At 57.9% G+C, this 56,958-nt stretch carries 51 protein-coding genes (1 of these 51 running past the window's edge); 23 read left to right on the forward strand and 28 right to left on the reverse strand.

Going from position 1 to position 56,958, the window contains the following annotated elements; translation table 11 throughout:
- Positions 1-746 carry the 3' portion of a LysR family transcriptional regulator gene (locus ABIE13_RS15600; RefSeq protein WP_354445034.1) on the forward strand. Its footprint begins 163 nt before the window's first position, so the window shows 746 of its 909 coding nt (coding positions 164-909); its start codon lies off the left edge, out of view; its stop codon occupies positions 744-746.
- A gap of 196 nt (positions 747-942) precedes the next feature.
- On the opposite strand, the gene ABIE13_RS15605 is transcribed toward ABIE13_RS15600, so the two are convergent.
- The 3 genes from ABIE13_RS15605 to ABIE13_RS15615 form a co-directional block, all read right to left on the reverse strand.
- Positions 943-2,292: an LssY C-terminal domain-containing protein gene (locus tag ABIE13_RS15605; RefSeq protein WP_354445036.1), complete on the reverse strand. Its 1,350-nt coding sequence runs from the start codon at positions 2,290-2,292 to the stop codon at positions 943-945.
- Positions 2,265-2,696, reverse strand: coding sequence for a lysozyme inhibitor LprI family protein (locus ABIE13_RS15610; RefSeq protein ID WP_354445038.1), 432 nt, complete (start codon positions 2,694-2,696; stop codon positions 2,265-2,267). Before ABIE13_RS15610 ends, ABIE13_RS15605 begins: the two co-directional genes overlap by 28 nt.
- Positions 2,697-2,962: 266 nt before the next feature.
- Positions 2,963-3,475: a DUF3011 domain-containing protein gene (locus tag ABIE13_RS15615; RefSeq protein WP_354445040.1), complete on the reverse strand. Its 513-nt coding sequence runs from the start codon at positions 3,473-3,475 to the stop codon at positions 2,963-2,965.
- A 352-nt stretch (positions 3,476-3,827) separates the two neighbouring features.
- On the opposite strand from ABIE13_RS15615, the gene ABIE13_RS15620 reads away from it, so the two are divergent.
- The 8 genes from ABIE13_RS15620 to ABIE13_RS15655 all read left to right on the forward strand — a co-directional run bounded on the left by ABIE13_RS15620 (position 3,828) and on the right by ABIE13_RS15655 (position 12,835).
- Positions 3,828-5,036: an ABC transporter substrate-binding protein gene (locus ABIE13_RS15620; protein WP_354445042.1), complete on the forward strand. Its 1,209-nt coding sequence runs from the start codon at positions 3,828-3,830 to the stop codon at positions 5,034-5,036.
- A gap of 533 nt (positions 5,037-5,569) precedes the next feature.
- Positions 5,570-6,748, forward strand: coding sequence for an ABC transporter substrate-binding protein (locus ABIE13_RS15625; protein ID WP_354445044.1), 1,179 nt, complete (start codon positions 5,570-5,572; stop codon positions 6,746-6,748).
- 73 nt (positions 6,749-6,821) lie between these two features.
- Positions 6,822-7,664 carry an ABC transporter ATP-binding protein gene (locus tag ABIE13_RS15630; protein WP_354445046.1) on the forward strand — a complete coding sequence of 281 codons (843 nt, stop codon included), beginning with the start codon at positions 6,822-6,824 and terminating at the stop codon, positions 7,662-7,664.
- The gene (locus tag ABIE13_RS15635; RefSeq protein WP_354445048.1) at positions 7,665-8,396 is read left to right on the forward strand and encodes an ABC transporter ATP-binding protein; all 732 of its coding nucleotides are present in this window, start codon (positions 7,665-7,667) and stop codon (positions 8,394-8,396) included. It abuts the gene before it with no gap.
- Between the two features lie 15 nt (positions 8,397-8,411).
- Complete coding sequence (locus tag ABIE13_RS15640; protein ID WP_354445050.1) at positions 8,412-9,305, forward strand: branched-chain amino acid ABC transporter permease; 894 nt, start codon at positions 8,412-8,414, stop codon at positions 9,303-9,305.
- The gene (locus ABIE13_RS15645; RefSeq protein ID WP_354445052.1) at positions 9,302-10,288 is read left to right on the forward strand and encodes a branched-chain amino acid ABC transporter permease; all 987 of its coding nucleotides are present in this window, start codon (positions 9,302-9,304) and stop codon (positions 10,286-10,288) included. The genes ABIE13_RS15640 and ABIE13_RS15645 overlap by 4 nt, the downstream gene beginning before the upstream one ends.
- Before the next feature lie 43 nt (positions 10,289-10,331).
- Positions 10,332-11,249 (forward strand): 3-hydroxyisobutyrate dehydrogenase, encoded by a 918-nt coding sequence (mmsB, locus tag ABIE13_RS15650; RefSeq protein ID WP_354445054.1) that lies wholly within the window; start codon positions 10,332-10,334, stop codon positions 11,247-11,249.
- Positions 11,250-11,323: 74 nt separating this feature from the next.
- Complete coding sequence (locus ABIE13_RS15655; RefSeq protein WP_354445056.1) at positions 11,324-12,835, forward strand: aldehyde dehydrogenase family protein; 1,512 nt, start codon at positions 11,324-11,326, stop codon at positions 12,833-12,835.
- Positions 12,836-12,903: 68 nt separating this feature from the next.
- On the opposite strand, the gene ABIE13_RS15660 is transcribed toward ABIE13_RS15655, so the two are convergent.
- Positions 12,904-13,740 (reverse strand): helix-turn-helix domain-containing protein, encoded by an 837-nt coding sequence (locus ABIE13_RS15660; protein WP_354445058.1) that lies wholly within the window; start codon positions 13,738-13,740, stop codon positions 12,904-12,906.
- A 181-nt stretch (positions 13,741-13,921) separates the two neighbouring features.
- Between ABIE13_RS15660 and ABIE13_RS15665 the strand changes: the two genes are divergently transcribed.
- From ABIE13_RS15665 to ABIE13_RS15680, 4 genes are all read left to right on the forward strand, one after another.
- Positions 13,922-14,677, forward strand: a complete 756-nt coding sequence (locus ABIE13_RS15665; protein ID WP_354445060.1) for a hypothetical protein — start codon at positions 13,922-13,924, stop codon at positions 14,675-14,677.
- Positions 14,674-15,135: a (2Fe-2S)-binding protein gene (locus tag ABIE13_RS15670; protein WP_354445062.1), complete on the forward strand. Its 462-nt coding sequence runs from the start codon at positions 14,674-14,676 to the stop codon at positions 15,133-15,135. Before ABIE13_RS15665 ends, ABIE13_RS15670 begins: the two co-directional genes overlap by 4 nt.
- A gap of 13 nt (positions 15,136-15,148) precedes the next feature.
- On the forward strand, positions 15,149-17,335 hold the full coding sequence (locus ABIE13_RS15675) for a xanthine dehydrogenase family protein molybdopterin-binding subunit (RefSeq protein WP_354445064.1): 2,187 nt from the start codon (positions 15,149-15,151) through the stop codon (positions 17,333-17,335).
- Positions 17,336-17,639: 304 nt separating this feature from the next.
- Positions 17,640-19,439 carry a monovalent cation:proton antiporter-2 (CPA2) family protein gene (locus ABIE13_RS15680; protein WP_354445066.1) on the forward strand — a complete coding sequence of 600 codons (1,800 nt, stop codon included), beginning with the start codon at positions 17,640-17,642 and terminating at the stop codon, positions 19,437-19,439.
- A 115-nt stretch (positions 19,440-19,554) separates the two neighbouring features.
- Here the strand turns inward: ABIE13_RS15680 and ABIE13_RS15685 are convergent, their stop codons facing one another.
- The 13 genes from ABIE13_RS15685 to ABIE13_RS15745 form a co-directional block, all read right to left on the reverse strand.
- Entirely contained in the window at positions 19,555-20,259 is a 705-nt protein-coding gene (locus ABIE13_RS15685) for a TetR/AcrR family transcriptional regulator (protein ID WP_354445068.1), read from the reverse strand.
- Between the two features lie 10 nt (positions 20,260-20,269).
- Positions 20,270-21,046 (reverse strand): SDR family oxidoreductase, encoded by a 777-nt coding sequence (locus tag ABIE13_RS15690; RefSeq protein ID WP_354445070.1) that lies wholly within the window; start codon positions 21,044-21,046, stop codon positions 20,270-20,272.
- Positions 21,037-22,287, reverse strand: coding sequence for a thiolase family protein (locus tag ABIE13_RS15695; protein ID WP_354445072.1), 1,251 nt, complete (start codon positions 22,285-22,287; stop codon positions 21,037-21,039). The genes ABIE13_RS15690 and ABIE13_RS15695 overlap by 10 nt, the downstream gene beginning before the upstream one ends.
- A 15-nt stretch (positions 22,288-22,302) precedes the next feature.
- Positions 22,303-23,079: an enoyl-CoA hydratase/isomerase family protein gene (locus tag ABIE13_RS15700; RefSeq protein WP_354445074.1), complete on the reverse strand. Its 777-nt coding sequence runs from the start codon at positions 23,077-23,079 to the stop codon at positions 22,303-22,305.
- Positions 23,080-23,086: 7 nt separating this feature from the next.
- On the reverse strand, positions 23,087-24,289 hold the full coding sequence (locus ABIE13_RS15705; RefSeq protein ID WP_354445076.1) for an ABC transporter substrate-binding protein: 1,203 nt from the start codon (positions 24,287-24,289) through the stop codon (positions 23,087-23,089).
- A gap of 26 nt (positions 24,290-24,315) precedes the next feature.
- Positions 24,316-25,356, reverse strand: a complete 1,041-nt coding sequence (locus ABIE13_RS15710; protein WP_354445078.1) for a branched-chain amino acid ABC transporter permease — start codon at positions 25,354-25,356, stop codon at positions 24,316-24,318.
- Positions 25,356-26,228 carry a branched-chain amino acid ABC transporter permease gene (locus ABIE13_RS15715; RefSeq protein ID WP_354445080.1) on the reverse strand — a complete coding sequence of 291 codons (873 nt, stop codon included), beginning with the start codon at positions 26,226-26,228 and terminating at the stop codon, positions 25,356-25,358. The genes ABIE13_RS15710 and ABIE13_RS15715 overlap by 1 nt, the downstream gene beginning before the upstream one ends.
- Positions 26,228-28,033, reverse strand: a complete 1,806-nt coding sequence (locus ABIE13_RS15720; protein WP_354445082.1) for an AMP-dependent synthetase/ligase — start codon at positions 28,031-28,033, stop codon at positions 26,228-26,230. Before ABIE13_RS15720 ends, ABIE13_RS15715 begins: the two co-directional genes overlap by 1 nt.
- Before the next feature lie 92 nt (positions 28,034-28,125).
- Positions 28,126-28,899, reverse strand: coding sequence for an ABC transporter ATP-binding protein (locus tag ABIE13_RS15725; protein ID WP_354445084.1), 774 nt, complete (start codon positions 28,897-28,899; stop codon positions 28,126-28,128).
- On the reverse strand, positions 28,896-29,687 hold the full coding sequence (locus ABIE13_RS15730) for an ABC transporter ATP-binding protein (RefSeq protein ID WP_354445086.1): 792 nt from the start codon (positions 29,685-29,687) through the stop codon (positions 28,896-28,898). Before ABIE13_RS15730 ends, ABIE13_RS15725 begins: the two co-directional genes overlap by 4 nt.
- 524 nt (positions 29,688-30,211) lie before the next feature.
- On the reverse strand, positions 30,212-31,096 hold the full coding sequence (locus ABIE13_RS15735) for a ZIP family metal transporter (RefSeq protein ID WP_436278434.1): 885 nt from the start codon (positions 31,094-31,096) through the stop codon (positions 30,212-30,214).
- Positions 31,097-31,149: 53 nt separating this feature from the next.
- The gene (locus ABIE13_RS15740) at positions 31,150-31,788 is read right to left on the reverse strand and encodes a superoxide dismutase (protein WP_354445090.1); all 639 of its coding nucleotides are present in this window, start codon (positions 31,786-31,788) and stop codon (positions 31,150-31,152) included.
- A gap of 35 nt (positions 31,789-31,823) precedes the next feature.
- Positions 31,824-32,363, reverse strand: coding sequence for a DUF2325 domain-containing protein (locus tag ABIE13_RS15745; RefSeq protein ID WP_354445602.1), 540 nt, complete (start codon positions 32,361-32,363; stop codon positions 31,824-31,826).
- A gap of 342 nt (positions 32,364-32,705) precedes the next feature.
- On the opposite strand from ABIE13_RS15745, the gene ABIE13_RS15750 reads away from it, so the two are divergent.
- The 3 genes from ABIE13_RS15750 to ABIE13_RS15760 all read left to right on the forward strand — a co-directional run bounded on the left by ABIE13_RS15750 (position 32,706) and on the right by ABIE13_RS15760 (position 36,398).
- Positions 32,706-33,089, forward strand: coding sequence for a universal stress protein (locus ABIE13_RS15750; RefSeq protein ID WP_354445092.1), 384 nt, complete (start codon positions 32,706-32,708; stop codon positions 33,087-33,089).
- A 79-nt stretch (positions 33,090-33,168) separates the two neighbouring features.
- On the forward strand, positions 33,169-33,993 hold the full coding sequence (locus ABIE13_RS15755) for a M48 family metallopeptidase (RefSeq protein WP_354445094.1): 825 nt from the start codon (positions 33,169-33,171) through the stop codon (positions 33,991-33,993).
- Positions 33,994-34,538: 545 nt separating this feature from the next.
- Positions 34,539-36,398 (forward strand): heavy metal translocating P-type ATPase, encoded by a 1,860-nt coding sequence (locus ABIE13_RS15760; protein WP_436278435.1) that lies wholly within the window; start codon positions 34,539-34,541, stop codon positions 36,396-36,398.
- Positions 36,399-36,443: 45 nt separating this feature from the next.
- On the opposite strand, the gene ABIE13_RS15765 is transcribed toward ABIE13_RS15760, so the two are convergent.
- Complete coding sequence (locus ABIE13_RS15765) at positions 36,444-37,454, reverse strand: LysR family transcriptional regulator (RefSeq protein WP_354445098.1); 1,011 nt, start codon at positions 37,452-37,454, stop codon at positions 36,444-36,446.
- Positions 37,455-37,522: 68 nt separating this feature from the next.
- Here ABIE13_RS15765 and ABIE13_RS15770 point away from each other — a divergent pair, with 68 nt between their 5' ends.
- Together ABIE13_RS15770 and ABIE13_RS15775 are read left to right on the forward strand one after the other, a co-directional pair.
- Positions 37,523-38,512, forward strand: coding sequence for a Bug family tripartite tricarboxylate transporter substrate binding protein (locus ABIE13_RS15770; RefSeq protein ID WP_354445100.1), 990 nt, complete (start codon positions 37,523-37,525; stop codon positions 38,510-38,512).
- Between the two features lie 11 nt (positions 38,513-38,523).
- Complete coding sequence (locus ABIE13_RS15775; RefSeq protein WP_354445102.1) at positions 38,524-39,408, forward strand: MBL fold metallo-hydrolase; 885 nt, start codon at positions 38,524-38,526, stop codon at positions 39,406-39,408.
- 76 nt (positions 39,409-39,484) lie between these two features.
- On the opposite strand, the gene ABIE13_RS15780 is transcribed toward ABIE13_RS15775, so the two are convergent.
- From ABIE13_RS15780 to ABIE13_RS15790, 3 genes are read right to left on the reverse strand one after another with little or no spacing between them, the layout of a single operon-like run.
- The gene (locus ABIE13_RS15780) at positions 39,485-40,363 is read right to left on the reverse strand and encodes a VOC family protein (RefSeq protein WP_354445104.1); all 879 of its coding nucleotides are present in this window, start codon (positions 40,361-40,363) and stop codon (positions 39,485-39,487) included.
- A gap of 38 nt (positions 40,364-40,401) precedes the next feature.
- On the reverse strand, positions 40,402-41,370 hold the full coding sequence (locus ABIE13_RS15785) for a Bug family tripartite tricarboxylate transporter substrate binding protein (protein WP_354445106.1): 969 nt from the start codon (positions 41,368-41,370) through the stop codon (positions 40,402-40,404).
- A 33-nt stretch (positions 41,371-41,403) separates the two neighbouring features.
- Positions 41,404-42,804 carry a carboxylesterase family protein gene (locus ABIE13_RS15790; protein WP_354445108.1) on the reverse strand — a complete coding sequence of 467 codons (1,401 nt, stop codon included), beginning with the start codon at positions 42,802-42,804 and terminating at the stop codon, positions 41,404-41,406.
- Between the two features lie 83 nt (positions 42,805-42,887).
- Between ABIE13_RS15790 and ABIE13_RS15795 the strand changes: the two genes are divergently transcribed.
- A complete protein-coding gene (locus tag ABIE13_RS15795) occupies positions 42,888-43,850 on the forward strand; it encodes a LysR family transcriptional regulator (protein ID WP_354445110.1) in 963 nt (320 codons plus the stop codon).
- A 26-nt stretch (positions 43,851-43,876) separates the two neighbouring features.
- On the opposite strand, the gene ABIE13_RS15800 is transcribed toward ABIE13_RS15795, so the two are convergent.
- Positions 43,877-44,566 carry a TetR/AcrR family transcriptional regulator gene (locus ABIE13_RS15800; protein ID WP_354445112.1) on the reverse strand — a complete coding sequence of 230 codons (690 nt, stop codon included), beginning with the start codon at positions 44,564-44,566 and terminating at the stop codon, positions 43,877-43,879.
- A gap of 81 nt (positions 44,567-44,647) precedes the next feature.
- Between ABIE13_RS15800 and ABIE13_RS15805 the strand changes: the two genes are divergently transcribed.
- On the forward strand, positions 44,648-46,267 hold the full coding sequence (locus tag ABIE13_RS15805; protein WP_354445114.1) for a 4-hydroxyphenylacetate 3-hydroxylase family protein: 1,620 nt from the start codon (positions 44,648-44,650) through the stop codon (positions 46,265-46,267).
- Between the two features lie 54 nt (positions 46,268-46,321).
- On the opposite strand, the gene ABIE13_RS15810 is transcribed toward ABIE13_RS15805, so the two are convergent.
- The 3 genes from ABIE13_RS15810 to ABIE13_RS15820 form a co-directional block, all read right to left on the reverse strand.
- A complete protein-coding gene (locus ABIE13_RS15810; RefSeq protein ID WP_354445116.1) occupies positions 46,322-47,536 on the reverse strand; it encodes a CaiB/BaiF CoA transferase family protein in 1,215 nt (404 codons plus the stop codon).
- 12 nt (positions 47,537-47,548) lie between these two features.
- Positions 47,549-48,544 (reverse strand): tripartite tricarboxylate transporter substrate binding protein, encoded by a 996-nt coding sequence (locus tag ABIE13_RS15815; protein WP_354445118.1) that lies wholly within the window; start codon positions 48,542-48,544, stop codon positions 47,549-47,551.
- A 98-nt stretch (positions 48,545-48,642) separates the two neighbouring features.
- Positions 48,643-49,509 (reverse strand): HpcH/HpaI aldolase/citrate lyase family protein, encoded by an 867-nt coding sequence (locus tag ABIE13_RS15820; RefSeq protein ID WP_354445120.1) that lies wholly within the window; start codon positions 49,507-49,509, stop codon positions 48,643-48,645.
- 75 nt (positions 49,510-49,584) lie between these two features.
- Here ABIE13_RS15820 and ABIE13_RS15825 point away from each other — a divergent pair, with 75 nt between their 5' ends.
- On the forward strand, positions 49,585-50,484 hold the full coding sequence (locus tag ABIE13_RS15825; protein WP_354445122.1) for a LysR family transcriptional regulator: 900 nt from the start codon (positions 49,585-49,587) through the stop codon (positions 50,482-50,484).
- Between the two features lie 238 nt (positions 50,485-50,722).
- On the opposite strand, the gene ABIE13_RS15830 is transcribed toward ABIE13_RS15825, so the two are convergent.
- On the reverse strand, positions 50,723-52,045 hold the full coding sequence (locus tag ABIE13_RS15830; protein ID WP_354445124.1) for a DUF11 domain-containing protein: 1,323 nt from the start codon (positions 52,043-52,045) through the stop codon (positions 50,723-50,725).
- Between the two features lie 296 nt (positions 52,046-52,341).
- Between ABIE13_RS15830 and ABIE13_RS15835 the strand changes: the two genes are divergently transcribed.
- A complete protein-coding gene (locus tag ABIE13_RS15835; RefSeq protein WP_354445126.1) occupies positions 52,342-53,259 on the forward strand; it encodes a LysR family transcriptional regulator in 918 nt (305 codons plus the stop codon).
- Between the two features lie 10 nt (positions 53,260-53,269).
- Here the strand turns inward: ABIE13_RS15835 and ABIE13_RS15840 are convergent, their stop codons facing one another.
- Together ABIE13_RS15840 and ABIE13_RS15845 are read right to left on the reverse strand one after the other, a co-directional pair.
- On the reverse strand, positions 53,270-54,241 hold the full coding sequence (locus ABIE13_RS15840; protein WP_354445128.1) for a Bug family tripartite tricarboxylate transporter substrate binding protein: 972 nt from the start codon (positions 54,239-54,241) through the stop codon (positions 53,270-53,272).
- Entirely contained in the window at positions 54,220-55,428 is a 1,209-nt protein-coding gene (locus ABIE13_RS15845) for a 4-oxalomesaconate tautomerase (RefSeq protein WP_354445130.1), read from the reverse strand. Before ABIE13_RS15845 ends, ABIE13_RS15840 begins: the two co-directional genes overlap by 22 nt.
- A gap of 107 nt (positions 55,429-55,535) precedes the next feature.
- Between ABIE13_RS15845 and ABIE13_RS15850 the strand changes: the two genes are divergently transcribed.
- Positions 55,536-56,894, forward strand: coding sequence for an amidase (locus ABIE13_RS15850; protein ID WP_354445132.1), 1,359 nt, complete (start codon positions 55,536-55,538; stop codon positions 56,892-56,894).
- Positions 56,895-56,958 lie beyond the last annotated feature (64 nt).

A 56,958-nucleotide genomic window follows, 5' to 3' on the forward strand; every position in this document is an offset into this window, starting at 1 on the left:
GGATGGTTCGGCCAACCGTCGTTGGTGAAGCCTTCTTCTCAAGCCTTGGACGTTCGCTGAGCAACTTGGATGCTCTGGTCAAAGAGGTTGGGATGATTGCCCAATCGCGGCGCGGCCAAGTGGCGATTAGCAGTATTGCATCGGTGGCGGGAAGGCTGATGCCCAACGTGCTGATGGAGTGCGAAAACCAGTTCCCAGAGGTCGAACTCACGTTGAGAGACGATGTGGCGTCCAGGGTCATCGAAGTGGTGCGCTATGGGGAGGTGGATTTTGGCATCGTCGCAAAAGTGGAGGGAGCGCTGCCCGAGGATTTGATCTTTGAAAAGATCGTCGAAGAACCGTTCTATCTGGTTTGCGTCAAGAATCACCGGCTGGCACGCAAACGGACCGTGATGTGGTCGGAACTCGACAGTGAGAGCTATGTTTCATTCACTACCGCTAGTGGGGCGAACGCTGTTGCTGACCAGCAAGTGCTTCTAAGCGGCGTCAAATTCTCACGAGTTTTCTCCGCATCGCAGTTGTCAACCGTGCACGCGATGCTGGAAGCCCCCCTCGGCATTGGCATTCTTCCGCGCCTTGGGTTACCTACCGAACAGCATCCCAGTTTGACATACCGGCCCTTGGTCCGTCCTGTACTGAATCGCACCTTAGGAGTCGTGCGGAGAAAAGACCGTTCGTATTCGCCCGCTGCGGCTACGGTCAAGGACATCTTGATGTCGGTTGCTGGGGTCAAAGTACGCAAATAGAAGGACGGACTCTCCAGCCAGTGCTGGTGAGTCTTGCGTCTGCATGCACCCCGAAGAACCCCGGCGAAACAGTCTCCCGGCGCAGCGGAGTTCTCCTCGTGCAACTTACCTGGTCCTCCAGGCCAGGCGCAAGCCGTGGGACATATTCTTTCGATTGAACATCCCGTTGAGCACGGCAAGCTTTTCACGCCTCATGTCATGGGCGCCATTGAAAAAACTCAGCATCCTGCATGGCACGAGGACTCTGAGAAACGAAAAGCACCAGCCTCTGGCCGTCGGTAAAATAGGGGTCTTCCGCCAGGTTGGTGCGGGGTCGATCCTGGCTCGCAGAGCCTACGCCCGGCACGTAGCCCCATCGCATGACATTGCTGGTCATCAGCATGTCTTGCAACAAATAATCTCGCGACTCATCCACATCAGGATCGATCACATGGGTTGTCAGCGTAGGCGAGTGGGTGGTGAGTTTCACTCCAATATCCCGACTGATCTGGCCCATCCATACCGGTGTGTTGTTCACCTGAATCGGCGTCAACCAGAGTCGCAAGTGATTGCGTTGTGAAATGCTGGAACGTGCGCGCTGCATGGCGAAATCTTGCGGACGACCTTCAAAATGCAGCGCGCTGACTGGCGAGTTGCGGTAACTGCTGCCGAAGATAAACGCACCCACCATGCGGCTGACGCTTGATGCGTTGATGGTTTCGGTGAAGTCCCAACCGGCACGTACAAGGGCAACCAGCACATCATGCTCGGAGCCCACCATGACCAGGTTAAGCGGATCGCCTTGCGCATTGCCTTCCAGATTGGTTGTACAACACGGTAACTTTTGCAGCTCAGTTCCGAGCGAGTTCAGTCCAATCTGCACATGGCGCTCGGGCGGAAAGAGCCGATCAGATTGAAGTGTCTGATAGTCAAACTTGCCGCTGGGTTGTTCCCGCGCGAAATCAAATCGGAGCACATGCCCAGCCCCCAGAAGTTCGACGTTGATGAGTTTGATGCCCCGCGTGAGGTTGGTGTAGACGAAGCCACTCACGGTTTCTTTGGGTGCCACGTGAACTTTGATCTGGCGCTCAACCAGCTTGCGCTCAATCTGATCAGCGGAACCCGAAGAACGAAACAGGTGCGCCGTTTCACGGGCTGAATAGAAATCGCGGTCCATGAACACCGGCATGAACCAGTACGGGCGATCACTGCGGTTCTCGATTCGAACCCAGACCGGCTGAACTCCGCGCTCGGCCATGGCGAGACCGAAGCTGCCGGCGCTTTCCTCATCGCGCAGGGCCGCAACGCTCACGGTCACGTGCTCGCGAGTGGTGGACTGGCGGCTTGCTCGCTCCATGAAACTGGCCTCAGCTTGCTGCTGGCTCATGGGAGCCACATCGCTTGTGACACGATCCCCTACTGCCGCACAAGCCGAGAGGAACGATATGAAGAGCACATTCAACACGACTCGCAACACGATGCCACCTTCTATCCATTGAATAATCGGTGCGGCGTGCTGTCCGCTGAAAACCCCGGCCCTCATCGATTGGCTCTTGGAAGCGCGCATTGCGAGGCCTCTTGCTCTCCTGCACCTCTGCCACATGCCAAATGGTTCTGTAGTTCAACCGCACGCGCACGCGTCAACCTGGTCAGACAGTCATTCACTTGCATTGCATGCATGCTCCCTCCGGAAGAACGCACCGCTGAAAATGCACATTCACTGTCTCGGAAGCTCATCCATTTCCGCTCGGCATCTACGAGCAGCGGTTTGATCGAGGAATCACTTCTCAGCCGATCTTGCATGCGTCGGTACAGTGTATTGAGCTCGTCATCTGCGGTTTTGAGGGCGTTTGCTGAACATTCATTCAGTTGCGCCTGCGTCTGAGCTTTTTCGAAACACATGTCCGTAGAGGCTTGAGCTGATGCAGTGAAGAGCAACAACAAAGCAAATGCAGCAGGGATTTTTAACATAGGTAATCTTTTCGATGAATATGAGAATTTAAGTCAATGCATCGCCTAGTCGGAACGCTAGGACAGCAGATACGCATTAGCGAATGCTGCCACACGCAAGTTACGTGAATGCTTGAGTGCGTGTGCAAGCGTAAGCGTAAGCGGTTACCAAGCACGAAACAAGCCGCATAGGCGATGGCACACAGCGGTTATCACACTTTTTCAACTGCTATTGACGCAGAGCAGACGATCACTGCCCTAGGCAGGAACTGCCTGCTTCATCTGCGTCAGCGCATCTCAAGTTGACCTGGTTCGGACGGGCCGTCGTCGTCAGGGTCATCTACCAAGCAACCTGTGCCGTGGCAGCCGTCATAACCGCTGTCTGACTTCTCTCGATGAGGAGAACTACTCGACGACGATGCGGCTCCCAGGATGGCGCCCAATACTAAACCGCCAATCACAGCGCCAGCATCGTTGCCTCGCGAGTCGTAGTGGCGTGCATCTTCGTCGTAAGTGTCGCCACGACCATGGTGATAACCACCCACGTCGGCAAAGGTGCCAGCACAGCCATCACCCACCCATATGTAGCCGCTACGCGGGTTGTAGCCCCACGTCCGATTCAAGATGCACGAACTACTCGAAATTTGATGGATCAACTGAGGGCGCGAGAGATCTCGAGCTGAGCACTCGGTATATTGGTAATCGCGTGATCTGCACTCCACGGTGGTCTGAGCCATCACGCTCGTGGGATGAAGGATGGCAGCCACAACTAGAGCCGACATCGTATAAAAACTTCGCATACTTACTCCTAACGGTGATACCTGCATTACTTTGAAGCGCTGCTATAAATTTCCTCACACAGAGGCGCATTCACAAGCTCTATGCCACCGCCAAGCACGAAGAACTGCATAGCTGTTGACGCTTCTCAGGTACTCGACGAGGCCGACATACTGAGGCGTTTGAGGTGCCCACAAGATAGCGCCATCTGGGTGCGGTCGGGGTGGAATCATACTCACTAGACGTTCATGAATCCATATGACTTTCTTATCGCTCTATCAGAACAATTAACTTCAATGCAAGAGAGCTAAAGGGCAAACTCAGTGCTGTATCAAGCCCCGCCAATCACGTCATAAGAATTATTGGAGACAAAAAATGCGAATGAGAACTTGGAAGTTTGTTCCGATGCTTGCACTTTTTCTTGTGGTTCATGAGGCTTCGGCAGCAACCAAAGTGAAAGTTGGTGTCCTGACGTCGATGTCCAGCTTTATCTCAGATTTCACCGGTCAAGGTTCAGTGGAAGCTGCCAAGCTCGCCATTGAGGATTTTCGCGCACGCCACCCAGGCGTGACAGTGGACCTGGTTTCCGCCGATCAACAAAACAAGCCCGACGTTGCAACGGGAATAGTGCGTGAGTGGTTCGATCGGGGCTCCGTAGATGTTCTAGTCGACGCACCTCCTTCGCCAGTGTCTCTCGCGGTCACCGACATCGTCAGAGACAAAAACAAGGTGTACCTTGCGACCAGTTCTTCGCACTCGGATCTGAGCGGTAAGAAGTGCAACCCCAACACTATTCAATGGACTTACACCAACTGGGCGTTTGCAAACGGAACGGGTAAAGCGGTTGTCCGACAAGGCGGAGATACCTGGTTCTTCCTGACGGCTGACTATGCCTATGGACATTCGCTCGAAAAGGAGACTGCTGACACTGTCAAAGCGGCCGGTGGCAAAGTTGTAGGGACTGTCAAGCATCCCGTCAGCGCGTCCGACCTGTCTTCGTTCCTTCTTCAAGCTCAGGCATCCAGGGCCAAAGTTATTGGCTTGGCAAATGCCGGTGGCGATACCATCAACTCGATCAAACAGGCTGCGGAGTTTGGCATCGTCTCAGGCAAGCAAAATCTCGCTGCCCTGGCGCTATTCATCACCGACGTGCATGCCATGGGTCTCAAAGCCTCGCAAGGCCTCATGCTCACGACCGCGTTCTATTGGGACTTGAACGACAGCACCAGGGCATTCTCCAAACGCTTCGCCGGTCGTATGAACGGCAAAATGCCCACTCAGGCACAGGCCGGCGTGTACTCCTCCGTCCTTCAATACCTTCTGGCAGTGCAACGCGTCGGCTCGCCCGCTGATGGCGCCAAGGTGGTCGCCGAGATGCGCAAACTGGACTGGTTCGATGACCCCCTGTTTGGTCGGACCCGAGTCCAGGAGAACGGTGGCGTGCAGCACGCCATGTACCTCGCTCAGGTGAAAACGCCTGCGGAATCGCGAGCACCTTGGGACTATTACAAGATCCTCCAGAAAATCCCTGAAGATCAGGCCTTTCAACCGAAAGAGCAGACGGGTTGCGCATTAGTCAAGTGAGACAGGGGCTCCGGTTTCGTCATCGCGGAAGTCCGCTCATACGCGACCTTAATTCCATTTCCCGATCTACATGTTCGCTGAAAAGCAGGGCTTCTCGAACACCGCAGTTCTCGATACGCAACCGAACTGCCTGAACGCCCCGCTTGGCCATTGCGAGACCGTAACTCTGCCTGCGCTTTCCTTATCCCGCGTAGCCGCAACGCTCACCGTCACAGGATCGCGCTGAACTGCCTGACGACTTGCTCGCCCTGAGTGAAACCTCTGGGGCCAGGTGCGCACGGATGGCGGGATTTCAACAACCTACCTTGGCTATCGCAGTCGGTGAGCGGCATTCTTACTTTCTTTCTCCCAGCCATCCCGCTCGCAACGAGGCGACTGAAATCTATATGACTTTCTTATCGATTGATCAGAACAATTAACTTTTACATAGGTAGATCAAAGTGCAAACTTGGTGTCGTATCGAGCCCCGTCAATCACGTTAGAAAAAAATACTGGAGACAAGAATGCGAATGAGAACGTGGAAGTTTGTACCCATGCTTGCACTTTTCCTTGTGGTTCACGAGGTTCCGGCAGCAACCAAGGTGAAAGTTGGCGTCTTGGTGTCAATGTCTAGTTTTATTTCAGATCTCACAGGGCAGGGCTCGGTAGAAGCAGCCAAACTCGCCATTGAAGACTTCCGCAAACGCCACCCGGGCACGACGGTGGAACTGGTTTCCGCCGATCACCAAAACAAGCCCGACGTTGCAACCGGAATTGTGCGTGAGTGGTTTGATCGCGAGTCAGTAGACGTTCTGCTTGACGGCGCTCCTTCTCCGGTCTCCCTCGCAGTTACCGACATCGTGAAAGACAAGAACAAGGTTTTCCTTGCGAGCAGTGCATCGCATTCGGACTTGAGCGGCAAGAAGTGCAATCCCAACACGGTTCAATGGACCTATACCAATTGGGCATTCGCAAACGGAACCGGAAAAGCCGTTGTCAGACAAGGTGGCAATACGTGGTTCTTCATGACGGCTGACTATGCCTATGGACATTCGCTCGAAAAAGAGACTGCGGACACTGTAAAGGCGGCTGGCGGCAAAGTTCTCGGCACTGTCAGGCATCCCGTCAGTGCGGCCGACCTCTCATCTTTCCTGCTTCAAGCTCAGGCATCGAAAGCTAAAGTTATTGCCCTGGCAAATGCCGGGGGCGACACCATTAACTCGATCAAACAAGCCGCAGAGTTCGGTGTAGTACCAGGCAAGCAAAATCTCGCCGCGCTGAACTTGTACATCACCGACGTGCACGCCATGGGGCTAAAAACCGCGCAAGGCCTCATGTTTACCACCGCGTTCTATTGGGACTTGAACGAAAGCACCAGGGCTTTTTCCAAACGCTTCGCCAGCCGCATGAACGGAAAAATGCCTACACAGGCCCAGGCTGGTGCGTATTCCTCCCTCCTTAATTACCTTTTGGCAGTAGAACGGGCCGGATCTCCCGGGAACGGCGCGAGAGTAGTCGCCGAGATGCGCAATGTGGGCTGGTTTGAAGACCCTCTATTCGGCCGAACCCGTGTTCAGGAGAACGGCGGAGTGCAACACGCCATGTATCTCACACAGGTGAAAACGCCGTCGGAATCGCGTGCGCCTTGGGACTACTACAAGATCCTCCAAAAGATTCCAGAAGAACTCGCCTTTCAGCCGAAGGAACAGACGGGGTGCCCGCTAGTGAAGTGAGCCGGCGTCACATTCTCGCCACCGTGAAAGCTAGTCCTTATGCGGTTCTCTCAAACATCTATTTCCATCCCACATGCTTCCTACAAAGTCAGACGAGATTGTGCTTAAGACCGTAGGCCTGACCAAGGAATTCGGCACTTTCTGCGCAGTGAAGGACGTGAATCTTCAGGTTCGTAAGGGCGACATTCACGCATTGATCGGCCCTAATGGCGCCGGCAAAACGACCTGCTTTCACCTGATAACCAAGTTTCTCAGCCCGACTCACGGAAAAATTCTTTTCAAGGATCAGGACATCACGCACAAACGCGCTCCTGAAGTGGCTCGTCAAGGCCTGGTTCGGTCATTCCAGATCTCCGCTGTCTTCCCCGAGATGTCGGTCCAGGAGAACGTCCGGATTGCCGTACAGCGTCGGCGAGAACCGTTGAAACATTCGTTCAGGTCCGATCTCTCATTATCGACCCTGAACGAACGCTGCGATGAGCTTCTTGAAGAGGTCGGGCTTACCGGATTCGAGAATTCGAAAGCCGGTGGGCTGTCTTATGGCAGAAAGCGCGCGCTCGAACTGGCCACGACGCTGGCTCTCCAGCCGGAATTGCTTCTTCTGGATGAACCTTTGGCCGGCCTTGGTCAAGAGGATATCCATCGTGTCGCAGGACTTATCCGCAAGGCTGCCATAGGGCGCACTGTCTTGATGGTCGAACACAACCTGTCCGTCGTTGCGACCCTATGTGATCGCATCACTGTGTTGGCTCGTGGAGAGATTCTTTCAGAAGGCGATTACAAGCATGTTTCGAGCGACCCTCGGGTCGTTGAGGCGTATATCGGAGGGGGCAAAAGAAATGCGTCCACTTGCACTGAGAGTGTTGCCGCCAATGACAACTTATCGACGCCCGCGCGTATCGAGCAGGAGGCATAAGTGAGTGCATTGGCAACAACGACCATCCAGGACTCAAAGGTTCTCCATGTCTGCGACCTCAACGCTTGGTACGGAGAATCTCACGTCCTGCACGGAGTGGACTTCAATGTGTCACGAGGCGAGGTGGTGACTCTGCTGGGACGCAACGGTGCGGGCAAAAGCACGACGCTAAAAGCCATTGTGGGGCTACTTCGAACACGCAAGGGATCGGTCCTCATAGAGGGCACCGAAACCATGAATTTGCCTTCGCGCCGCGTTGCCGGGTTAGGTATCGGCTATGTCCCGGAGGATCGAGGTATCTACGCCACTCTTACGGTTCAGGAGAATCTGATGCTTCCACCTCAGGTGCGGCCAGACGGTTTCTCCTTGGAGCAAATCTTCAACCTTTTCCCCAACCTGAAGGCGCGGTTGACGTCGTATGGCGACAGGCTTTCGGGCGGCGAGCAACAGATGCTCGCCATGGCAAGAGTGCTGCGAACCGGGGCCAAGTTCCTCCTGCTAGATGAACCCACAGAAGGGCTTGCGCCGGTGATTGTCGAGCAGATTGGCAACATGCTTCAACAACTGAAAAGACAGGGGTATTCGATGCTTCTCGTCGAGCAGAACTTCGAATTCGCACAGAGTCTTGCTGATCGGCATTACATCGTTGATCAAGGACGCGTAGTAGATGCCTTCACCGCCGCATCGGCAGACCGCGAACAAGCCAAGATTCGCCGCTACCTCGGCGTCTAACCAGAAAGACAGGACATGAACGAAATCATGGGCATTGCGCCTCAGGTGCTGTTCGGGCAACTCCTGCTCGGCCTTATCAACGGCTCCTTCTACGCCATCCTCAGTCTTGGACTCGCCATCATTTTTGGGCTACTGGGCATTATCAACTTCTCGCACGGCGCCCAATACATGATGGGCGGCTTCGCCGCATGGATGTGCTTGAACTATCTGGGAGTCAGCTATTGGTGGGCTCTTCTGATTGCGCCAGCTGCCGTTGGACTCTCAGGCGTCGTGTTGGAGCGACTATTGATCTCACGGATGTACGGATTGGACCCTCTGTACGGAATGATCCTGACCCTTGGCGTTGCACTGGTGATTGAAGGGCTGCATCGAAACGCCTTCGGCTCCTCCGGTCTGCCCTACCCCGTACCTGACGCGCTCAGGGGATCCCAGAATCTCGGCTTGCTTATCGTGCCCAAGTACAGACTTTGGGTGGTAGGGGTCAGCCTGGCTGTCTGCCTGGCCGCGTGGTTCCTCATCGAAAAGACTTCTCTGGGCTCCTATTTGCGTGCAGCCACCGAGAGGCCTGGGCTCACTGAAGTGTTCGGTATCAACGTTCCTGTTCTTGTCACTTTGACATACGGCGTCGGAATTGCATTAGCTGCTTTCGCAGGCGTTCTTGCCGCACCAATTTACTCGGTGAGTCCCGGCATGGGTGCCGATCTCATCATCGTGGTTTTCGCGGTAGTCGTCATTGGCGGCATGGGATCCATCAAAGGGGCGATCCTTACCGGATTCGGTCTGGGGATGCTGGAAGGACTCACAAAAGTTGTCTATGCCGAAGCGTCCGCGACGGTGATCTTCTTGGCAATGGGCGTGATGCTGCTAGTACGCCCATCCGGGATTTTTGGTCAGAAGGAATCGATATGAAGAGCGCTTCCATGTCAAACGGCATTGCTGTGCCTGCGATTAGCCTGCCTCGTGTGCAGGAGCACAAACAGTATGTTCTGTACACGAGCCTGTTCCTCGCTGCAATCGCATTGCTCTCTGTGTTCGTGTATCCGCTATTCCTGATGAAGATACTGTGCTTCGCGATGTTCGCGGTGTCTTTTAATTTGCTCTTTGGCTACGGTGGCCTGATGTCGTTCGGCCACGCAGCCTTCTGGGGAATGGCGAGTTACGTCTCCGCTTACACGGCCAAAGCAATGGGCGGATACCCGGAGATAGCGATCCTGTTGGGGACATTGGCAGGCTCCGCACTCGGCCTGGTTATCGGCGCCTTGGCTGTCCGTCGGCGCGGAATATCGTTCGCCATGATCACGCTTGCCCTTGCACAACTGGTCTACTTCTTCTGTGCCCAAGCAAAGTTCACAGGAGGTGAAGACGGCATTCAATCGGTACCGCGGGGCAATCTTCTGGGGTTCATTCCCCTAGCCGACGATCGTGTTCTCTTCTGGTTCGTATTCGTGCTCTTCGCGTTGACCCTGCTCGTGTCATATCGCGTAGTCCACTCTCCTTTCGGACAAATTCTAAAAAGCATCCGCGACAACGAACCCAGAGCAGCTTCGCTTGGCTTTGAAACGACGCGCTACAAGCTTGCGCTGTTCGTCATCTCTGCCGGGATCGCTTCGTTAGCCGGGGCGACCAAGGCCATAGTTTTTCAGTATGCAACGCTTACAGACGTCCACTGGACGATGTCGGGCGAACCCGTCCTCATGACGCTCATCGGTGGATTGGGCACGATATTTGGCCCGGTTGTAGGAGCGGCCTTCGTGGTTGCACTCATGAAATATCTTGCCGGGTTTGGCTCGTGGGTGATGGTGATCCAGGGGCTCATCTTCATCGCGAGCGTTGTGCTATTTCGCCAGGGCATCGTCGGTTTCATCCAGCGATGGACAGGCAGGCGCCTGTAAGAAACCTCTTCTCTCTAACACCTTTGATAACTGAGGAAATCATATGACGACAGTTGCATTTATCGGATTGGGGAACATGGGACGCCCCATGGCGACGAATCTTGTTCGCGCGGGCCATGACGTTCGAGGTTTTGATGTTTCTCCAGCAGCGCTTGAGGCATTCGGAGCTGCAGGCGGAACACCCGCCGCCACATTGCAAGAGGCGCTCGCAGGTGCGAGCGTTGTGATCTCTATCTTGAGAAACGCGCATGAAGTAACCGAACTCTACTGCGGAGAAGCTGGTGTCCTCAAGCTTGCTGACAGCGGCGCGCTGCTTATCGACTGCTCGACCATTGGCCCCAAAGCGGCGCGCACTGTGATTTCCGCAGCCGGTGCGGCAGGGTTTCAGATGCTTGATGCACCAGTTTCTGGCGGCCAGCCTTGGGCTGAAGAAGCGAAATTGACGTTCATTGTGGGAGGCGACCGCACCGCCGTAGAACGAGCTGAACCACTCTTGCGCAACATGGGGCAGAGAGTCTTACATGCTGGAATTGCTGGAAATGGGCAGGTGGCCAAGGTCTGCAATAACCTCATCGCGTGCGTTAGCACCACTGTGGTCGCTGAGGCATTTGTGCTGGGGAAGAAGCTTGGCCTGGATCATCAGACGCTGTTCGATATCGTTTCCACGTCATCGGGCCAATGCTGGGGACTGACCACGTATTGTCCAGTGCCCGGGCCGGTGCCCACATCACCGGCAAGCCGCGGCTACGCCCCTGGGTTTGCAACGAATCTCATGCTCAAGGACATGGTACTTGCCGTCACAGCAGCGAGAGAAGTAGATGCCTCTCTCCCTTTGGGGGACGAAGTTGTCGAGATCTACAAGAAGGTGGTCGAGTGCGGGTATGGCGACCGAGACTGGACCATTGTGGCTCAGGCACTGGAAAGTGGCCTGTACTTGCAGAAAGAACCTTCCTTGAACTGACCTTCATCAGCGTGTGACGCGTCAATTTCTATCGCGACCTTCGAAAACCTCATCTATCTACAAGGAACACTCACGTGACCGATTCATTAGAAACTTCGCATCAACCGGTGCTAGACCCCCGTCAACTCGCACGGCAGTTGAGCAACAAGCTGCTAATAGGCGGCGCTCTTCGACCTGCGATCGACGGAAAAACTTTTCCAATCCACAGCCCCTCGACCGGTGAGCACATTGGGGACGCAGCAGAAGCGTCGGCTCAAGATGTCGATTTTGCTGTCGATATTGCAAAGAGCGCTCAGATCACTTGGGCCCGGTTGTCCGTTCGGGAGCGCGGCAAACTGGTGGCAGACGCCGGACAAGTCCTCGTGGACCACACGGAGGAGTTAGCTCGTCTCATAGCGTTAGAGACTGGCAAAGCCATCAGGACGGAAGCCCGAGTGGAGGCCACATGGGCGTCGGATTGCTTCGCATTCTTTGGAGGACTCGGTCCTGCTCTCAAAGGCGAAACCGTCCCGTTCAAGCCGAACATGTTGACGATCACCAAGCGGGAGCCACTTGGAGTTGTGGCCGCCATCCTTCCATGGAATGCACCACTCGCTCTGATGGGCTTCAAGATTGCACCAGCACTTGTTGCAGGTAACAGCGTTATCGTGAAGTCAGCGGAGGAAGCGCCGCTGTGCGCACTGAGAATGGTGGAGCTATTGAATCGGGTGTTGCCCCCGGGCGTGCTGAACATTCTTTCTGGCGATGGGCCCGTGTGCGGGGCGCCTCTTGTGGCTCATCCGGACGTAGCCAAGGTGACATTCACCGGGTCGGTAGAAACGGGGAAAATGATCTACCGAGCCGTCGCAGAAAAACTAGCGCCAGTGACCTTGGAGCTTGGCGGCAAGAGCCCGATGATCGTCATGGGTGATGCCGACATCGCGAAAGCTGTTGATGGCGCAGTCTACGGTATGCGCTTCACACGACAAGGCCAGAGCTGCTCAGCCGCAAGCCGAATCTTTGTCCATGCATCCGTCTTTGCGGACTTTGTAAAGAGACTTCGCGCTCGGGTCGATGCTTTGAAGATGGGGGATCCGCTGGATGAATCCACCGATATCGGGACCATCATTTCACGCACGCAGTTCGATAAGGTCAAAGGGTACATCGCTCATGGCCGAGAGATAGCAGGCGACAAAGCCATCGCTTGCTCGGCACTCCCGTCGGAGGCGCACCTTAAGGATGGGTTCTATGTACAGCCCATGCTTCTCGTGGGGGTTGACAATGAAAGCCGAGTCGCACGCGAAGAGATATTTGGTCCGGTGACCTGCATCATGGAGTTTTCAGAGTACGAAGATGCGCTTCGGATGGCGAATGACACAGAGTTCGGCCTTTGCGCGACCATCTGGACTAAAGACCTTGGTACTGCGCTTGATGCGGCCGACCGCTTGGAGGCCGGATACGTCCAGGTCAACCAGAACATTGTCGCCGGCATCGGGACCGCTTATGGCGGGTACAAGTCTTCTGGTTTAGGAAAAGAGCTGTCTGTCTCGTCGATGCTGGAGCACTTCACGCGCGAGAAAACCATCATCTTCAACATGGACAAATAAAGCGAAGTAGGCGGTCGCAACGCACTTGGGACCTGCTGAGAGCATTCGATGATCCGAAAATGCTTGCCTCAGCGGTTTTGCCAGCCGGCCAGCACATTGGCTGCTGGCTGGCCAGAGGGAGCGCTCATGATGTAGATCATCTGATCGGGATCCTCCGCGCATCCGAGCATCTGCCAGTCAAGCGTTAGTTGGCCCACCACAGGATGCATGACACTTTTCTGTCCGCACGAGGGGATTGCCACCTGGTGAGACGTCCACCATGTTCGAAAATCGGCGTCTTTCTCAGAAAGCTCGCTGACCAGCGCGTTCAACCGCGCATCGTCGGGATAGCGTGCCATATCCATTCGCAAATAGGCAACACATTGCCTGCCGGACGTTTCCCAATCGACATAGCGAGCACGCACCCCAGGGTCGAGAAAGGCCATCCGGATGAAGTTCCGCTCGTTAGCTGGACAAGCAGAAAAGTCTCCTAACAATTCCGCAGCGACGGCGTTCCAACCCAAAACGTCTAAGCACCGCCCAAAAACCACAACGGAAACCGGGCCCAATAAAGCTATGAGCCGCGCGGTCTGCGGCCCGACCGTCTGGAGAGGCCTGGAGACTGAACCATGCGGTGCGCCCTGTACTAAGCGTCGCAGGTAGGCGGTTTGATCAGTATCCAACTTCAAACCGCGTCCGATGGCGGCCAGGACCGGCGCGGAGGGCATTAACCGCCCCTGCTCCAGGCGGTTGTAGTAGTCGGAGCTGATACCCGCGAGTTGCGCGACTTCCTCGCGGCGCAATCCCGGCACTCTGCGGGCATTCACGCCGAGCGGCAGACCCACTTCAGTCGGTCGCACCTCGGCGCGTCGTGCTCGCAGGAAATCACCAAGTGCATTTTTTCTGAGCGGGAGAATTTCTGACATAGCTCAATCCTACTTTCTAAAACCGCGCACCGGAACGGACAGAAGGGTAGGAATTATTTTCCTAGGATGCGCTCGACCTGTTGCACTCCAGGCCGCAGACCTAGACTCCATCTTAAGGGGCTCAAGACTCTCATCCTACGCGGTGCCTTCGATCTGGAATCGACCAAAAAATAACTCACGTATGACACAAAGAACTGCACTCTTGTACCGGCCCCTGGCCTTTTTCGCCACGCTGTTGTCATTCACGGCGACGGCGGCTGCGGCCTCGGCCACCGGGACGTTCGAGCCAACACAGGTCTCGGCCACTCCGAACCGGGGAGCCGGATTGCAAGCGTTCGCGCAGATTGAGCGGGTGCTCTCCCATCCGCGCTGCCTAAACTGCCACGTGCCCGATGCGCCGCTGCAAGGTGATTTCAAGCGCGTGCACTACCCGCCCGTGCAGAGAGGACTCGATGGCAGAGGCGTGGCGCCTTTGCAGTGCGCCACGTGCCATTCGACCCAGAACAGCCCGCTTGCCAACGCACCGCCAGGACTTGAAACCGACGGCAAGCCCGGTTGGCACATGCCGCCAGCACATATGAAAATGTCATGGCTCGGGTTATCGGGCCCAGCCCTGTGCAAGGTGTTCCGTGATCCCAAGACCAATGGGGCGCGATCGCTCGCGATGCTGGAGGAACACATGGCCACTGACCACTTGGTCCTCTGGGCTTGGGAGCCCGGCCCGGGCCGCCAGTTGCCACCGATTGATAAGCCTTCCTTCGACGAGCAGGTACGCACCTGGATCAGAAATGGGGCGCCATGCAATTCGAGCGAACCGTTGCGTACCTCAGCCGGACGCACGCGTGCAGCCCTGAACGCGGATTTCGCCAAGAGCCTGCGAGTTGTCTCCAATTCAGGCGTTTTGACTAACCAGACCCCTGCCAGGAGCCAACCATGATTTCGTTCCAATTGAACGGCCAACCGCAGAGCGTCGACGTGCCAGGCGATACGCCGGTCCTTTGGGTGCTGCGCGACACGCTTGGTCTGACGGGCACCAAGTTCGGTTGCGGCATTGCGGTGTGCGGTGCTTGCACCGTGCACATCGACGGTCAGCAGCGCCGATCCTGCGTGACACCTGTCGCGTCCATCGAAGGCCAGCATCTGCGCACCATCGAAGCCGTGGCCGAGCAGGACGAAGTGGGGCGTGCAGTGCAAGAAGCCTGGGTGCGCCACGATGTGGTGCAGTGCGGATATTGCCAAAGCGGCCAGATCATGGCGGCAGTGGCTCTGCTCAAGGTCAACAAGCAGCCATCCGATGCCGACATCGATCGTGCGATGAGCGCAAACTTGTGCCGCTGTGGCACCTATGCTCGTATCCATGCCGCCGTATTGGATGCGGCGAAATCCATTGCCTGAAAGAGTTGCCACCATGAAACGCATGCAAGCTTCTTTCGGCACCAGCGAGATGGGACGCCGACACTTTCTCAAACTGGGTATCGGCTCCGGCTTCGCGGTATATGCGATGGCGATCGATGCACAGACACCACCGGGGACGGCGGAAAGTGGACTCACGCCACAGCAGCAGCCCAGTCCCTTTGTGAGCATCGACGCAGACGGTATCGTGACGGTCACCATTGGAAAGACCGACATCGGCCAAGGTGTGCAAACCGCGTTGCCGATGTTGGTGGCCGAGGAGCTGGATGCCGACTGGACCAAAGTACGTTGTGGGCTAGGTCCGGCTGGCGAGGCCTACATGGACCCCGTGTACAAGATGCAGATCGTCGGCGGTTCTACCTCGATGAAACACTCTTGGGTGCAGTATCGCGAGATAGGTGCCCGCATGCGCGCGATGCTTATAGGCGCGGCGGCTAAGCGCCTGGGCGTGTCTGCTTCGCTGCTGAAGGCTGAGGCTGGGGTGGTGATCGCGCCTGATGGCCGCCGCCTGTCCTATGGTGAACTTGCCGCCGCGGCACTGGCTGAGCCCATTCCGACGCGGGTGCAACTTAAATCACCCGATCAGTTCAAGCTAATCGGCAAACCAACCGGCCGACTTGATGCGCGAGACAAGTCGAGCGGTCAGCAAGCGTTCGGGATTGACTTTAAAGTGCCCGACATGCGCACTGTGGTCATGCTCCACCCACCTGTGTTCGGCGCGAAGGTGGCAAGCTTTGACGCCACGCAAGCCAAGGCGATTGCAGGCGTAGAAGACGTTTATAAGGTGCCGCTCTACAACGGGGGCTCAGGTCTCGCCGTGGTGGCCAGCGGGTTCTGGCCTGCGTGCATGGCGCGCAAAGCACTGAAGGTCGAGTGGGATATAGCGGGCGTTGAAAGAGCCGACACCGACGCATTGTGGACAAGGTATCGCGCCTTGGCCCGTCAGCCTGGTACGAAAGTTCACGCGGCCGATATCTCCGCGCTGGAGAATGCTCCGGTAAAGATCGTGGCTGAGTACACCTTCCCGTACCTGGCGCACACGCCGATGGAGCCGCTCAACTGCAACATCGACTTTCGCGGTGATCAATGCACAGTGTGGGTGGGTTCGCAACTTCAGATGGCTGATCAAGCTGCGGTGGCGACCGTCTTGGGTCTGAAACCCGAACAGGTCACCTTACACACCATGATGGCCGGCGGAGGATTTGGACGGCGTGCCACGCCAACTTCCGACTACGTGGTCGACGCCGCGCAGGTTGCCAAGGCGCGCTATGCCGCCGGGCGCCGCGAACCTATCAAAATGATCTGGACGCGCGAGGATGACGTTCGTGGCGGTTACTACCGGCCGATGCACCTGCACCGTGTCGAGATAGCCCACGATGGCAAAGGCACCGTGCTGGCTTGGAAGCACATGATCGTCGGCCAGTCCATCACGGGCGGAACCGTACTTGAGCCGTTCACAGTAAAAGACGGTGTCGACGAGACGATGGTCGAGGGCGTGGCCGGGACCCCTTACCCCTTTCCGATCGCACTCGAGGTGCACCATCCGAAGGTGAACGTACCGGTGCTGTGGTTCCGTTCGGTGGGACATAGTCACACCGCCTTCGTGATGGAGACCTTGGTCGATGAACTGGCGCGTGCCGGGGGCATTGACCCCGTCGCGTACCGCCGCCGGCTCCTCGCGAAACATCCGCGCAATCTCGCCACGTTGGACCTCGCAGTTGAGAAATCCGGTTACGGCAAAAAGCGGCTACCTCGCGGGCACGCATGGGGAGTGGCTGTGCATGAATCCTTCAGCAGTGTGGTCGCCTATGTGGTCGAGATGTCGATGCGCGGGAACGAGCCTGTGCTGCACCACGTAACTGCCTCGGTCCATTGCAACATGCCGGTGAATCCACGCACCATCGAGGCTCAAGTGCAAGGCGGTGTGTTAATGGGTCTGGGCATGACGATTCCGGGCGCGGAGATCACCCTCAAAGATGGCCATGTGCAGCAACACAATTGGAACGACTATCGCGTGCCCACACATGCGCATATGCCTAAGATGACGGTGCATATCGTGCCCTCGGCGGAGCCACCCACCGGCATCGGCGAGCCCCCGGTCCCGCCCATAGCCCCTGCCATGGCTAATGCGATCGCGGCACTCACCGGTAAGAGACATCGAAGCCTGCCGTTCAGTGCATGAGTCGCAAAGCTTCTAGAATTAGATCAAGGCTATTCAATCTAGGAGCAGTGCGGAGATTCCGCTCATGAAAAATCAAGCACGACTTGATTTTTCCGGCGGATTCGGGCGCTGAGACCAACACCGGCTTGCAAGGACCCTATGTGGTCCTTTTTGAGTTTGAATTTTCAATTTGTAGGGGCTTTTATGCACGTGGCAGTGATAAGGGGCGCAGGGGTTCTGCTGCTCGTGGCATTCGAAATTGTCGGTAGCCTGTGGGGCGTGAGCGCCGCCATCTCGGCTTCGCAACTTTCACACGGTTGATCCTATGGCTGTCGAAGGAAGCGCGGGCGACCTGATCAAGGTCGTGAGTTTGTTGGGCGCAGCCGTGGTGGCGGTGCCTCTTTTCAAGAAGATTGGCCTCGGCTCCGTGCTGGGGTACCTGGCCGCAGGCTTGGCCATCGGGCCGTTCGGCTTCAAGCTATTCACCGATCCGCAGGCCATCTTGCATGTGGCCGAGCTGGGTGTGGTGATGTTCCTGTTCGTGATCGGACTGGAAATGCGGCCTTCCCACCTGTGGAGCCTGCGAAAGCAAATCTTCGGGTTGGGCAGCCTACAGTGCCTGGTGTGCGGCTTGCTGCTCACGCTTGTTAGCATCGGCTTTGGCTTCCCGCTGGCGGTGTCCTTCGTCTGCGCGATGGGCTTCGTGCTCACGTCCACGGCCATCGTCATGCAACTGTTGGGTGAGCGTGGCGACATCGCCGCCCCGCGGGGCCAGCGCATGGTCTCTATCCTCCTGTTTGAAGACCTGCTGATCGTGCCGCTTCTGGCGATCGTGGCTTTCATTGCGCCTCCTGCGCTTGATGCCTCTGCAGTGGCAGCACCCTCTCGTTGGGGCGTGATTGGACTGGCGCTGGCTTCCTTGGCCACCCTGGTGGCTGCAGGGATATGGTTGCTAAACTCATTCTTCCGTGTGCTGGCGAACGCCAAGGCGCGCGAGGTCATGACGGCAGCCGCGCTGCTGGTGGTGCTGGGGGCCGCACTGCTGATGCAGTTGGGCGGCTTGTCGATGGCCATGGGCGCGTTCCTGGCTGGCGTGCTGCTCTCAGAGTCCACTTTCCGGCACCAGTTGGAGGCCGACATCGAGCCCTTCCGCGGGCTGCTGCTAGGGTTGTTCTTCCTCGGAGTGGGCATGTCGCTGGACCTGGCCGTGGTGGGTCGCAACTGGCAGTTGATCGTTGCCGGCGTGCTGGCGCTCATGGCGACCAAAGCAGCCTGCATTTATGCGGTGGCGCGCCTCGCCAAGAGCTCCCATGCAGACGCGTTGGACCGCGCCGTTTTGATGGCGCAGGGCGGGGAGTTCGCCTTCGTGCTGTTCTCGGCGGCGCTCGGCGCGCGCGTGATCGACGCCACCGTCAACGCCAACATGACGGCCGTCGTGGTGCTGTCGATGGCATTGACGCCATTGGTCGTGTTGGCACACCAGCGCTGGGGCCCCCGCATCGCAGAGTCGATGGAGGGTGTGGAGGCGGCGCAGAACCAACAGGCCAGCGTACTGGTGATAGGCTTCGGCCGCGTCGGCCAGATTGCCAGTCAGGGCGTTGTGGCGCGCGGCGCCTCGCTCACAGTTATTGACAACGACACACAGGTCATCCGCGATGCGCAAAACTACCTGGGATTCAAGGTCTACTACGGTGACGGCGGGCGGTCCGATGTGCTGCACGCGGCTGGCGCGCACAACGCCACAGCCATACTGGTTTGCGTGAATGACAAAGACGCTGCAACGCGCATCGCCCAGAGCGTAAGGGCCGAGTGTCCACATGCACGCGTGCTGGTGCGGGCCTACGACCGCCAGCACGCGGTTGAATTGGTCAAAACCGATGGTGCGGACACGGTAATTCGTGAGACATTCGAATCTGCCATGAAGATGGGCTATGAAGCCATGCTGGCCACTGGCGCCACTGTGGAAGAAGCCGGCGCGGTTATCTCAGACTTGCGCCGCCTGGATGACGAGCGTTTCGATCTGGAGGTGGCTGGCGACGCATTCGCTGGTCGAGCATTGCTGCAGGCCGGACTGCGAAATGGAGGCAAGCGAGATGAAAGAAGCGTGCAGGCGCCGGTAGCGTGAACGCCCAAAGCGGAGCGGGAATCACGCTAGCCCGGCGTGCCCTATCCGGCGCAACTTACATCGGAGAGGTATTCGCGCATAGCGTTGGTCAGGAGATAGGTCTCATTGCAACAGGCTACTTGCTAGGGCGGATCGCTTTCCGCTTCGGAGACGCCAATACTTCTGCACGAACGCCAAGCAATACCAATTGTAGAAGTTGATCGGCAATTGACTCAACGTCCAGGTGCCCCTCACCCATCAGAAAGCGTGTGGAATGGTGTTCAATTCCACCGAAGATCATGTCACGTACAAGTCGAACGGGGGTCTGCGGCCGAAACTCCCCATTCTGGACACCAGCTTCGATCGTCGACCGCAAGTAGCCGGTATACCGCTGATTGAGTTTCCCCACAATTTCGCGAAACTCTGCATCGTTTGCACGTCCTTCGCGGAGAATGAGCCGCAGGAGTGCGGGGCTGTCCCGCATGTTGCGAAGGTGTGCCGCAATGAGGTAGCGAAGTCGGCTCTGCACAGAGGCTATTTGAGCAAACTCCTTCTCGAGTTCATCGTTCTTCCTGCTGTACCACTCCGAGATCACGTGTGCCAGCAGCTCGCGCTTTGACTTCACGTAACGGTACACATTGCCCTCGACGACGCCGGCACGTCGTGCAATCTCGGCCACGGTCGCAGCTTCAAAACCGGCTTCGCAGAAAACCTGTTCAGCCGCGACGAGAATTTCCTCAAATCGCGCCTCCTTTGACAGCCGACGCCTCCGCGATGGCACTTCAGGTGTAGCGCGGGAGGCAGTTTGCGCCTTTTCTAAGACCGATAATTTCGCTTGCATTGACCAAATGCTATCTTGGGGGAAGCCGAAACGCGCCGTCCAGTCGAAGACACTCACCATTCAAATAGGAATTTTCGGCAATATAGCAACAGAGGCTCGCGATCTCTTCCGGCTCCCCGAAGCGCTTTGGAAACTGAAAACCTGAGGCAATGTCGTCGACAACCCGCTGAGGCAGGCTTGCGAGCATGGGCGTCCAGAATGCTCCGGGCGCGATGCTGTTGATACGAATTCCCAACGGCGCCAGTTCACGGGCGGCGGGTAGACACAAACCCACCAACCCGGCCTTGCTTGCGGAATACGCAGACTGGCCAACTTGACCGTCAAAGGCTGCGCCAGAGGAAATCGCCACCAGCACACCTCGCTCTCCACCAGCATTTGGCTCGTTACGCGCCATGTGCTCGGCACACGTTGCCAGTAGATTGAATGTTCCAACCAGGTTTATGCGGACGGTTCGCTCGAAGTCTTCCAGTGCACTCGCCTTACCCGAACGATCAAGAATTCGCATAGGACCCACGACGCCCGCAAAGCTAAAACATGCGTCGATCGAGCCAAATTGGCTGATCGCCGCTTCAAGCGCGGAAGCCACCTGCGCGCGATCTGCAAGATCCGCTTCTACGAATATGCTCCGTTCCGGATCCAACTCTGCCGCGCGCAACCGCCCTTGAATGCCATCGCGGTCTAGAAGCACAACGCGCGCCCCCTTCACCTCGGCCGCGAATCGTGCCGCGCCCCAGCCCAGCCCGGACGCAGCGCCAGAAATAACGATGACCTTGTTTTTCAGTTCCATGATGTCGATCCATAAATGCCAATGTGCGCCACCGATTCCTCGATGCCCCAGATCCCGCCGCCGTTTTCATGAACCGCCATGCGCGCACCCTTGACTTGTCTTGCGCCACACTCGCCTCGCAGTTGACTCACCAACTCATACACCTGGCCAAGTCCTGTCGCGCCGATTGGGTGCCCCTTGCTTTCAAGCCCACCCGAAGGATTGATCGGGATGCGACCTCCGATGGTGGTCTCACCATGCTCGGCCATGGCACCACCTTCACCCAGAGGGCAAAAGCCAAGATTTTCCGACTGGATCAGCTCGCCCATGGCAGTTGCGTCGTGTACTTCCGCGACATGCATGTCTTCCGGTCCGAATCCAGCGGCTTCATACGCTTGATTTGCGGCCAGCCGTGTCAAGTGATTGTCCAAATCTTCAGGATCGCGTGCGGTCGCCGTCCGAAGGACACTGGCATGAACCTGTATTGCTCTATCGAGCCTTCCCTGAAGCTTGCGTAATCCAACTTCAGTGCATAGCAGGGCCGCGCCGGCGCCGTCGGAAATAGGAGAGCACATGGGCAAGGTGAGCGGCCACGTAATGGGGGGGGACGCTAGCACCTCATCCACACTCATTGGCTTCCTGAATTGCGCTCGTTCGTTCGCGACCGCATGCGTTCGGTTCTTGGAGGCAATGACCGCAAGCTGTCGCTGAGTTATGCCAAATCGGCGCATGTACTGCCGAGCGAAGCCCGCATACACGTCCATGAAAGGGCTGTAGCCGTTTTCACTCTGAGCGTCAGCGGGGATTGCAAGTCCCTCAGCAAGTGCTAGAAAGCGTGCATGGTTCTCTGCGGGGGTGCGCACATCCCACGCACCGTCAAAGATCTGAAAGCGGCGTTCACGCTCCGGTGTGAACAGCTTATCTACGCCCACGGCCAGTGCAATGTCGCACGCTCCGGCGCGCAGATACTGTACCGCCAGGTGCAAGGCCGTGCTTGCAGTAGCGCATGCATTCTCAACGTTGAAGATCGGAATGCCTTGCAGCCCCATGGGCAATAGACTCATCTGGCCCCGGACCAGGTGCTGTCCTTCAAGAAGACCCTGGGCGCAATTGCCAAAGAAGGCCGATTGAACTTGCTCTGGCGCGCAGCCAGCGTCTTCCAGAGTCTCACGTACCGCCCAGGCGGTGAGTTGCCCGACACTCAGTTCAGGGTGGCGTGTAAAGGGCGTCATCCCAACGCCTGCTATGTAGATGGTGCTCATAGGATCAATGGGCCGCTAGGTGCCTGTGTAATGTGGAATTCTCTTTTCGACGAAGGCAGATGTTCCTTCGCGCATGTCGTTGGTGGTCATCTGCGCACGCAGTTGTTGCAACTCCTCCTGCAACGCCGCATGCAAAGGCATGTCGCTGGTCGTATTGGCAAAGGCTTTTAGCCTGCGCAACAACACGGGACTCTTTGTTGCAAGTTCATCAGCAAGCGCCTGCGTCTGCGACTCCAGTTGCTCCAGAGGTACAAGACGATTCACGATGCCCATCTGCTGCCATTCAAGGGCAGAGAGCAACCGCCCAGAGAAAAGCAGATCCTTTGCCTGGTTGAGAGACATACGGCGCGGTAGCATTGCCGAGGAGCCGCCGCCCGGGAATATCCCGAAGTTGGAGTGTCCGTCGCCAAGGCGCGCACATTCCGATGCGACCACCAGATCGCAATGCAGTGCCAACTCAAGACCGCCACCAACTGCCAACCCGTTGACACAACCGATAAGCGGTTTACCCAAGGCTCTGACTGCTGTAAAGGCACGTGTGACCGACTCGATATAGCTCGGTGCATCGACGACCCCGTCCATCTCCCTCAGAAGCTGGTGAATGTCGCCTCCTGCACTAAAAGCGCGGCCGGTGCCGGTCAACACCACAACACGGGCCGCTGGGTCGATCTCGGCCGCCAGGAACGCCGACTCCAATGCTTGAAGCGTGTCGATGTCGAGTGCATTCAGCGCCTCAGGGCGATCGATCCGGATCCAAACGACTGACCCGCGCAGTTGGTAGTGAACTGTCATCAGCCAATCACCGAGAGGCCTTGCTGTAGGGCACGAAATCGGTCACTGCCTTGACGCTTCCGTCCTTCGCTGTCACACGAAACGTTTTCAACTCGGGAGATGCGTGTCCCTGCGGATTGTCCAACGAGATAGGTCCACTCAAACCGCCGGTATCGAACCCCTTCATGCTGCCAAGTTGGCCGGTGACGCACGTCCGCGTAGGCTGGGCACCGCAGCGTCGAATCGCCTCCGCCATGGTTTTGATGGCTACATATCCGCTGACAGAATAGCGACTGAGTGACTGCTGCTCGTCGGCCGTCAAATGCTTGCGTGCGATGCCGAGAAACCGCTCTCCCGCCGGATCCTGCAAAGCAGCGTAGTAGTCATTGAAGAAGTAGTCGTAGCCATGAGGACTTGCAAGCTTGATGCTGGCCGGAAGTCCCGCTGCCCAGTTACCCATGACAGTCAGATCAACGCCGAGACGGCGCGTCTCCGAAAGAATTGCTCCCGGCTCCGTCACAGTGGTCCCAAGATATAAGACCTCAGCTCCGGAGTTCTTGATCTTCAATGCCTCCGCGCTGAAGTCCTTTGCACCGCGCTGGTAAGGTACTTCTGCAACGATCTGAAAATTGAGGTCTTTGGCCGCCTTCTGGAATCCTCGTAAAACACCCTTACCATAGTCGTCATTCTGATAGAGCACCGCGAATTTCGCTTTGGCTTTGCCTTGTTTCTCGACGAGATATCTGAGCGCCTCATACGCAGCCACATCGTAATCGGGGCCGATCATGAACACCGAGGGCCTGCGCGGCTCGAGGATGGCAGCGTTCGGGGCAACATGGACGATGGTGGGCACCTTGGCCTGGTCGATCACCGGCATGATGGCTGTCACACCTGAGCCTCCGGTGGTTCCGGTAATGGCGAATACCTTATCCACATCGATCAGCTTGCGCACCGCAGAAACGGCGCGTGCCGGGACGTAACCATCATCCTCGTACAAAACCTTGAGCTGGCGTCCATTAATACCGCCCGTCGCGTTGATCTCGGCGGCTGCAAGCTTGGACCCCACGTATGAAGACTTGCCGATGAATGCGGCTGGCCCGGACAGCATCAGGACCTCGCCAATCAGAATTTCCTTGGCGGCAACGCCGGGCTCTTGCGCGAATGCAACCGCCGCAAGCAGTGCAGTTGTGGCTGCAGCTATGGCGCGGACAGGGATAGTAAGTCTCGTCATATTGTTCTCCTTTGGTATGGATCGTCTCAGCGGGAAAGCGGCCAATGAACGGCGAAACGCTTCAGCTTTCGCCAGATGCCCGATAACCCTTCGGGCTCGAAGCGTAGAAATAGCAGAATCACTGCGCCGTACAACAACTCTTTGACCTCGTAAGCGTGCGTGGAAAACAGGACCTCAAGGTACGAGCCCGGCCCGCCCACGGTCCATCGCAGCATTTCCGGCAGTAGCACGATGAACGCGGCACCAAGTACGGCACCTGCCACGTGCCCGAGGCCGCCTACGATCAGCATGGCGACGAGTTCGATGCTCAGAAGGATGCTGAAACTGTCGACGTTCACGTACTGCGTCTGGGACGCCATCAGCGCCCCCGCTACTCCTGCAAGAAAGGCGCTAGCGACGAAAGCAAGCAGTTTGTAGACCGTCAGGTTGATTCCCATGGCGCGGGCCGCAATGTCGTGCTCGTGCAGCGCGAACCACGCGCGGCCGACGCGACTGCGCGCAAGATTCAAGCTCATCACGATAGCCAGCGCCAGGATGATCACCGCTGTGAAATATGCGTTCTTGTCCGCACTGAACGGAAGCGTCGCCAGTGGAGCAGAAGGCATGCCGCTGGGTCCCCGGGTCACGCTTTCCCACTCCACCAGCACGTGTGTGACGATCGCTGAAAAGCCCAAAGTAGTGAGCGCCAGATATAGCCCCCGTAATCGCAACGAAGGAATTCCCACTATCAGACTTAACGCTGCGGACAAGAGTCCGGCCACCGGTAGAGCGAGCAACGCAGGCCATTGGTAATCGGTCGTCAGGATAGCTTGCGTGTATGCGCCCGCTGCCATGAACCCTGCGTGTCCCAAAGAGAGCTGGCCAGCAACACCGGTTAGGAGATTTAGCCCAATTACCGCGATCGCCGCGATAGCGAGAGTGGTCCCTAAATTGAGGGCGTAGCTGTTCGCAAAGATGGGTAGCAGCAGCGTCGCGAGCAAGGCGACCGTCGCCCATGCCCACTTCGCGGGATTGTCAGTCAGCGTGACAAGCTCGCTGTACTGCTGTTTGAAGGTTCCGCTTCGCATTACACCCTCTCAATTCGGCGTGTGCCGAAAAGTCCGTATGGTTTGATCATGAGGACGAGGATGATCAACACAAATCCGACTACATCCTTCATTCCTCGTCCAAGATAGCCGCCGGCATAGCTCTCCAAAATGCCGATCACCAATCCGCCTAAAGCTCCCCCAAGCACTGAGTCCAGACCTCCCAAAATGGCTGCTGGAAACGCGCGCAGGCTCAGTGACGACACTGTGGGATCGAGGTTGAACAGTAGCGCGCAGGCCAGACCAGCCAGTGCGGCGTAAGCACCTGCCAGAGCCCAGGCGATTGCGTACACGCGGCGCACTGATATCCCAGCTAACAGGGCCGCGCCCTCGTCGCAGGCTGCGGCCCGCATCTCGACTCCCAGACGCGACCGGTTGAACATCAAGCTTGTTGCGATAACGCTGGCCGCGAGCATCAGCAGGACTGCCAACTGAGCGGGATACAGCGCCACAGTTCCGACACGCAAGATCGCGGTTCCCAGCATGGGCGGTACGGCAAGCGGCTCAGCCCCATAGAACAACACAACTGCCGCACGAATCATGATGGCGAGCGCGATGGTCACCATGACCTTGGAGAACAGCGGCTCCGCCGCCATTGGACGGATGAACAGATACTCCAACATGACACCGACGACCACTCCGGTTGTGAGGCTCGCAAATAGCACCATTGCAAAGCTCCCTTGAGCTGTGCTCGCGACGCTATAGGCCGTGTACGCCACAAGCAACATCAGATCGCCCTGCGCGAAATTCAGTACCCCGGTGGCTCGATATATAGAAGCAAAGCCCATGGCCACGAGCGCATACACGCAGCCGACCACCAGTCCGCTGACGGTTAAGTTCAAGAGCGTGTCCATTACGTAACCTCCTTCAGAGCATCAGGGCCATAGATCGACTCGATCTCGCTGCGAAACTTGCGCTCGACGGCATTGCGCCGGACTTTCATGGTGGCGGTCACTTCGCCATCATCGTGGTCAAGCTGTTTGCGAAGGACCACGAACTTACGCACGTTCTCAACGCGAGCGAATCGCGCATTGACCGCTTGTACCTGGCTATCCACCAAGTCATACACTTCCTGCAGTCCGGCGAGGTGTGCGTAGTTCGTGTAGGCAAGCCCGCGCTCCTGCGCCCACTGACCTACAGTAACAAGATCGATCTGAATAAGAGCGGCAAGGAAGTGGCGTCCGTCGCCGAGCAAAATTGCTTCTTCTACGTAAGTGCTCTCCTTTAGTGCGTTCTCAATCAACGATGGCGTGATGTTCTTACCGGCGCTCGTGATCAAGATGGATTTTTTCCTGTCAACGATGCGAATGTCGCCGGTGGCATCATCGCGTTCTGCGATGTCGCCGGTGTGCAACCAGCCTCCCTCCATCGCTGCGCGGGTTGCCAGCTCGTCATGCAGGTAACCACTGAACACCATGTCCCCCCGGACCAGAAGTTCACCGTCTGCCCCGAGGCGCTCCTCGATTCCCTGAACTGGCGGTCCTGCCCAACCAACGCGGAGCGCTCCTGGTCGTTGCACGTTGATGAGGCCACAGGTTTCCGTCATCCCATACACCTCATGGACCTGCAAGCCAATGGCGCGAAAGAAGCGGGTCGTGTGCTCAGGCACCGGAGCTCCTCCAGCTGCTGCAAAGAACATGCGATCTAAGCCCAGGCCCGCCAGCAAATTGCCGAAGAAGAGCACATGCAACAAGCGCTCCTGCAGACGATGCCATACCGACAGGGGGACTGGGTCGCCACCGAGTGCGGATGTCGCAAGCCTCTCGCCTTGCCGCAGTGCGAAGCGGAAAGCGGCACGGGCGAGGGGGTGCGCCTCTCGCGCCGCGATCTGGGTGTCGCGCTGAATTTTCTCCCAGATGCGCGGCACACCAAGAAAGTATGTGGGAGCCGTCTCTCGAAGATCGGTTCCGACGGTCTCGATCGATTCTGCGAAGTTGACCACGCCGTTCCAGACGAGCTGAGTCACCGTCGAAAACAAGCGTTCAGCGACGTGGCACAACGGCAGGTAGCAAAGAGCAGATAGCGCACGACCTTCAAATCCATACACCTCGCCAAGTCGCAGCGATGCCGTCAAAATGCTGCGGTGGCTGATCCGCGCGCCCTTGGGCATGCCAGTAGTGCCGGATGTGTAGACAATGATTGCGTCCTGCTCCGGACGCAATGTTTCTATGCATCGCCCAAGCCGCTCGCTGGCCCCGGCTTGGGAGGCAAGTCTTGCCCCTTCCTGTAGTGCGTCGGTCAGACGCACCAAGTTCGGCTCTTCGTAGTGGAGCATGCCCTTGGCGTCGACTACAAGGATCAATTCCAGGGCCGGCAATCCACCATCTTCGCGCATCGCATCTAAGACCTTGTCGACCTGCTCTTGGTCACCGCAGACTACGACCCGCGCCCTGCAATGTCGAACGATGTATTGCAACTCAGGCCAAGGGTTGGTCGGATAGACTCCAACGGAGACTCCCCCAATTGTTTGAATCGCAAGATCAGAATAGAACCAACTCGGCGTGCCGTCTCCGACGATGGCCACCGCGTCGCCAGCCCCGATGCCACGAGACTCCAGGAACAGGGCCAGCTCGCTAACGCGGCGATAGTAGTCCGACCATGTGATCGGATTCCAGACGCCTCTCTCCTTGTGCCGCAATGCAAGACGTTCTGGTTCCATCGTGGCGCGATAGCGTAGAAGCGCCGGTAAGGTCGCACTTCCTTCGCGCGCTTGAAGAGCGAGCGATGCAATTGGATGTCTTTTACGCTGCTTCATGGTGAGCCTCGCTTTCCGAGGTAAGCTTCGATCACCGCCGGGTCTTGAGCGACGCTCCCGGGCGTTCCGTCAGCAATCTTTCGACCGAAATTCAAGACAACGACGTGATCCGAGATGTCCATCACGATGCCCATGTCGTGCTCGATCATCAGCACCGTCATTGCTCTTTGCTCACGCACATCAAGGATGAACCTGGCTATGTCCTCGGTCTCCTCCTGGTTCATGCCTGACACCATTTCATCGAGCAACAGAAGGCGTGGCCTTACTGCGAGAGCGCGACCCAACTCAACTCGCTTTTGCAATCCGTACGACAAGCTTCCAACGGCCTGATCCCGTATAGCCTCGATCTCCAGGAACTCGATGATTTCCTCCGCCTCCTCTCGTGCGACGATCTCCGCTCTTCGGACAGAAGGCAAGAAGCATGTAGCGCCGAGCAACCCTGTTCGCAGCCGCGCATGCATGCCCACGAGGATGTTCTCAACGACGGTGCGGTGCTTGAATACCGCAAGATTCTGAAAAGTCCTGGCAACGCCAAGGTGGCCCATTTGATGGGCGCGGCAACGTGTGAGTGGCCGACCATCGAAATGGAGCACCCCTTCGTCTTCATTGAAGAAGCGCGAGATCAGGTTAAAGAGAGTCGTCTTGCCGGCGCCATTTGGTCCAATGACGGAGCAGATCTCCCCACGCTGCACGTCGAGGCTAACCCCTGAGAGCGCTTGGACTCCGCCAAACCGGCGTGACACTCCTTCGAGCGAGAGCAACGCGCTCATGCGAGCCACCTTTTGCGGCGCCGGTAGTGCTTGATATCTCTCATGCTCCGCCGCGCACCCTGCGTTCCCACGCCTAGATAAAACTCACGCACGTCGTCATTGTCGAGCAGGCTTTGTGCGGACCCCTCCAGCATCACGCGCCCCCGTTCCATGATGTAGCCGTGGTCGGCCATTGCGAGCGCTGCTTGCGCGTTTTGCTCCACCAACAGCACGGTGATGCCTTCTTCGCGACTTAAGCGTGCGACCGTTCCGAGGATCTTTTCAGATATCTGCGGTGCCAGGCCAAGTGACGGCTCATCGAGCATCAGCAACCGCGGAGATCCCATGAGCGCGCGTCCGATAGCAACCATCTGCTGCTGGCCACCAGACAAAAGCCCCGACGTTCGCCGTCGATGGTCAGTCAGCTCCGAGAACAGACCGAAGACGCGATCGATCCCATCACGCGCTCTGGTCGCGCTCTGTCCGGCTGCGCCCGCAAGAAGGTTCTCTTCAACCGTCAAGGTATCAAAAAGACGCCTTCCCTCAGGCACTTGAACCAAGCCTGCACGCACTACTTGCTGGGCGGACATGTGTGTGACGTCTTGCCCATCAAAAGTGATCCGTCCGTCGGCGATCTCTCCGTGTTCGGCATAGAGCACCTGCGAGATCGCTTTTAGCACCGTAGATTTGCCTGCACCGTTTGCGCCAAGCAAAGCAACGATCGCACCTGCAGGGACATCCAAAGACACATCCCGAACACCTTCGATCACGCTGTCATAAAGCACTCGCAAATTGGATAAGCTGAGCATTAGTGAATGACACCCATTAAGGTTTTCATATTTATAAAAGCTTCGAAGAAAGCCCTTTTATTTGCCTTCAGATTTAATGTTAATGACGAACACTCATTAGCAAAAAGAGGGATTACCCTAGGCATGGTGGAAGTTCACATCGCCCGGAGACGGCTCGAAATGGGCAGACGTTTTGATCACATACTGCAGTTAAGCCCTGTAGTTGGACCTTCGGGCTCTTCCGCACTCAGCCGCCTTCCAAGCTAGTCAGGATTCAAACTCGTCGATTGGATAGCCGCCCGACAAGTGAGGTCGCATTGCGTTGCAAACCTCTTCAATGACGCGGGGAAGCTGTGCAGCACACGTCGTGCTATCTAGGGCAATAAGTGGTGCAAAATAATCTTCGGCCGCGATGTACCCGGTCGCGCCGCGAAGAAATCCAGCTTTCGTCCCAGCTCGATTTGCGGCGCAGGCCCATTGCGAACTTATCGCAATATGGGCCCGGCGCAGTAGGTGTGTCGGTCCGGTCAGGACCTCCGTCCATCCTATGCAAGAGCAGTATCGAGCACCATCATCAACACGAATCCCGCCATCAGCCCGCCGGTGGCGAAGACCTCATGGCCCTTGCGATGAGACTCAGGAATGATTTCGTGGCTGACGACGAACAGCATGGCACCGGCAGCCAATCCCAAGCCCCAAGGTAATAAGCCCGAATAGCCCATGATGGTCGCGCCCATGACGGCAGCCACCGGTTCCACCAAGCCGGACGCCGCGCCCAGCGCCACGGAAAAGCCTCGCGTGTAACCCGCTGCCAGCAGGGCCGCTGCCACGATAAAGCCCTCTGGCACGTCCTGTATCGTGATACCAATCGCCAGCGCATGGGCCATCAAGCCTTCGTTCGCACCATAACCAACGCCAATGGCCAGTCCTTCAGGCACGTTGTGCAGCATGATGGCAATGACGAACAGCCAGGTTCGGCGCAGCTTGGTGGCTTCAGCGCCTTCGCGCCCCTTGATGAAGTGCTCGTGAGGGAGTAGTCGATCGAGCGCCAACATGGCGGCGCCGCCCAACATGATCGCGGCACCCATGAGGGCGCCCGCTCCCCAGCCCCCTCCTCCCAGCACGTTGGACTCTCGAGCCGCCTGCAACCCCGGAATCACCAGAGAGAACGCACATGCAACCAGCATGACGCCGGCACCGAACCCGAATAGCGTGTCTTGCACACGTTCAGAAGGCTTATGCGCCAGCAAGACGGGCAAGGTGCCCAGTGCCGTAGCCAATGCTGCCATAGACCCCGCAATGAATGCACCCCGGACCGCCGGTTGAGTCAAAAAGCCGTTCCAGAAAAACAGGCACAGCGCGGGCACCCCTACGGCATAGATCGCCAAGCCGATCAAGGTGCGCACGCGAACCGTTCGCAGCGGCCACATGTTCTTTGCGCGCGGTGACGGGGCGGCGGGGGTGGGCGATGCCTGAGCCATGGCTATTTGCTGGTTGCGGCTTTGAGCGCGTCCGCATACCTGCGAGCGACCTCGGTCCAATCGATGACGTTGAAGAACGCGGCGATGTACTCAGGCCGACGGTTCTGGTATTTCAGGTAATACGCGTGCTCCCAGACATCAAGGCCCAGAATGGCTATGTGGCCGGATCCGATTCCGCGCATGGCAGGATTGTCCTGATTGGCGCTGCTTTCTACGCTCAGCTTGCCTTGCTGATTCACAGCAAGCCAGGCCCAGCCGCTGCCAAAGCGGGTCAATGCCGCTTGCGTGAATGCCGCCTTGAACGCGTCCAGGCCACCCAAGTCTGCATCGATGGCGCGTGCCAGATCACCGGTGGGAACACCACCGCCTTGGGGAGACATCACGAGCCAGAAGAGACTGTGGTTCGCATGACCGCCGCCGTTATTACGCACAGGGGCACGCAATTTCTCTGGCAGGGTTTCGACTTCTGCCACCAATTTGTCCAGCGTCCAGTCAGCATAGGGAGTGCCTTGCAACGCGGCATTCAGATTGTTCACATAAGTCTGATGATGCTTGGTGTGGTGGATTTCCATAGTCTGCGCGTCGATATGGGGTTCCAGCGCATCGAAGGCGTAGCCGAGGGGTGGCAAGGTGTAGGGCATGTTGGTCAATGCAATGGTGGTCAGTTAGGAAAGGATCAACGTCCGCCTTCTGGCAAAGGCGCTAATGAGGAATCGGCAATTTCACTGGGCGCGGCGTCGAAGGGATGGATGCGCACAATGCGCAGCGCGCCCGGTTGTTCGACCAGTACACAGGTCTTGCCTGTCCGTTTGCAATGGTCTTCCACACGCCAGTAATCGCCATGGCTGATGCAGCCGGTCTGGCAAACCACCAGATCTGCACTGCGCAGGCTGTCTTCAAGCCAGTCCGAATCACTTGCGTGGGTATGCAGGGGCGCCAGAGTCGAGGCTTGCTCTTGAAGCGCCTGGATTTCATGTTCCGGCCAGTCACCGATGGCAGCCATCAATTTGCGCCGCTCTTCGCGCTCCCAAGACAGCGCGCTGTCCCTGGCAATCACACCGGCCCGCAGGCGAACGACTTGCCGCTGCAAGCGATCAATTTCTTCAGCCTGAGTGCGTACTTGCTGGCCGCATCGCCGTTGCAACGCGCCGTATTGCCGCAGCAGCACACCATGCTCCAGGGCCAGTGAATCAAAGTCTTTGTCGGTGTACGGCATCACGCACTCGTTCTCCAGGTTGGGGCACCATGCTCTTTGGGCGGCGGGGCCTCGGACCCCTTCAATACCCTTCACAGGCAGCGCCCTGGGCAAGCTCTGGAAAGAACCCGAGGATTGATCATATATTAAATGATAACCATTCGCATTTAACCATGTCATTGATATTGGCTCACCCCTGCACTCGGGCGCAGAGGAAAACCAAGACTGGCGAGAAAGGCGTGGGGCGCGAATGGATGCTCGCCATTCCTGTAACACCAAGCTATGCTTGTGGACGAACCGCTATGACGGGTGCCAGCGCTGTTGGCCCTACGGTTCCCAACCTCACCACAGGAGAGAGACTGCATGACCATCCTTGTTGCTTACGTCGCACGCCCTGAAGGCCAGGCTGCCCTGGATAAAGGCATAGAAATCGCCACTCGGCGCAATGAGCATCTGGTCGTAGTGAACGCGGGCGCGGGTGGCCGCGACGAGTCCATCGTCGACGGCTATGAAGGCGAACGCGTCGCTGAACGGCTGACCAAGCTGTCCATTCCGGCAGAGTTCAAGCACTTTGTTCGTGGCAAAAGCACTATCGAGGAAATCGAGGATCTGGTCGCCACCATGGATGTGTCTGTCTTGATCATCGGCCTGCGCAAGCGCTCGCCCGTGGGCAAGCTGCTTCTGGGCAGCATGGCCCAAGACATCTTGCTGAACGTGTCCTGCCCGGTCCTGGCGGTCAAGGCCTGAGAGGGGACTTGCTCGCCCTGACCGCTGACTTCAGATGAGATGCGCAGCAACAGCCTCCTAGATGGTTTTTAATGGCGGTATGAATGTCACCGTTCCGTTTCATCGCCGCCAATTTCTTCTGACCGCGGGTGCCACCTGCCTCTTCTGTGCGAGCGCAGCACATGCACAGGTGGACGTGGGCAAACCGTCGGCCATGCGGCGCCTGGTCCCAGCGGAAGAGTTGGAAGCGGCCGCCGCGCAGCAGTACAAGCAGTTGCTTGCAGAAGCCAAATCCAAGGGCGTGCTGGCGGCCGAGGGCAGCCCACAGTTGCAGCGGCTGCGCGCGATTGCAGCACGGCTCATTGCACTGACCGCCCAGTGGAACGACCGAGCCAGCACCTGGCGCTGGGAAATCAATCTGATCAACAGCAAGCAGATCAACGCGTTCTGCATGCCCGGAGGGAAGATTGCCTTTTTCACCGGCATCCTGGACGAACTCAAGCTGAACGACGACGAGGTTGCCATGATCATGGGCCACGAAATGGCCCATGCCTTGCGTGAACACGCACGTTCGCGCCTGGCCAAGACACAGGCCACCAATCTCGGGCTTTCTCTAGGCTCCCAATTGCTGGGCCTCGGCGACTTGGGCAATGCCGCAGCTGGTGTGGGCACCCAGCTCATTGCACTGCGTTTCAGCCGCACTGACGAGACTGAAGCAGACCTTGTCGGCCTCGAACTGGCTGCGCGCGCAGGCTACAACCCCAATGCCTCCGTCACCCTTTGGCAGAAGATGGCCAAGGTTTCTGGCAACTCGGGTGGGTTGAAGTTCTTATCCACCCACCCGTCCGGTCCCAACCGGATCAAGGAATTGCAGACGAATGTGCCCAAGGTGCAGCGCTTCTACGATCAGGCTCGCCCGAGGTAGCGACGTAAGCGCCGGCCCACTGGAAAGAAGCTCAAGTTGGCAGCAAGGTTAATGGCTGCCCCTGTTGACCTTGGAGTAACTACAGGGTTTCAAATGGAGGCATGAAGAAAGAATTTTTGGCTGTGCCCCCTGACGCCTGCTGCGGCAAGGCGGCGTGTGCCGAGCCGTCCCTGCCTGAAGCGAAAGTCCAGACTGCGCTGCTGAGCCCGGGAACTACGTTCCGAATTCCCTCCATGGACTGCACCATGGAAGAGTCCGAGATCCGTCAGTTGCTGGAGCCCATGCCAGGGATCCGGTCCCTGATGTTCCGCCTCAGCGCCCGGACCTTGCGCATAGACGCCACAGACGATGCACTTGCGCTCGCGCTGACGGCCCTCAAGAAAGCGGGCTTCGACCCTGCTCCGGTCAAGCCAGGCCATGCCAGTGCGGACCGTGGAAGCCATGCGCATCAGCACGACGACGGACACGCTCATGGCGAAGACCACGACCACAGCCACGACGAGGAACACGACCACGCAGTGGGTGTCAGCGGTGGCATCTGGCGCATGGTGGTGGCCCTGGTATTTGCGATCGGTGCCGAGACGATTTCATTCTTCGCCCCTGACACCTCCGCCTGGAAAATAGGTGGCATGGCGGTGGCGCTGGTGGCCATCGGGCTCGCAGGGCTGGACACCTACAAGAAAGGCGTATCGGCACTGCTCAGAGGCAAGCTCAACATCAATGCCTTGATGTCGGTCGCGGTCACGGGTGCCTTCCTTATAGGCCAATGGCCAGAGGCTGCCATGGTCATGGCGCTGTACGCCATTGCCGAGCTCATTGAAGCCAAGGCGGTTGACCGGGCGCGCAATGCCATCCAAGGGCTGTTGGCCATGGCACCAGAGACGGCCTTGGTCCAGGACGCAGGTGGCACCTGGACCTCCTGGCCGGTGGCGCAGGTCGGTTTGGATTCCATCGTGAGAATCAAGCCGGGCGAGCGCGTCCCGCTGGACGGAATCGTCACCAGAGGCACTGGCGCCATCAACCAGGCCCCCATTACCGGTGAGAGTATTCCTGTAGACAAACAAACGGGTGACCAGGTGTTCGCAGGCACCATCAATGAAACCGGTGAGCTTGAATTCCGCGTGACCTCGGCTTCCGACAATACGACGCTCGCCCGCATCATCCATGCAGTAGAAGAAGCACAAGGCACGCGCGCCCCGACCCAGCGCTTCGTGGATCGGTTTGCTTCAGTCTACACACCCGCTGTGTTCGCCATTGCCGTGGCCGTCGCAGCGCTGACACCCTTCATATTGGGCATCACGTGGCTGGAAGCCATCTACAAGGCTCTGGTCCTGCTGGTCATCGCCTGTCCATGCGCGCTGGTGATTTCAACACCTGTGACCGTGGTCAGTGGTCTGTCCGCGGCGGCTAGGCGGGGCATTCTGATCAAGGGCGGCACTTACCTGGAAAACGCCCGCTTGCTGAACGCCGTTGCACTCGACAAGACGGGCACCATCACGGAAGGCAAACCCAAGCTGGTGACGTGGCGCACATGGGGCGACGCCAATGAGGCCGAGATTCGAATCCAAGCGGCAGCCATGGCAGCGCGCTCGGACCACCCTGTCTCCAAAGCCATTCGTCAGGGACTCGACGCCGATGCAGCGGAGGTCGAAGCATTCAAGGCCCTGCCAGGCCGGGGCACTGAGGGCCTGGTGGCAGGCCAGCGCCTGTTCCTGGGCAACCTGCGCTGGATGGTGGAGTTGGGGCTCAGCCATCCACAGCTCGAAGCCGAGTTGATCCAGCACGAGCAGCAGGGGCGCACCCTGAGCCTGCTGGCCAACGAATCGCGCGTATTGGGCATTTTTGCCGTTGCGGACACGATCAAGGAAAGCTCTCGGCAAGCCATTGCAGACCTCAAGGCACTGGGCGTCAGTTCAGTCATGCTGACAGGAGACAACGCGACGACCGCTCAGGCCATTGGTCAGCAGGCAGGCATTTCGGATGTCCGCGGAGATCTTTTACCCCAGGCCAAGCTTGCAGCCATCAAGGACATGCAAAAACGCTATGGCCCCACGGGGATGACGGGTGACGGCATCAACGATGCACCCGCTTTGGCGCAGGCGGATGTGGGCTTTGCCATGGGCGGCGCGGGCACCGATACCGCGATGGAGGCGGCTGATGTGGTCATCATGAATGACAACCTGATGCGTGTTGCGGAGACAGTGCGCTTGTCCCAACGGACGCATCACATTCTGTGGCAAAACATCAGCCTCGCGCTGGGGATCAAGAGCGTATTTTTTCTAATGGCTGTCTTTGGCACAGCCACCATGTGGATGGCCGTCTTTGCCGACATGGGCGCCAGCTTGCTGGTAGTGGGCAACGGATTGCGGCTACTGCGTGGCAGCCCGAAGTCTGATGACTCCTGAAGACAACGAAGCACTGCGACAGCGCGCTTGGCTAGGGCTTTCGGGTCAATCAAGTGCAATGCCCCTGGCCACAAGTTGAGCCAAGGTAGCACGAGCCCTGTTTATGGCCGGTTCATGGAGATGTCTGCGTAGACAGACAACCCCAATGGGAGGCAAGTCCAACGGAAACGGCAACGGGACACTCACTACGCCTCCCATGCTCACCAAATCTCTTCCGACCTCTGACGGAACCACGGCGACCATTCCGGGCACTGCGCTCACAACTGAATGAATCACTTTGGACGACGATGTCTCCAGCACTGGCCTTGGAGCCGGCAAATGCTGCTTCAGGAACGCTTCGTCGAACGCGACCCGAGTCGGAGAGCCTGAGGGCGGAAGCACCCACGTATGGTTGCGCAGTTGCTCGATGCTCATGGACTTGTAGGTAGCAATGGAGCTGGCCGGGTGAGTGACGAGGCATGCTCGCTGCTGAAACAAGGGCTGTTGGTACATCCCATCACCCGCGTGCAGCGGTGAGCATCGAACAATGGCGACATCCAACGCCTCCTCCTTGAGTAACTCAATCAACGCTGGTGAGTCTCCTTCCCTTACGCTGACCCGAAGTTCGCTGGGGGCCGAAACCAGTTCGACGATGAGGTCTCGCAAAAGTTGGGCTGACAGAAAGAAAATGCTGCCCAACCGCAGCTCCCCTTTCACGCCGGCCTTGAGAGAAATGAGCTCGCTGGCGAGCGTTTGCATATCCGCCAGGACGGTATTGCTTCTTCCAACAGCAAGAACACCCGCCGGCGTCAGCAACATCCCCTTGGTTCTGTGCCTTTCAAACAGTGACACCTGCAAGCCCTGCTCGATCTGGCTCAACAATCGACTGGCCGCAGGTTGAGTCAAATTGAATCTTTCTGCGGCCTGGGTCAGCGAATGCGACGACGCAATCTCACAAATGAACTGAAGGTCGCGCAACCTGAGCTCATCGACGATCTGCAGATACTGCGACGCTACGGCATCACCCCGACCTCGGCGGACTCCTTGCGCCAGGAGCGGCTTCTTACTTGATTTCATACCAATAATGGTATGACCACATACAGCCAAAAAGCAAGAACATTCAGGCATTGACTTCAACCGATGCCATGAAGAACCTCACTCACATGCTCATATCTCGTCGAGTCGCGCTCGGAACCGTGGTTTCAGCACTCACTGCACCCTCTCTGACCTACGCGGCCTCGTACCCGGATAAGCCCATCAAAGTGGTCGTCCCTTATGCGCCAGGCGGCACTGGGGATGTGATTGCACGTCTTGCCGGGCAATCGCTGTCCGCAAGTCTGGGACAACAGGTCATCATCGACAACAAAGCTGGTGGTGCCGGTGTCATCGGCGCCACCGCCGTCGCGCGCGGTGAACCCGATGGCTATACGCTGTTGCTCGGCTACACGTCTGAGATGGTGATTGTTCCCGCCTTGCTAAAGAACGCACCGTACGCCACAGAGCGTGATTTCCAGCCCATCACACTGGCAGGAACCACACCGCTGGTGCTCATCGCAAGTCAAGCTTCCGGTATCAAGAGTTTCGACGACCTGATTGCCAAAGCCAAGTCCAAACCGGATGCAGTGACCTACGCCTCAGCCGGAAACGGCAGTCCTGCACATGTCGCGGGTGCACTTCTTGGGAAGGCAATAGGTGCTCAAATGCTGCACGTTCCCTACAAGGGGGGCGCTCAAGCCGTGGCGGACGTCGTCTCCGGGATGGTTGACATTTACTTCTCAGGCATTCCACCCACCGTGGGCTTCATTAAAAGCGGCAGAGTCACGGCACTCGGCGTCGCATCCAAGAATGCAAGCCCTGCCCTACCAGGCGTACCAGCTCTCGCGCAACGCGTTTCCAGTCTGGACCTATCAGGGTGGTTTGGCTTCTTCGCGCCCAAGAAGGTATCGGCCCCTGTCATCGAACTACTCCACGCAAAGGTTCACGAGGCGTTCCAGGCGCCGGCAATGAAGGCGAAGCTCATCGAGCAGGGGGTCGAGACCTCCTCTATGTCGAGAGCAGCCTTCAATGATTTTGTCCTTGCGGAACAGCGTCGCTACAAGCAGCTGCTGACTGAGCTCAACATCCAATCAGATTGAATCGAGTCAACATGAAAATCTGGCTTCTTGGAACAGGAACACCGACGCCATCCCTGCGTCGCATGTGCTCCGGCTACCTTGTTCAATTGAACAACCAATACATCGTCTTTGACCATGGTTTTGGGGCTCATCACCGCCTGCTTGAGCTTGGAATCAAGCCTACGCAGATCTCACACCTGTTCATTAGCCACCATCACTATGACCACATGGGAGATTACCCACGTCTGCTACTGACACGATGGGATCAAGGCGCGGGCAAAATTCCGGAGCTGGAGGTTTACGCACCGGCACCACTTCGCCAAATAACGGAAACGATGATTGGCGACGAAGGGGTATTTGGGCCTGACCTCATATCCAGAACACAGAACCAATGCAGTATCGATGTTTACCGTGCCCGCGGTGGAGTCGGCGCACGCGCTCGGCCTGCACCAAATTTGCATGAACTCGCATCCGGAAGCTTTGTAGAAGGCGATGGGTGGAGTGTAAAAACTGTCGAAGTCAACCACTTCGCTCCCCACCTGACATCTCTTGGCTTTCGGCTTGAGGCGGGGGGGAAATCATTTGTCTACTCCGGAGACACCGGTCCGTGCCGTGCTCTCACCGAGTTGTCAAAAGATTGCGACGTCCTAGTTCATATGTGTCACTACATGTCGGGCACTTCGCCGAGCAAGACGTTTTCTGCGTTCACAATGGGACACTTGGAACTCGGCGCAATGGCTCAAGAAGCAGGGGTGAAAAATCTCGTCATCTCCCACGTGACCGAACAGTTCGACAGACCTGGCTTGCGCGAGAAAGTCGTGCGAGATGTGAGCTCCGTCTACAAGGGCAACATCTTCTTTGGTGAAGATCTGATGGAGATTCCTATCGACGGGCCACAAGCCGTGAAGTTGGATTGACCTGACGCTCGCCCCATGGGCACCAACAGGCACATGGCATTCACCTAGCGCATGCCCCTGTTGGCCCGCTCTTGCTTCAGGCCGATTGCTCAAAGAAATGAACAACGCCCAAGGCATCTTCGGCGGGTACCACCACTTGATCAGCCAATCGCTTTGCGCGAAAGCCGCCCTGGGCCAGGAGAGTGTGGGTGTCGCCAAGATTCTTCACCGAGAATCCCACGGCGGCAATGGACGGCCCCGGAGGAAACAAGGAGCCAGGATAGAGCTTGGCGATATGCTCAACTGACACGAACTTCAGCTTGTTGCCGTTGGGCAGCGTGATCTCGAAAGCATCGGTGTGCTGAACAACGGGCAGCCCGGTCAAACCAGAGTACCGAGTAGCTGTAGCACGGGGGTCCTGGCTTTGCAGCACGATGCTGGTGATACCGTTGGCCCCGTTGGCATGCTGCATGTGCCTGGGTTGATGAATCAGCTCTGGCGTGCGATGGAAGGCGGCCTGCATCAAGCCTTCGGGCGACTCCCCAAGATGCACACACTCGAACGAAGCGGTCTGCTTACCGGTGGCGGTCTCTACATCTCTTTGTAGATGGACCACGCCTGAAGTATTGATACCGCTGGCTTTGGCGCGCTGGTCAACGGTTGCAGGATCCTGACAGCCAAAGCAGATGATGTGCGCGCCCTGGAATTTGTCCAAAAATTTTCCCCAGCCCCAGTCGAGCTTGCCAGGGTTGACGATGCCCAGAAGCTCCACGTAGTTGTTCGCGAACACAGCGCATCGGTTGCCAGTGGCCATCAGCTGAACGGGCTCACCCACCTTGGAAGCACCCGAATGCACTGAAAGCTCAGAAAGCGTAAAACCCATGCGCTCGTACAGGGACGATGCGGCATCCAAATCATGTACCGCTACACCGACGTGGTTGATGCTGTCGATGTCGCCGCGAGAAAGATCACTCATTCCAAATCTCCTGAAAAATACTTGCGTTCTATCCGGTTCTACTCGACCTTGATGTCGGCCGCCTTGATCATCTTGGCCTTGTACTCAAAATCTGATTGCACGAAGGCTTTGAAATCCTTGGGAGAGCTGCCCACCTCGGCGTAGCCAAAGGCAGTGACCTCCTTGGCAATGAACTCGGGGTCCTTGAACATGGTGACCACGTCTGCTCTCACTTTTTCGAGCACGGCCTGAGGCGTTCCTTTGGGCGCAAAAAGACCGAACCACGAGCGCAGATTCAACCCTGGAAAGCCTGCCTCAGCAAATGTGGGGACATCGGGCATGATGGGAATTCGTTTTGCGCGATCAACCGCCAGAGGGCGCAGAGTTCCTGACTTGTAGTGACCTATCCAGTTCGCACCACCCAGGGTGACTTCGGTCTCGCCTGAGAGCGTGGCGTTCAGGGCTGGAGCGATGCCTTTGTAAGGGATCTGCGCAATGGTTGCGCCCGTTTGAAGTCGCAAGGTTTCAAACAGCAGATTCGGCTGGCTACCCGGACCGAAGGATGCGTAGTTCAATTTGCCGGGCTGTGCTTTGGCCAGAGCAATCAGATCAGACATGGTTCGCGCTTTGACCCCGGGGTTCACGACCACGATCAATGGCAAGTCAATGAGCTGGGTCACGGGCTCCAGATCTTTCAGCGCATCAAACGGCAACTTGGCGTACAGATGCGGATTGCTCGTGATGCTGGAGTCACTTGTAAAGAGCAGGGTCAGTCCGTCTGGAGCAGACTTGGCCACATAGTCTGTGCCAATGATGGTGGCAGCACCCGGCCGGTTATCGACCATCACCGATTTTCCCCACATTTTTCCCAGCTTGTCAGCCACCCCCCGCGCCATGGCATCCACCCCACCGCCCGCAGGATAGGGGACCACAAGGCGGACAGGGCCGCTTGGATAGGTTTGCGCCGCAACGGAGACGCTCAGGCTCGCAAGGAAAAGGAGCAGTGCTTTCTTAATGACGTTCATCATGGGTCCCTAAGGTTGAATGAAAAAAGGCAGGCTTTAGCGTTGGTCAAAAGCCATCAAGAACGGTTGTGCGGCCTGGTACGGTGCCCAATCTTCCACGTCTGGTGCGCCCTTTTTGGCGAAGCTCAGCATGGCACGGCTGAAACGTGCAGCCAAGGGTTTGAGTTCCTCAACGTCAAAGCCCTCCAGCATGGGGGCATCAGACCATTGCTCCAGGTTGTCAAAGAAGAACGGCAAGTCCAGGCAATGCGGCGCGTACAGCGAGGGCTGCCTTGTCTGCAAATCAAATCTGTAGGCATAGACACGGGCCTGGTCTGCGACATAGTCGGCGACGCGAAGCGCGGGCCCGACAAACAACTCGTCCGATATGCCGTCGACCCATTGCGTGTACGGATTCGCGCGGGGCCTGCGAGATGCAGTCAGCCTGTAGTTGTGTGATGCACTCTCGCCGTGAGTGGCTTGGTACCAGGCAGTGACACTCTCAGGGTCGTTCCTGATCTGCTCTGAGGATCGCCAGTAAAACGCCGCCGTTTCTTCTCGGGTAAATCCGATCAGCATTTCCGAGCAATGCGTGGACGCCGGTTCGTCCACCGGGCCCAGCAGCGTTGTCTCGTCGACATAAGGCCGAAACACCGGTGAAATGGAGCCAGCCACTGCGCGGCCCTTGCTCAACGTTCCCACTGCTTCGATGACTTTCTCCGATCTGACCGAGGCAAGCTCCTTGACATCTCGCACGCCCAGCAGGCGCATCAGGTCGTTCGTACTTTCCTCAGCCTCTTCCAGCGAAGAGTGAATTTCCCCGGGATAGCTCATCAAGATGGCTCTCTTGAAAAGTCCTTTGGCTTCATTCGATTTGGCCAGGGCCAGCGTCAGGAATGCGCCTGCAGACTGCCCCGCCAGCGTGACCTTGGAAGGGTTACCCCCGAAGGCTTGAATGTTGGATGAGACCCAGCGCAGCCCGGCCAGAACATCGAGGATGGCGTTGTTGCGGGGAACTTCAGGGTTTGCGATATTTCCCCAGGCCCCCAAGCGATAGTTCATCGTGACGACGACGACTTCTCCTTTGGACGCCAGGCGAGCGCCGTCATACCAGCGCACGCCTCCTCCCGAGGTGAATCCTCCGCCATGAAGGAAGACGATGACAGGAAGTCCGCTAGCTCCTGCTGGTGCGCTGATGTTCAAGGTGAACGCTTGATCCGATTGCACGTGTGCTTCCACGGCTCTGCCCATGATGGAGGCCAGCCGGCTCTCCGGCTGCGGGAACACGGCCGCCTGCTGGGTGCAATCGAGAATGTGGTCCCAAGGCTTGATCGGAGATAACGCACCAAAACTGCCCATCGGACCGATGGCTTGCCCGTAGGGAATACCGCGATAGGTTTCGACCCCTGCTTCCGAGACACCTTGAACTCTACCGAACGACGTTTGCACAACTGGCATTGGCCTTGAACCCTTCACTGTTTGCTGAGGTCAATTCTCAACAGTGCTAACGTGACGGTAAAGTGAATTTTTGGGAGCACGAGATGAAGAATGTTCACATCGAGGGCAAGGCTGTACCCGATGATGAAAGAATCGTGAGCCGGCTGAAGATGCGGCACTTGTCCGCCGTTCTGGCCATTGCACGCGCGGGCAGCCTGCAAAAGGCAAGCCAGGAGCTGGCGCTCAGTCAGTCCGCAGTGTCCAAGACACTGACTGAAGCGGAAGAGCTGGTAGGTCTGAAGTTGTTCGAACGATCTGCCAACGGCGTGAGGCCCACCCTGGTGGGCGAAGTCATCATCAGATACAGCGCCAATGTCACGGCGAATACAAAGCAGGCGTCGGATGAGTTTCGCGCGCTGCTGCGTGGAGAGTCCGGAAAATTGACGGTAGGCATCTTCACGCCTGTGGCCTGGTGGGACGCGCTGTCCGCCTGCATCTACGATTTTCAGAAGTTGGCCCCCATGGCTCGACTTACGATCCGCCAGGGCGGCATTGAAGATCTCATGGCCTCGCTTCGCGACAACGAATTGGATATCGTGCTGGGCCGCTGGAACGAGGAACGCCCTCCTGGCAACATTTCCGTCATTCCTCTGCTCGATGACGGCGGTCCCAGGTTCGTCACGCGCGCCGACCATCCGCTGATTGGAGGGCCGGTCTCTCTGGAGCAACTGATGGCGTTTCCCTGGTTTCTTCCGGAGCCGCCCAATATTTTGCTGACTGCGCTGGAAGCGACTCTGGAGGCTGCAGGCCTGTCGCTGCCGAATCGAGTCATCTACTCACACGCCTACACCATCAATCTCGCAGTCTGTGAGCGAACAGACATGATCTCGATCTTGCCCGCTTACGTACTTCCTAGGATCAGGACTTTGTATGGGCTGCGGCCTTTGGAGATTGATCTTCCGTTGAAGACCGTTCCCCTCTCTGCGTTTGTGAATGCCGACAAGCCTATGGAACCCACTACCAAGAAGTTTCTGGATAGGCTCAAGGAAATCAGCAGCGGTCCTTAGTTCACTCGAAAAAATGGAGATTCGAGCTATCGCGGACTCACTCCAAGCAGTCGATCCACGTAAACGCGATAGAGCGCAATGGACTCCTGCTTGAACATGCGTATGCGGCCCGTGTGGCTAAGGACCAGCAGACCGACGGCGTAGGCGAACAAGGCGGTGACTTCAGAGAGGGCCTTTTCGGGTGAGAGCCCCAGCGTCTCCAGACCTGACTGGATGGGTTGCAGGGCGTCTCTCAAGCGCTTGTTGAGGCGTTCATTCAAGGCTGGCGTGAGACCACGTGGCTGCATACCCTGGAAGAGATAAAAGCCTAGATCCAGATCTCTGGGGTTTTCGCGGTAGAAATCAAAAAAGGCTTCTGCGGCGACTCGCGTTTTGTCGAGTGCAGCAGGGCCGGCGTTGGAGGTAGCCAGTGTGACGCATTCGTTCAGACGCTCCAGCGACTCACCGAGCAACGCGCCATAAACCTCTTCCTTGCTCGTGAAATAGCTGTAGATCGCGCCTGGCGTGTAACCCGCCTGCTGCGCGATCTCCCGGATGCTGGTGCCTTCCAGACCGCGTTCAAAAAAGACCTTTCTCGCAGCATCCAGCACCAGGGCACGGCGCACATCCACCAGAGCCTTTTGTCGTTCTTCTCTGCTGGTAACTGGCGCTTTCGCTGTCTTCTTGCCGACGGATGCGCGCGACTCTGAGGTATCTCGAATTTTTGTTAAGGCCATGCTTTTATTCTACTCTTGATCAATTTATTGAACAGTGTTTAAATCACCCTAAATTCGGTACCCACGACAAGGAGCAGAACAATGGACAAGACGACCCTCGCTTTCCCAAGGTCGAAGCTGATGACGGGCGATGAGTACCGAGAGTCCCTCAGGCACTACAAGCCTGTCGTCTATGTGGATGGCCGGCTGGTGGACAATGTGGCCGACGAGCCCGCATTCGCGCCGGGGGTCAATGCCCTGGCGTTCACTTATGACTTTGCCCTGGACCCCCAATACGCCCCCATCGCCCTGGCCACACAGTCCTTTCGTGGCAAGGTGGTCAACCGCATGTTGCATGTCAACGAGTCAGCCGGTGATCTGCTGAACAAGCTTGAAGCTGTCCGGGTGCTCTGTCAGGAAACAGGGTGCGCACAGCGCTATTTGGCGCACGACGCCATGAACGGCCTTTACCAGGCGGTGGCGCATATCGATGACGCCAGGGGCACGACCGAGCACCGTGATCGGTTCGCCGCCTACCTGGCCGATGTGCAGGACCGCGATTTGTCACTTGGCATCGCCATGACGGATGCCAAAGGCGACCGCAGCAGAAAGCCTCACCAACAGGCCAACCCGGACACCTATGTGCACATCGTCGAGCGCAACGCCAAAGGGATCGTGATCAGTGGCACCAAGGCCATCGTGACCGGCGGGCCCTACATGCACGAGTTGCTGGTCATGCCCAGTCGGAACATGGGCCCTGAAGACGAAGCCTTCGCCGTCTGCTGCGCCGTGCCTGTAGATGCGCCGGGGCTCACGATGGTCTCAAGGCCTGCTGGCCGTCCCGGTGAGAAGCTGGAACATGGCGATGCCTTGTTTTCACGCAAGTATGGCCAGGCCACTGCCGTGGTCATCTTTGACCAGGTATTTGTGCCATGGGACCGGGTCTTCTACGCAGGCGAGTGGGAATACAGCCATGTGCTCACCTATAGCTACGCCACCCACCACCGCCACAGTTGCATCGCCGCGCGAGCGGGGTTTGGCGACCTCCTCATCGGCGCGGGCGCCTTGATGTGCGAAGCCAATGGCCTGGACCCGGCTACCAAGAGCAATCTGCGCGACCCCATGGTTGAGCTGATCAAGATCACGGAAGGTTTTTACGCCTGTGGGGTAGCCGCCAGTGTGTATGCCACCAAGGATGAGCACAGCGGCTCTTTCATGCCTGAACCTGTGTTCAGCAATATTGGCAAGCTCTTGCTCGCCACGCAGATCTACGACATGCACCGGTTGGCCCATGAGGTCTCCGGTGGCCTCATCGTTGCCCTGCCTGGCCCGGACGAAGACCACAACCCGGCCACCGCCGCCAAGCTGTCAGAAGTCTTGCAAGCCAATACCAGTGTTCCCTATGAAAAACGCATACAGACGGCGCGCTTCATTGAAGATCTGACTGCGTCCTACCAGGGAGGTTGGTATTCGGTCATCAGCTTGCATGGAGGCGGGTCACCCGCCGCCATGAAGCAGGAAATCTGGCGCAACTACCCTGTAGGATCCAAAGTGGAACTGGTGGAGCGCTTGCTCGAGCGTGGCGTTCTGCACGACGAGAAGCGCGCCATCACGCAAAACCGTCAACCGGGCCGCTGTTGCGATACCGGTTGCACCACACCTGGCCAGCCTGTGATGGTGCCTCTGCCCGTGAGCACCAAGGCGACGGCCGACAAGGAGTAGGTTAAGCGGCGCGGCGCCACCACCGCCGTGAAGGGCAGGACTGGTGTGCACCCATCAGGCGCTTTCGCCAGTTGGCGGCCGCGGCGCCAAGTCTTGCGCGCTCAATACCTGTGCAGTGTGCTGGCCCAGCGTGGGCGCGGCAAACGGCTCTGGGCCAGGGGTGCGGTTAAATTGGATGGCACGGGTAAAACCCCGGTACGATCCCAACGTAGGATGGTCAAAAGTGGTCACCATGCCTTCGGCCAGCACCTGCTCGTGGTCGAACATATCCTCCACCGAGCGGGCTGCCGCGCAGGGCACCGCCTCGCCGAACAAGGCCTCCCACTCCAGGGCAGTGCGCTCGGCGAGCGCGGCGCGCAATTGCGGCACGATCTCCTCCATGTGCTGGGAACGCTTGCGCACCGAGTCGTAGCGTTCGTTGGCCGCGAGGTGGGGCAGGCCCACCTTCTCGCACAATGCATTCCAGAAATGCGGGGTGTTGGCTGAGATGTAGATATGGCCTTCCCGAGTGGGGTGGATGCCTGTGATGCCGCCCGAACGCATGTCTCGCCCGACGTCTTTGGGCTCACCCTCGGCCCAGACCAAGCGGGCCGACTGCATGGTAAGAGCCGCGCGAAGCAGCGACACGCCCACCTGCTGGCCCTGACCACTCTTCTCGCGCTCGTAGAGCGCAGACGCCACGCCTGCAGCCACCAGTGCCGAAGCGTAGTAGTCCACCACCGAGCCGTACAGGATCTCCGGCGGCTCACCGCGCTTGCCCTGCAGAGTGCACATACCCGTCATGGTCTGCAACACCTGGTCATAGCCGGCCTTGTCCTTCAGCGGCCCGCTCTCCCCATAGCCCGTCACACTGCAGTAGATCAAACGCGGGTTGATGGCCTTGAGCTGGTCATACGCAATGCCCAGACGTGGCGGAACGTTGGGACGAAAGTTGTGCACCAGCACGTCGGCCGTGCGCACCAGCGCCATCAGCGCCGCATGGTCGGCCGGGTCCTTGAGGTCCAGCACGACGCCGAGCTTGCTGCGGTTCACGCCTACGAAGGCGCGACTCTCCGCTTCCAGGGTGGACGGGTACTTGCGTAGGTTGTCGCCCACGGGTGGCTCGATTTTGATCACCTCAGCCCCCTGGTCGGCCAACAGCGAGCAGCCGTAGGGTCCGGCGATGTAGGCGCTCAGGTCCAGCACCCGCAGGCCGCTCAACGGGCCTTGCGGCCCGATGCGAGCAGACTGCGGTGCTGCGGGCGTGCCCGCGTGGGCGTACAGGCTCATTGCGCGGCTTTCTTATTCGGGTGAAATATTCTGTTGTTTCGCCAGCTTCTTCCAGCGCTCCACGTCGTCAGCGATCACCTTGGAGAACTGGGCCGGACTGATGGCCGTGGCGATGGCCCCTTCCTTGAGGAAGTTGGCGACAACCGCTGGCTTGGCCAGCGCTGCGTTCACCGCAGCGTTGAGCTTGGTCACAATGTCGGCGGGCGTGCCGGCCGGTGCCAGCAGACCCCACCACAGCTCGAATTCGTAGCCCGGCACAGCTGTGGAGATAGGGGTCAGATCCGGCGCAATGGGGCTGGGCTTGAGGCTGGTGATGCCCACTGCGCGCAGCTTGCCATTCCTCACCATGGGCAACAGCGACGGGCCGCTGGAGATCAGCAACTGCGTCTGATTGCCGACCAGGTCGGTAACAGCCGGACCCATGCCCCGGTAGGGAATGTGAGTGATGCGCAGGTTGCCTGCCTGGGCCTTGAGCAGCTCGGTTGCGAACTGGTTCACGCTGCCCGTGCCCGACGAGGCATAGTTGTATTTACCCGGTGCTGCGCGGATGGCCGAGATCAGCTGCGCAGGCGTCGTAGCCGAAAACTCGTTGTTCACCGCCACGATGAACGGTCCCTTGGCGAACATGGCCACGGGGGCAAAACTCTTGTTGGCGTCGAACGGCAGTTTGGGCTGGATGGCCGCATTCGTCGTCATGCTCGACGACACAGCCACCAGCGTATACCCATCGGGCGCGGCGCGCGCTACCTGACCGGTGCCGGTGTTGCCGCTGGCGCCTGGTCGGTTGTCGATGATCACACTCTGCTGCAACTGCTCACCCAGCTCCTTGGCAATCTGACGCGCAAAGGTGTCGTTGGAACCTCCCGGAGGGTAAGGCACCACGATGGTGATGGTCTTGGCGGGCCAACTCTCCTGCGCCAGGCCCAGAGCGGGTGAAAGAGCCAGGCTCGCCAGCACCGCCAGAGTCGTGCGGCGCAGCGGCGCTGTATATGCGAAAGGGAAAGTCATGCGTTGTCTCCGTCGTCTTCGTTGTTGTGAAACTGTCTACCGATGCCGGCTGCCCAACAGCAGCCCGGTGGGGGTGATGATCTATGAGGGCTTGGTTTTCAGGCCAGCAGGCCCAAACGGCGTGCGCTTGCCACGATGGCCTGAGCACGCCGCACGAATGGGATGTCGATCATCTTCCCGTCTACCACGTAGGCCCCAACGCCGTCTGCATCGGCTTGACGAGCAGCATCCACTACCTTGCAGGCATGGGCGATCTCCTCGTCGCTGGGGCGAAACACGTCGTTGGCAATCGCTACCTGGCTGGGGTGGATGCAGGTCTTGCCCAGAAAGCCTAGGCGGCGCGCCAACTGGGCTTCGGCGCGATACCCCTCGCTGTCTGCAATATCCGTAAAGGCGCCGTCGTAGGCGTACACACCCGCCTCGCCTGCAGCCATGCGCACAGCGAACATCGCCTGCTGGACGGCGGCAGGTTCTCGCCGTGCAATGCACAGTGGCTCGAAAAGATCTCCCAGACCCATCTGCAGGCCGGCCACTCGGGCATGGGCACTAGCAAGCTCGGCGGCCAGCCGCAGCGCTCTGGGAGATTCGATGTTCAATAGCAGCCCGATGGGTGCGGCTACGCCATTGACCGCCTCGGCCTGCGCCAGCAAGGCAGCCACTTCTCTCACCTGCGTCGCGCTTTCGGGCTTGGGCAGGTTCACCAGGTCCACACCCGTTTGAGCCACAGCGGCAACGTCGGCCGCGAAGTGCGGGGTATCCATGGCGTTGATGCGCACGATCAGCGTCTTGTCGCTGGCGGTGGCCGCGCCACTGCGCAGGAAGTCGCGCACCGCATCGCGCGCCTCGTTCTTTCGCGACTCGGTCACAGCGTCTTCCAAGTCAAAACACACGCTGTCGGCAGCTCCCGCAAGGGCCTTCTCAAAGAGCTCAGGGCGTGAGCCTGGGACAAACAGTTTGCTTCTCATGCAAGCAGTGTCTGCCACGCCAGACTTTAGAAAAACACATGCACTCTATGTTTAGATGATAGAAAATCTATCATTATGGAAACCGACTACCTGCGCAGCTTTCTTCTCGTCGTGGACTCGGGCTCCATGTCCGAGGCCGCACGCCGGCAAGGCCTCACTCCCGCTGCCGTGGCTCAGCAGATGCGGGCTCTGGAGCGCGAAATGGGAGTACCCCTGCTCGCCCGCTCGGGCCGCACCGTACTGCCCACAGAGGCTGGCCACCAACTGGTAGAGCGCGGCCAAGCCCTGATGAGCGAGGTGAGCCTGATCAAAGAACTGCTCACCACTGGTGTACAAGGAGGCGAATTGCGCGTAGGCACCATCAACACTGCCCTGCACAGCGAGCTGCCTCATATACTGGCGCGCTTTGTGAAGGCGCACCCCACCGTCAAGGTATTCCTGCAGTCGGGCACTACTGACGCGCTATACAACGCCGTGCTTGAGGGGTCGCTGGACGCTGCCGTGTGCCTGTACCCACCCTTTGCCTTGCCCAAAACCTTCGGCTGGTCACTACTGCGCGAAGAACCCCTGGTGCTGCTGGCTCCGGCCCGCCTGATCGGTGCAGACCCTCACGAACTGCTGCGCAGCTCCCCGCTCATCCGCTATGACCGGCGATTGGGTGGCGGCAAGCAGGCGGATCGCTACCTTCGCGCAACGGGCATCGTGCCGCAGGAACGTTTCGAGCTCAGTTCTCTGCTGGCCATAGGCATGATGGTGGACCGGGGCCTGGGTGTCTCTCTGGTGCCCGACATCGCCTCCCCCCTCCTCTCGGGTTTGAAGCTGGCCCGCATCGCCCTGCCTCATCCATTCGATACGCGCCGTTTCGGCATCATGTGGCTGCGCGCCTCGCCTCGGCTGCGCTTAATTGAGGGGATGGTAGACAGCGCCGCTGCAGTGGTGAAGGCCGCCGCCCGGGTAGCCGGACGTAATAGTTGACGACGCTCCACCCCTTCGCGTCGAACGCTGCCGAACGTACAGGCATCCAGCCTAGGTAATTTTTGCGATTGCGGAAGGCCTGGGCAGTTCTTCCATGAGGTCGGCCCATGAAAAACCAAAGGGCGCGTGGACTCATGCCCAAGCGCCCTATAGGCTAAAGCAATCGCCCTGGCTGGGTTACGAACACGTCAATCCAACGTGTTTATCCCTCTCCAGGGCGTGAAGCAAACTGAGGCGGTCAGGCCTTGCCCTTGCGCAAGCGTACAGCACCGCCCAACAGCGTAGCCAAGGCCAGCAACATCCAGGGTGAATCTACCGGCACAGCGGTGGGAGTCACTACAGCAGTCGTGGAACGGCTGGTGTCGGTAGCAGTGTTGTTGCCTGGATTGGGATCCTGCACATCCGCTGGTGGCGTCACCGTGACGGTGTTCGCCAAGGTGGCACCGGTGTAGCTGCTCGGCACGACCAGGGTCAGCGTATAGGTGGCGGTGCCGCCGTCGAGCAAGCTGACCGTGGTGTCGTTGATGGCACCGGTACCGCTGGCGGCACAGGCACCCCCAGAGCTGGCGGCACATGTCCAGCTTGCGCTGGTGATGCCCGCAGGCAAGGAGTCGCTCACCGTGACGCCGTCGACATCATCAGGCCCATTGTTGGTCACCACGATGGTGTAGACCGAATTGGTCCCAGGTGTGAAGTTGGCGCTGTTGTCAGTCTTGGTGACGGCCAGATCAGCCTGAGCAGGTGCCACACCGGCGACCGCCGCATTTGGGCAACTCGCACCATCGTTGCTGCCGGAAGAGGGTGCGGCAGAAAGGAAGGTTCGCTGGCCAGTCGCCAGACTGATCTTGAAGAAACCAGAACCATCATTGGCGACACCAAACAGGCCATTAGTGCCTGCGAACTGTGCCCCCAGCACACCTCCCGTGGCGTCCGGAGAACCAATGGGCAAGGTTTGACCCAGGGTGGATCCTGGAGTCACATTCATAGAATAAAGCTGACCATTGTCTGCCGTGGAGTACAGCATGCTCCCCACCCAGCCTATGTCTGATGTCTGGAAGGACGTGCTCAGATTGATGGCCGTCGCCGTCAAGGGGCTTGCCAAGACATCAATGGCATAGATGACATTCGTGTTGCCAAACGGTTTGACGTAATAAACACCGGTGCTGCTGAAGGTTCCGCTGTTGTAGGCCACATCGGGAAGGTTGGCCACTGGTCCCAGCGACGTGGCCGCACCAGGGCTAGGACCATCTCCTGCGACCTGGTACAGCACATTGTTTACCAAACCGTACAACTGGTTATTGGTCGGGTTGTAGCCCGTGGCGTTGTAAAGCGAGGTTGACGAACCTGGAGAAGCAAAGGCCACCGGAACAGCGGGCGGGCTGATGTACAACGCCATGGAAGAGACGGGAGAGCCAGCCCCCTGAGAGACATACAGGCTGCCATCACAGGTCAAGGCTGACGCCGAGAGCGACGCACCAACACCAGATACGCCAATGGCGATTGAAACCAAAGCGCGAGTCAGCGGACGTCGCTTACTCTTAAATATCGGAAGATGATTCATGTGCAGGCCCTCGAGTTTTTAGTTACAAAGCTCAAAATAGCTATGCATACTTTACTAGCGACAGCCTGGATCGTTGGTGTACTTTGCAACACGTTGCGTCGGAACAACATCACACTATCAGCGTTTAGCTCAATACTAATTTGCAACTAAATGATATTGAATTTTCTTCAAAGGCGCTTAATACCCATCCATACCTCACGGTGTCGCTACCCTCGGTACGTACCGGTTCGCCCGACGCCATGTAGCAAGTAAGTCTGGTACCACTACTTCGTGGATGCACCCAAAATTCAAAAATAATGATTCGCTTTGATCTGCTCTCTCTACAGATGTTGCTGTTTGTCGCGGAGACGGGAAGTGTCAGCAAGGCAGCGGAAAAAGCCAGCCTTACTGTCTCGGCTGTCAGCAAACGGCTGCTTGAACTCGAAGCACAACTCGGTGTAGTGCTGTTTGATCGTCTACCTCAAGGTATGCGACTAACGCCAGCCGGAAACGCTGCGGTGCAGCGCATCAATGAGGTCCTGCCTATTTTTGGCAAGCTTCAGGTGGATTTGCAGGCGTATATCAAGGGTGACGCGGGTATTGTTCGCATAGCATCCAACACTTCCGGAATCGCTGCCGGGCTGGCGCGTGAACTGGAAAGCTTCAAGGCGCAGTGCCCCCAGGTTGATCTGCGACTGGAAGAGTTGACCAGTGCGCACGTTATTGAAGCCGTTGCCGAGGGACGTGCCGATCTTGGGATATGCGCCGCGAGCGCACCTCTGTCATCTCTTGCATCCGCGCCCTACCATGCCACGCCACTTGTACTTGCTGTGCCAGCGGATCATCCATTGGCAAGACGTGACTCCGTCACCTATCAGGAGAGCCTTGCTTATCCCCATATCGGGCGCACACAAGACAGTGCACTCGCATGGTTACCACCGGGAGCGAAAAGCGCCCCAGTTTCACCGTCCATCTCTACACTGGTTACCAGTTTCGCCGCGGTACTCGCACTAGTGCGCGCCGGCACTGGAGTGGCAGTGATTCCCATCGTGGCACTCAAGAATGATTCGCTTGGCGGTATTCAAATTGTCGAGTTGAGCGATGCATGGATGACGATGGAGTTGGTGGTCGTCTTTGATCCGCTTCGGGTGCTGCCGCCCACTGTCTCACGCGTGCGTGCCCATCTCTTGGCGTCATCAGCCGCCCAACTATCACCATGCATCGACAGTCTCTAGCGCAGTGAGGCTAATCCAGCTTAACGTTTGCGTCGGTGATCACCCGCCCCCATTTTGTTTTGTCATTGCTCACCAGTTTGGCAAACGCTGCTGGTGTATCAAAGCTCGGCTCGAATCCGTCGGCGATCATTTTTTTGCTGATCTGCGGATCCTTCACGTAGCTCACAATGGACTCGTTGAGACGTGCGACAACTGCAGGTGGCGTACCTGCTGGCACTGCAACGCCCCACCATTCATCGGCCACGTAGCCCGGGACCCCCGATTCCGCGACGGTGGGCACATCGGGCAGCGCGGCAGCGCGTCGTTGACCCGTGGTCGCCAGCACCCTCACCTTGCCGCTCTGGATAAATGGCAGGGCGGCGCCAAGAATGGCGAACATCACTTGGATTTGTCCGCCCATCAGGTCGTTGATTGCTGGACTGGTGCCGCGGTATGGCACATGCAACAAGTCCACACCTGCCATCTTGTTGAACAGCTCAGCTGGCAGATGGCCTGCAGCGCCGTTGCCTGCTGACCCGTAGGACAACTTGCCGGGTTGAGCCTTGGCGAGTTGCACCAGTTCCTTCACGGACTTGGCGGGCACAGCCGGGTTCACGATGAGCGCAAACACAGTAGATGCCACTCGGCTGACATGGGTCAACTGCTTTTCCGCGTCATAGCGAAGCTTGGGATACAAGCCTGCATTGATCGACGATACACCCGCTGTAGTCATCAGTAAGGTGTATCCGTCGGGTGCCGCCAACGTCACAGCCTCCGCGCCGATAGCACCACCAGCGCCGGCGCGGTTTTCCACCACCACCGGCTGCGAGTAGGCCTCTGTCAAATGTTTGGCCAGGTGCCGCGCCAGAATATCAGTGCCGCCGCCTGCGGGAAATGGCACCACCAGCTGCAAAGCCTTGTTCGGATAGGCACGCTGAGCCCAGCTGGTTGACTGGATGGACAGCGCTGAAATGGCAGCAGTCAATAGGTTTCGGCGGAGCATGGCAAATCCTTTGGCGAAGTGAGCAGTGAGGTTGCAGATGAAGAAAGCTCCGATAACGCTTCGACGGGTAGATATACCTCGCCAGCAAATAATCGCCGAGCGGTTCTCACCAAGGCAGCAGAGGCGACGTGCAACTGGCCGGCGCTCCCGCTTCGCATCTTCACCTTGACGTGTATGAGGCCAGCAGGGTGTTCGATGCTCAGATCTCCACCCGATGGCGCGCCACCCACGTCGCGCAACAGATCATTGGTGACTGTGCCTGGTATTAGACAGGCTGCGCCCAAGCAAACCGCGCCAGTCACAGCGAAAGAGGTATGGCACGTGTATGGCATGAAATACCTGCCGGTGATGACCCCGCCTTGACGCGGCGCAGCGACCAGTGTCAATTTTGGCATCTCTAGCCGTGACACATCACCCAGGCCCATCAGTGCGCCAGCCTTGCAACGCAGCTCCTCTACACGAGCGCACAGGACTGTATTTGCATTAAGCGCCTCTGCCGACTCGTGGCCGCTTATGCCCAGGTCTGACGCGAGCACGATGGCCATGGGTACTGCTGCATCCACGCAGCTGATACGCACGCCATCAACGATATCGATGGCGCGCCCCGTAGGCAGCAGTGCACCGGTCTTTGAACCTTCGACATCCAGAAATTCGACGAGTACCGGGGCGGCACTGCCATGTACTCCGTCTATGCGCGCATCACCCTGATAAGAGGCTTTGCCATTTAGTGTCACGACCTGCTCATCAATGCGCTTGCCAGTGTTGACGTTGAAAATTCGTACTCGGGTGATGTCTTCTCCGGGCTGTACCAGACCAGAATCCACCGCAAAAGGCCCCACTGCCGAAAGCATGTTGCCGCAGTTCACAGAGTAGTCGATGGTGTTCTTGTGCACACAGATCTGGCCAAAAAGGTAGTCGACATCAACCCCTTCCCGGGATGAGCGGGAAATGATTGCGACCTTGTTGGTCAGTGAATCGATGCCTCCAATACCGTCGATACGGCGAGGTTCAAGTGCGCCCATGACCCGAAGTAGCAGCAAGTCACGCTCGGCGCCGGGCGGTGGCAAGTCTTCATCGAGAAAGAACGGTCCTTTAGAGGTTCCTCCGCGCATGAGCACACATCGCACCTTGTACTGATCGGATTCCCTGGACACCGGATGGCGGAAGAGAGCGGTTTGAGAAGTCATACCGCTGATTGTTCATGGGGCCAATGCGGGGAGCAATCAATGAATTGGACAAACCGGTTATCCAATTTATTGACACTACGGCGCGCTTAACGGAAGAAACTCTCGCCATGGAAAAAACGCATGATTTAGTGTGGTCTGCGCCACCTCGTCTTCCTGACGCGCGAACCATCAGCCAACTGGTCAATTCCGGGCGAGCGCCATTTGGAGAATTTGCAAAGAAAGCGATGGAACGCATTGGCGAGCTTGAGCCAAACCTGCGCGCCTGGAGCTTCATGAACACGTTATCTCCTGTGGGGGTAGATATTCCCACCGGCTTGCCGACTGGGCATTTGCCATTGGCTGGCGTGCCCTTCGGTGTCAAAGATGTGATTGACGTGGCGGGTATGCCTACTGGTTGTGGTACCCCTTTGCATGGGCCTGACAAGGCACCTTACGATGCGGTTTGCGTGGCCCTGCTACGTCGTGCCGGTGCGATTCCTGTTGGAAAAACGGTCACAGCAGAGTTTGCTTACGCGTTCCCGGGTCCCACACGAAATCCGTGGAAACCAGACCATACCCCAGGAGGGTCGTCAAGCGGTTCAGCTGCAGCGGTCGCATCAGGCAGTGTGCCTCTGGCCTTGGGTACGCAAACGGGCGGGTCGATCATCCGTCCGGCAGCCTACTGTGGAGTGGTGGGTTTCAAACCGACCTTCAAGCGTGTCAATCCAGGAGGTATCAAGGTGATTAGCCCGACGCTGGACACGCCCGGCTTATTTGCCCGTACCGTGGAAGACGCCTTGCTGGCCGCACCTGTCATCGTTCCAGGATTCTCAGTGGCCGCACCGAAATTGTTAGCTCCGGACAACCTGCGCATTGCAGTCATGCGATGTGAGGCTTTGGGATCACTGCAGACCGAGGCGCAGAGGGTGTTTGAATCTGCTGCCAACACACTGCAACAGGTGGGTGCAAGGGTGCATGGTTTAAGTCATGATCGCGACTTACAAGCGCTGAGCCACTTGCATGGCGTCGTGATGAAGTATGAAATGGCTCGCTCCCTGTTGCCAGAGTGGCGCGCTTCACCCCATGCGTTCAGCCCGGTTCTGGCCGCGCTAGTGGAGCAGGGCTGGCAGATCAGCGACGAAGAGTATCAACATGCCCTTGCGCGAGCGGATGAGTTCAAGCTTCGTTGGCAGGACAAGCTGAAGGACTACGATTGTGTGCTGACCCCTTCGGCAGAGGGACCCGCTCCGGCAGGCCTGTCTTCGACAGGACAATCAACATTTAATCGCGTCTGGACGTTATTAGGCTGGCCCGCACTTCACCTGCCATTGGACTACTCAGACATTGGTTTGCCGTTAGGCGTTCAACTGGTAGGCCAGCACGGCCAGGATTTTGCTCTGCTGCAACTGGGGGCCTTACTTCACCCTTTGTTAGAGAAACGACCATCGAAAGATAGCTTCAGGAGAAAGAGAGTCCCTTGCGCATGAAGCGGTCTCCCCTCTCGCTCGATATCGGTGGCTCATAGGCCGCGGCATCGAAAAGTGCGAGAAA

The sequence above is a fragment of the Ottowia thiooxydans genome (assembly GCF_040548795.1).
Classification (GTDB): domain Bacteria; phylum Pseudomonadota; class Gammaproteobacteria; order Burkholderiales; family Burkholderiaceae_C; genus Ottowia; species Ottowia thiooxydans_A.

Bases quoted from the DNA above. Each gene is read 5' to 3' on its own strand.
- ABIE13_RS15795 (WP_354445110.1), top strand. From the start codon at position 42,888: ATGAAGAATGTTCACATCGAGGGCAAGGCTGTACCCGATGATGAAAGA.
- ABIE13_RS15665 (WP_354445060.1), top strand. From the start codon at position 13,922: ATGACACAAAGAACTGCACTCTTGTACCGGCCCCTGGCCTTTTTCGCC.
- ABIE13_RS15745 (WP_354445602.1), bottom strand. From the start codon at position 32,363: ATGCCGTACACCGACAAAGACTTTGATTCACTGGCCCTGGAGCATGGT.
- ABIE13_RS15835 (WP_354445126.1), top strand. From the start codon at position 52,342: ATGATTCGCTTTGATCTGCTCTCTCTACAGATGTTGCTGTTTGTCGCG.
- ABIE13_RS15825 (WP_354445122.1), top strand. From the start codon at position 49,585: ATGGAAACCGACTACCTGCGCAGCTTTCTTCTCGTCGTGGACTCGGGC.
- ABIE13_RS15620 (WP_354445042.1), top strand. From the start codon at position 3,828: ATGCGAATGAGAACTTGGAAGTTTGTTCCGATGCTTGCACTTTTTCTT.
- ABIE13_RS15845 (WP_354445130.1), bottom strand. From the start codon at position 55,428: ATGACTTCTCAAACCGCTCTCTTCCGCCATCCGGTGTCCAGGGAATCC.
- ABIE13_RS15700 (WP_354445074.1), bottom strand. From the start codon at position 23,079: ATGACAGTTCACTACCAACTGCGCGGGTCAGTCGTTTGGATCCGGATC.
- ABIE13_RS15740 (WP_354445090.1), bottom strand. From the start codon at position 31,788: ATGCCCTACACCTTGCCACCCCTCGGCTACGCCTTCGATGCGCTGGAA.
- ABIE13_RS15705 (WP_354445076.1), bottom strand. From the start codon at position 24,289: ATGACGAGACTTACTATCCCTGTCCGCGCCATAGCTGCAGCCACAACT.
- ABIE13_RS15725 (WP_354445084.1), bottom strand. From the start codon at position 28,899: ATGAGCGCGTTGCTCTCGCTCGAAGGAGTGTCACGCCGGTTTGGCGGA.
- ABIE13_RS15770 (WP_354445100.1), top strand. From the start codon at position 37,523: ATGAAGAACCTCACTCACATGCTCATATCTCGTCGAGTCGCGCTCGGA.
- ABIE13_RS15640 (WP_354445050.1), top strand. From the start codon at position 8,412: ATGAACGAAATCATGGGCATTGCGCCTCAGGTGCTGTTCGGGCAACTC.
- ABIE13_RS15840 (WP_354445128.1), bottom strand. From the start codon at position 54,241: ATGCTCCGCCGAAACCTATTGACTGCTGCCATTTCAGCGCTGTCCATC.
- ABIE13_RS15685 (WP_354445068.1), bottom strand. From the start codon at position 20,259: ATGCAAGCGAAATTATCGGTCTTAGAAAAGGCGCAAACTGCCTCCCGC.
- ABIE13_RS15690 (WP_354445070.1), bottom strand. From the start codon at position 21,046: ATGGAACTGAAAAACAAGGTCATCGTTATTTCTGGCGCTGCGTCCGGG.
- ABIE13_RS15680 (WP_354445066.1), top strand. From the start codon at position 17,640: ATGGCTGTCGAAGGAAGCGCGGGCGACCTGATCAAGGTCGTGAGTTTG.
- mmsB (WP_354445054.1), top strand. From the start codon at position 10,332: ATGACGACAGTTGCATTTATCGGATTGGGGAACATGGGACGCCCCATG.
- ABIE13_RS15715 (WP_354445080.1), bottom strand. From the start codon at position 26,228: ATGGACACGCTCTTGAACTTAACCGTCAGCGGACTGGTGGTCGGCTGC.
- ABIE13_RS15695 (WP_354445072.1), bottom strand. From the start codon at position 22,287: ATGAGCACCATCTACATAGCAGGCGTTGGGATGACGCCCTTTACACGC.
- ABIE13_RS15755 (WP_354445094.1), top strand. From the start codon at position 33,169: ATGAATGTCACCGTTCCGTTTCATCGCCGCCAATTTCTTCTGACCGCG.
- ABIE13_RS15760 (WP_436278435.1), top strand. From the start codon at position 34,539: ATGGTGGTGGCCCTGGTATTTGCGATCGGTGCCGAGACGATTTCATTC.
- ABIE13_RS15815 (WP_354445118.1), bottom strand. From the start codon at position 48,544: ATGACTTTCCCTTTCGCATATACAGCGCCGCTGCGCCGCACGACTCTG.
- ABIE13_RS15775 (WP_354445102.1), top strand. From the start codon at position 38,524: ATGAAAATCTGGCTTCTTGGAACAGGAACACCGACGCCATCCCTGCGT.
- ABIE13_RS15720 (WP_354445082.1), bottom strand. From the start codon at position 28,033: ATGGAACCAGAACGTCTTGCATTGCGGCACAAGGAGAGAGGCGTCTGG.
- ABIE13_RS15610 (WP_354445038.1), bottom strand. From the start codon at position 2,696: ATGTTAAAAATCCCTGCTGCATTTGCTTTGTTGTTGCTCTTCACTGCA.
- ABIE13_RS15625 (WP_354445044.1), top strand. From the start codon at position 5,570: ATGCTTGCACTTTTCCTTGTGGTTCACGAGGTTCCGGCAGCAACCAAG.
- ABIE13_RS15805 (WP_354445114.1), top strand. From the start codon at position 44,648: ATGGACAAGACGACCCTCGCTTTCCCAAGGTCGAAGCTGATGACGGGC.
- ABIE13_RS15710 (WP_354445078.1), bottom strand. From the start codon at position 25,356: ATGCGAAGCGGAACCTTCAAACAGCAGTACAGCGAGCTTGTCACGCTG.
- ABIE13_RS15800 (WP_354445112.1), bottom strand. From the start codon at position 44,566: ATGGCCTTAACAAAAATTCGAGATACCTCAGAGTCGCGCGCATCCGTC.
- ABIE13_RS15645 (WP_354445052.1), top strand. From the start codon at position 9,302: ATGAAGAGCGCTTCCATGTCAAACGGCATTGCTGTGCCTGCGATTAGC.
- ABIE13_RS15675 (WP_354445064.1), top strand. From the start codon at position 15,149: ATGAAACGCATGCAAGCTTCTTTCGGCACCAGCGAGATGGGACGCCGA.
- ABIE13_RS15750 (WP_354445092.1), top strand. From the start codon at position 32,706: ATGACCATCCTTGTTGCTTACGTCGCACGCCCTGAAGGCCAGGCTGCC.
- ABIE13_RS15670 (WP_354445062.1), top strand. From the start codon at position 14,674: ATGATTTCGTTCCAATTGAACGGCCAACCGCAGAGCGTCGACGTGCCA.
- ABIE13_RS15605 (WP_354445036.1), bottom strand. From the start codon at position 2,292: ATGCGCGCTTCCAAGAGCCAATCGATGAGGGCCGGGGTTTTCAGCGGA.
- ABIE13_RS15830 (WP_354445124.1), bottom strand. From the start codon at position 52,045: ATGAATCATCTTCCGATATTTAAGAGTAAGCGACGTCCGCTGACTCGC.
- ABIE13_RS15780 (WP_354445104.1), bottom strand. From the start codon at position 40,363: ATGAGTGATCTTTCTCGCGGCGACATCGACAGCATCAACCACGTCGGT.
- ABIE13_RS15615 (WP_354445040.1), bottom strand. From the start codon at position 3,475: ATGCGAAGTTTTTATACGATGTCGGCTCTAGTTGTGGCTGCCATCCTT.
- ABIE13_RS15790 (WP_354445108.1), bottom strand. From the start codon at position 42,804: ATGCCAGTTGTGCAAACGTCGTTCGGTAGAGTTCAAGGTGTCTCGGAA.
- ABIE13_RS15785 (WP_354445106.1), bottom strand. From the start codon at position 41,370: ATGATGAACGTCATTAAGAAAGCACTGCTCCTTTTCCTTGCGAGCCTG.
- ABIE13_RS15820 (WP_354445120.1), bottom strand. From the start codon at position 49,509: ATGAGAAGCAAACTGTTTGTCCCAGGCTCACGCCCTGAGCTCTTTGAG.
- ABIE13_RS15660 (WP_354445058.1), bottom strand. From the start codon at position 13,740: ATGTCAGAAATTCTCCCGCTCAGAAAAAATGCACTTGGTGATTTCCTG.
- ABIE13_RS15810 (WP_354445116.1), bottom strand. From the start codon at position 47,536: ATGAGCCTGTACGCCCACGCGGGCACGCCCGCAGCACCGCAGTCTGCT.
- ABIE13_RS15765 (WP_354445098.1), bottom strand. From the start codon at position 37,454: ATGAAATCAAGTAAGAAGCCGCTCCTGGCGCAAGGAGTCCGCCGAGGT.
- ABIE13_RS15735 (WP_436278434.1), bottom strand. From the start codon at position 31,096: ATGTGGCCGCTGCGAACGGTTCGCGTGCGCACCTTGATCGGCTTGGCG.
- ABIE13_RS15730 (WP_354445086.1), bottom strand. From the start codon at position 29,687: ATGCTCAGCTTATCCAATTTGCGAGTGCTTTATGACAGCGTGATCGAA.
- ABIE13_RS15850 (WP_354445132.1), top strand. From the start codon at position 55,536: ATGGAAAAAACGCATGATTTAGTGTGGTCTGCGCCACCTCGTCTTCCT.
- ABIE13_RS15630 (WP_354445046.1), top strand. From the start codon at position 6,822: ATGCTTCCTACAAAGTCAGACGAGATTGTGCTTAAGACCGTAGGCCTG.